The 57346-nt window shown below is 67.6% G+C and carries 49 protein-coding genes (2 of these 49 cut by a window edge); 26 read left to right on the top strand and 23 right to left on the bottom strand.

The window, feature by feature from the left end; translation table 11 throughout:
* Nucleotides 1–618, bottom strand: the 5' portion of a protein-coding gene (locus tag AC5LXX_RS12045; protein WP_493411125.1) for a glycosyltransferase family 9 protein. It extends 468 nt beyond the left edge of the window; the window shows 618 of its 1086 coding nt (coding positions 1–618); its start codon is at nt 616–618; its stop codon lies beyond the left edge, outside the window.
* Nucleotides 619–918: 300 nt separating this feature from the next.
* Nucleotides 919–4449, bottom strand: coding sequence for a DNA polymerase III subunit alpha (gene dnaE, locus AC5LXX_RS12050; protein WP_493409597.1), 3531 nt, complete (start codon nt 4447–4449; stop codon nt 919–921).
* Nucleotides 4450–4665: 216 nt separating this feature from the next.
* On the opposite strand from dnaE, the gene AC5LXX_RS12055 reads away from it, so the two are divergent.
* On the top strand, nt 4666–5520 hold the full coding sequence (locus AC5LXX_RS12055) for a sulfurtransferase (protein ID WP_124452966.1): 855 nt from the start codon (nt 4666–4668) through the stop codon (nt 5518–5520).
* A 19-nt stretch (nt 5521–5539) separates the two neighbouring features.
* On the top strand, nt 5540–6433 hold the full coding sequence (gene gluQRS, locus AC5LXX_RS12060) for a tRNA glutamyl-Q(34) synthetase GluQRS (protein WP_493409598.1): 894 nt from the start codon (nt 5540–5542) through the stop codon (nt 6431–6433).
* A gap of 269 nt (nt 6434–6702) precedes the next feature.
* Here gluQRS and AC5LXX_RS12065 read toward each other — a convergent pair whose 3' ends face one another.
* From AC5LXX_RS12065 to purT, 4 genes are all read right to left on the bottom strand, one after another.
* On the bottom strand, nt 6703–8208 hold the full coding sequence (locus AC5LXX_RS12065; protein WP_493409599.1) for a DEAD/DEAH box helicase: 1506 nt from the start codon (nt 8206–8208) through the stop codon (nt 6703–6705).
* A gap of 458 nt (nt 8209–8666) precedes the next feature.
* A complete protein-coding gene (locus tag AC5LXX_RS12070) occupies nt 8667–9047 on the bottom strand; it encodes an MliC family protein (RefSeq protein ID WP_493409600.1) in 381 nt (126 codons plus the stop codon).
* Between the two features lie 91 nt (nt 9048–9138).
* Nucleotides 9139–9324, bottom strand: a complete 186-nt coding sequence (locus AC5LXX_RS12075) for a DUF6726 family protein (RefSeq protein ID WP_493409601.1) — start codon at nt 9322–9324, stop codon at nt 9139–9141.
* Between the two features lie 18 nt (nt 9325–9342).
* Nucleotides 9343–10557, bottom strand: coding sequence for a formate-dependent phosphoribosylglycinamide formyltransferase (gene purT, locus AC5LXX_RS12080; protein ID WP_493409602.1), 1215 nt, complete (start codon nt 10555–10557; stop codon nt 9343–9345).
* Between the two features lie 213 nt (nt 10558–10770).
* On the opposite strand from purT, the gene AC5LXX_RS12085 reads away from it, so the two are divergent.
* Entirely contained in the window at nt 10771–11316 is a 546-nt protein-coding gene (locus AC5LXX_RS12085) for an META domain-containing protein (protein WP_493401257.1), read from the top strand.
* A 177-nt stretch (nt 11317–11493) separates the two neighbouring features.
* Complete coding sequence (locus tag AC5LXX_RS12090) at nt 11494–15936, top strand: FtsK/SpoIIIE family DNA translocase (RefSeq protein WP_493409603.1); 4443 nt, start codon at nt 11494–11496, stop codon at nt 15934–15936.
* A 114-nt stretch (nt 15937–16050) separates the two neighbouring features.
* On the opposite strand, the gene AC5LXX_RS12095 is transcribed toward AC5LXX_RS12090, so the two are convergent.
* Nucleotides 16051–17295 carry a lactonase family protein gene (locus AC5LXX_RS12095; RefSeq protein WP_493409604.1) on the bottom strand — a complete coding sequence of 415 codons (1245 nt, stop codon included), beginning with the start codon at nt 17293–17295 and terminating at the stop codon, nt 16051–16053.
* A gap of 165 nt (nt 17296–17460) precedes the next feature.
* Between AC5LXX_RS12095 and AC5LXX_RS12100 the strand changes: the two genes are divergently transcribed.
* On the top strand, nt 17461–19290 hold the full coding sequence (locus AC5LXX_RS12100) for a glycoside hydrolase family 15 protein (RefSeq protein WP_493409605.1): 1830 nt from the start codon (nt 17461–17463) through the stop codon (nt 19288–19290).
* 223 nt (nt 19291–19513) lie between these two features.
* Nucleotides 19514–21004, top strand: coding sequence for a polyhydroxyalkanoate depolymerase (locus AC5LXX_RS12105; protein WP_493409606.1), 1491 nt, complete (start codon nt 19514–19516; stop codon nt 21002–21004).
* Between the two features lie 110 nt (nt 21005–21114).
* On the opposite strand, the gene AC5LXX_RS12110 is transcribed toward AC5LXX_RS12105, so the two are convergent.
* Entirely contained in the window at nt 21115–21747 is a 633-nt protein-coding gene (locus tag AC5LXX_RS12110; RefSeq protein WP_069747402.1) for a TetR/AcrR family transcriptional regulator, read from the bottom strand.
* Between the two features lie 156 nt (nt 21748–21903).
* On the opposite strand from AC5LXX_RS12110, the gene rsxB reads away from it, so the two are divergent.
* Both rsxB and nth read left to right on the top strand, forming a co-directional pair.
* Complete coding sequence (gene rsxB, locus AC5LXX_RS12115; RefSeq protein WP_493409607.1) at nt 21904–22914, top strand: electron transport complex subunit RsxB; 1011 nt, start codon at nt 21904–21906, stop codon at nt 22912–22914.
* A complete protein-coding gene (nth, locus tag AC5LXX_RS12120) occupies nt 22911–23555 on the top strand; it encodes an endonuclease III (RefSeq protein WP_124452943.1) in 645 nt (214 codons plus the stop codon). The genes rsxB and nth overlap by 4 nt, the downstream gene beginning before the upstream one ends.
* A 96-nt stretch (nt 23556–23651) precedes the next feature.
* Here the strand turns inward: nth and AC5LXX_RS12125 are convergent, their stop codons facing one another.
* A complete protein-coding gene (locus AC5LXX_RS12125) occupies nt 23652–24581 on the bottom strand; it encodes a DMT family transporter (RefSeq protein WP_493409608.1) in 930 nt (309 codons plus the stop codon).
* A 190-nt stretch (nt 24582–24771) separates the two neighbouring features.
* Between AC5LXX_RS12125 and AC5LXX_RS12130 the strand changes: the two genes are divergently transcribed.
* Nucleotides 24772–25239 carry a DUF1841 family protein gene (locus tag AC5LXX_RS12130; protein WP_371090871.1) on the top strand — a complete coding sequence of 156 codons (468 nt, stop codon included), beginning with the start codon at nt 24772–24774 and terminating at the stop codon, nt 25237–25239.
* A gap of 108 nt (nt 25240–25347) precedes the next feature.
* On the opposite strand, the gene AC5LXX_RS12135 is transcribed toward AC5LXX_RS12130, so the two are convergent.
* Entirely contained in the window at nt 25348–25707 is a 360-nt protein-coding gene (locus tag AC5LXX_RS12135) for a c-type cytochrome (RefSeq protein ID WP_124452939.1), read from the bottom strand.
* A 40-nt stretch (nt 25708–25747) separates the two neighbouring features.
* Entirely contained in the window at nt 25748–26107 is a 360-nt protein-coding gene (locus AC5LXX_RS12140; protein ID WP_006478192.1) for a c-type cytochrome, read from the bottom strand.
* A 245-nt stretch (nt 26108–26352) separates the two neighbouring features.
* Here AC5LXX_RS12140 and AC5LXX_RS12145 point away from each other — a divergent pair, with 245 nt between their 5' ends.
* The 5 genes from AC5LXX_RS12145 (at nt 26353) to AC5LXX_RS12165 (ending at nt 31487) form a co-directional block, all read left to right on the top strand.
* Entirely contained in the window at nt 26353–27195 is an 843-nt protein-coding gene (locus AC5LXX_RS12145; RefSeq protein WP_059236665.1) for an AAA family ATPase, read from the top strand.
* Between the two features lie 27 nt (nt 27196–27222).
* Complete coding sequence (locus AC5LXX_RS12150; RefSeq protein WP_059233533.1) at nt 27223–28398, top strand: vWA domain-containing protein; 1176 nt, start codon at nt 27223–27225, stop codon at nt 28396–28398.
* A 58-nt stretch (nt 28399–28456) separates the two neighbouring features.
* Complete coding sequence (locus AC5LXX_RS12155; RefSeq protein WP_493409609.1) at nt 28457–29668, top strand: benzoate/H(+) symporter BenE family transporter; 1212 nt, start codon at nt 28457–28459, stop codon at nt 29666–29668.
* Nucleotides 29669–29836: 168 nt separating this feature from the next.
* A complete protein-coding gene (gene tal, locus AC5LXX_RS12160) occupies nt 29837–30790 on the top strand; it encodes a transaldolase (protein WP_493409610.1) in 954 nt (317 codons plus the stop codon).
* Nucleotides 30791–31031: 241 nt separating this feature from the next.
* The gene (locus tag AC5LXX_RS12165; RefSeq protein ID WP_089484375.1) at nt 31032–31487 is read left to right on the top strand and encodes a VOC family protein; all 456 of its coding nucleotides are present in this window, start codon (nt 31032–31034) and stop codon (nt 31485–31487) included.
* 90 nt (nt 31488–31577) lie between these two features.
* Here the strand turns inward: AC5LXX_RS12165 and mctP are convergent, their stop codons facing one another.
* The 3 genes from mctP to AC5LXX_RS12180 all read right to left on the bottom strand — a co-directional run bounded on the left by mctP (nt 31578) and on the right by AC5LXX_RS12180 (nt 34484).
* On the bottom strand, nt 31578–33128 hold the full coding sequence (gene mctP / locus AC5LXX_RS12170; protein WP_493409611.1) for a monocarboxylate uptake permease MctP: 1551 nt from the start codon (nt 33126–33128) through the stop codon (nt 31578–31580).
* Complete coding sequence (locus tag AC5LXX_RS12175) at nt 33125–33367, bottom strand: DUF3311 domain-containing protein (RefSeq protein ID WP_059233528.1); 243 nt, start codon at nt 33365–33367, stop codon at nt 33125–33127. Before AC5LXX_RS12175 ends, mctP begins: the two co-directional genes overlap by 4 nt.
* A 199-nt stretch (nt 33368–33566) precedes the next feature.
* Nucleotides 33567–34484: a class I SAM-dependent methyltransferase gene (locus AC5LXX_RS12180; RefSeq protein WP_493409612.1), complete on the bottom strand. Its 918-nt coding sequence runs from the start codon at nt 34482–34484 to the stop codon at nt 33567–33569.
* A 365-nt stretch (nt 34485–34849) separates the two neighbouring features.
* On the opposite strand from AC5LXX_RS12180, the gene AC5LXX_RS12185 reads away from it, so the two are divergent.
* Both AC5LXX_RS12185 and AC5LXX_RS12190 read left to right on the top strand, forming a co-directional pair.
* Nucleotides 34850–35890 (top strand): hypothetical protein, encoded by a 1041-nt coding sequence (locus tag AC5LXX_RS12185; RefSeq protein ID WP_493409613.1) that lies wholly within the window; start codon nt 34850–34852, stop codon nt 35888–35890.
* A gap of 191 nt (nt 35891–36081) precedes the next feature.
* On the top strand, nt 36082–36336 hold the full coding sequence (locus tag AC5LXX_RS12190) for a hypothetical protein (RefSeq protein ID WP_493409614.1): 255 nt from the start codon (nt 36082–36084) through the stop codon (nt 36334–36336).
* A 44-nt stretch (nt 36337–36380) separates the two neighbouring features.
* Here the strand turns inward: AC5LXX_RS12190 and AC5LXX_RS12195 are convergent, their stop codons facing one another.
* A complete protein-coding gene (locus AC5LXX_RS12195; RefSeq protein ID WP_493409615.1) occupies nt 36381–36632 on the bottom strand; it encodes a hypothetical protein in 252 nt (83 codons plus the stop codon).
* Between AC5LXX_RS12195 and AC5LXX_RS12200 the strand changes: the two genes are divergently transcribed.
* Together AC5LXX_RS12200 and AC5LXX_RS12205 are read left to right on the top strand one after the other, a co-directional pair.
* Nucleotides 36631–37326 (top strand): P-loop NTPase family protein, encoded by a 696-nt coding sequence (locus AC5LXX_RS12200; RefSeq protein ID WP_011545877.1) that lies wholly within the window; start codon nt 36631–36633, stop codon nt 37324–37326. The two genes, AC5LXX_RS12195 and AC5LXX_RS12200, sit on opposite strands and share 2 nt — an antisense overlap.
* A gap of 75 nt (nt 37327–37401) precedes the next feature.
* On the top strand, nt 37402–38205 hold the full coding sequence (locus AC5LXX_RS12205; protein WP_493409616.1) for a hypothetical protein: 804 nt from the start codon (nt 37402–37404) through the stop codon (nt 38203–38205).
* A gap of 161 nt (nt 38206–38366) precedes the next feature.
* Here the strand turns inward: AC5LXX_RS12205 and AC5LXX_RS12210 are convergent, their stop codons facing one another.
* From AC5LXX_RS12210 to AC5LXX_RS12225, 4 genes are all read right to left on the bottom strand, one after another.
* Complete coding sequence (locus AC5LXX_RS12210) at nt 38367–38843, bottom strand: DNA-deoxyinosine glycosylase (RefSeq protein ID WP_493409617.1); 477 nt, start codon at nt 38841–38843, stop codon at nt 38367–38369.
* Nucleotides 38843–39439 carry a chorismate--pyruvate lyase family protein gene (locus AC5LXX_RS12215; protein WP_493411126.1) on the bottom strand — a complete coding sequence of 199 codons (597 nt, stop codon included), beginning with the start codon at nt 39437–39439 and terminating at the stop codon, nt 38843–38845. The genes AC5LXX_RS12210 and AC5LXX_RS12215 overlap by 1 nt, the downstream gene beginning before the upstream one ends.
* 8 nt (nt 39440–39447) lie before the next feature.
* Nucleotides 39448–41346, bottom strand: coding sequence for a molecular chaperone HtpG (htpG, locus tag AC5LXX_RS12220; protein WP_493409618.1), 1899 nt, complete (start codon nt 41344–41346; stop codon nt 39448–39450).
* Nucleotides 41347–41504: 158 nt separating this feature from the next.
* Nucleotides 41505–42965, bottom strand: coding sequence for an aminotransferase-like domain-containing protein (locus AC5LXX_RS12225; RefSeq protein ID WP_493409619.1), 1461 nt, complete (start codon nt 42963–42965; stop codon nt 41505–41507).
* 230 nt (nt 42966–43195) lie between these two features.
* Between AC5LXX_RS12225 and AC5LXX_RS12230 the strand changes: the two genes are divergently transcribed.
* The 7 genes from AC5LXX_RS12230 to AC5LXX_RS12260 all read left to right on the top strand — a co-directional run bounded on the left by AC5LXX_RS12230 (nt 43196) and on the right by AC5LXX_RS12260 (nt 51554).
* Nucleotides 43196–43888: a VOC family protein gene (locus AC5LXX_RS12230; RefSeq protein WP_493409620.1), complete on the top strand. Its 693-nt coding sequence runs from the start codon at nt 43196–43198 to the stop codon at nt 43886–43888.
* A 55-nt stretch (nt 43889–43943) separates the two neighbouring features.
* Entirely contained in the window at nt 43944–44852 is a 909-nt protein-coding gene (locus tag AC5LXX_RS12235; protein WP_493409621.1) for a DMT family transporter, read from the top strand.
* Between the two features lie 152 nt (nt 44853–45004).
* Entirely contained in the window at nt 45005–46186 is a 1182-nt protein-coding gene (locus AC5LXX_RS12240) for an aminotransferase-like domain-containing protein (protein WP_493409622.1), read from the top strand.
* 42 nt (nt 46187–46228) lie between these two features.
* Nucleotides 46229–46687, top strand: coding sequence for a RidA family protein (locus AC5LXX_RS12245; RefSeq protein ID WP_006478174.1), 459 nt, complete (start codon nt 46229–46231; stop codon nt 46685–46687).
* A gap of 13 nt (nt 46688–46700) precedes the next feature.
* Complete coding sequence (locus AC5LXX_RS12250) at nt 46701–47585, top strand: PhzF family phenazine biosynthesis protein (protein WP_493409623.1); 885 nt, start codon at nt 46701–46703, stop codon at nt 47583–47585.
* A gap of 217 nt (nt 47586–47802) precedes the next feature.
* Nucleotides 47803–50142 (top strand): bifunctional diguanylate cyclase/phosphodiesterase, encoded by a 2340-nt coding sequence (locus tag AC5LXX_RS12255; protein ID WP_493401284.1) that lies wholly within the window; start codon nt 47803–47805, stop codon nt 50140–50142.
* 203 nt (nt 50143–50345) lie between these two features.
* Nucleotides 50346–51554: a chromate transporter gene (locus tag AC5LXX_RS12260; protein ID WP_493409624.1), complete on the top strand. Its 1209-nt coding sequence runs from the start codon at nt 50346–50348 to the stop codon at nt 51552–51554.
* A 52-nt stretch (nt 51555–51606) separates the two neighbouring features.
* Here AC5LXX_RS12260 and AC5LXX_RS12265 read toward each other — a convergent pair whose 3' ends face one another.
* A complete protein-coding gene (locus AC5LXX_RS12265; protein ID WP_124452897.1) occupies nt 51607–52053 on the bottom strand; it encodes a multidrug/biocide efflux PACE transporter in 447 nt (148 codons plus the stop codon).
* 112 nt (nt 52054–52165) lie between these two features.
* Between AC5LXX_RS12265 and AC5LXX_RS12270 the strand changes: the two genes are divergently transcribed.
* On the top strand, nt 52166–53050 hold the full coding sequence (locus tag AC5LXX_RS12270; protein WP_493409625.1) for a LysR family transcriptional regulator: 885 nt from the start codon (nt 52166–52168) through the stop codon (nt 53048–53050).
* Between the two features lie 45 nt (nt 53051–53095).
* On the opposite strand, the gene AC5LXX_RS12275 is transcribed toward AC5LXX_RS12270, so the two are convergent.
* From AC5LXX_RS12275 to AC5LXX_RS12285, 3 genes are all read right to left on the bottom strand, one after another.
* Nucleotides 53096–53554 carry a CopD family protein gene (locus AC5LXX_RS12275; RefSeq protein WP_493409626.1) on the bottom strand — a complete coding sequence of 153 codons (459 nt, stop codon included), beginning with the start codon at nt 53552–53554 and terminating at the stop codon, nt 53096–53098.
* 238 nt (nt 53555–53792) lie between these two features.
* Entirely contained in the window at nt 53793–56114 is a 2322-nt protein-coding gene (parC, locus tag AC5LXX_RS12280) for a DNA topoisomerase IV subunit A (RefSeq protein ID WP_124452892.1), read from the bottom strand.
* 70 nt (nt 56115–56184) lie between these two features.
* Nucleotides 56185–57346, bottom strand: the 3' portion of a protein-coding gene (locus AC5LXX_RS12285) for a DNA topoisomerase IV subunit B (RefSeq protein WP_124452890.1). The gene runs 821 nt beyond the window's last position; 1162 of the gene's 1983 nt are visible here — the last part of the coding sequence; its start codon lies off the right edge, out of view — the gene reads right to left on this strand; it ends in the stop codon at nt 56185–56187.

Raw genomic sequence — 57346 nt, forward strand, 5'->3', positions numbered from 1 at the left:
CCAGCGGCGCTCGACCGCCTTGTTCGACACGAACAGCCCGACACGCGGCTTCGTGCGCGCGCCGAGCAGCCGATGCCACGTATCCTGCAGCGCAGGGTCGGGGTGAACCGACAGTTCGAGGCGGTCGAGATCCGCACGGCCGAGTTCGGGCACGAGCCGGAAACCCGACAGCGCCTCGTGGCACATCTGCCGCTGCGCGACATGCTCGGGCTTGCGATCGTCGAACTCGGTGTCGGCATCGTGCCAGCGGCAGTCCTTCGCGCGAAGCTGGCGCGCGAACTGCATGCTGCTGCGATGCATGCCGCCGTTCGGCACGACCACGAGGTCGAACCGCAAGCGGCGCAGGCGGCGCACGAGCCGCAGCCGGTCGAAGAATGCGCGCATCCGCCCGGGACGGTCGTTGCGCTCGCACTGTCGGCTGTAGACGTACGTATGGATCGTGTGCACGTCCGGGTTGCCGGCCAGCGCGGCCGCGTTGTAGCGGTTCGCGACCACATGGAGCTCCGCGCCGGGCCAACGCTCCTTCAGCGCGCCGAGAAACGCCGTCGTGCACAGCATGTCGCCGAGAAAATCAATCCGGATCACGAGGATCCGCTGCGTCGGGTTCCCATTGGCCATGGTCATATGGAGACAGTCGGTTTTTTTATCGTCGCGACGGGCCGTTTCACGGCGTCCTGATCCGGGGCGGTCGTATCGCACATCGCATGGATCCGCCCCCGTTTATGCACACCATGGCAGCGCCGTGCGTCGCGCGAACCCGCGGCGGGCGCCGCGTACGTGCGGCTAGCGCCGGATTGTATAGCGTCCGGATGACCAGCCCAAGGCCCGATTACCCTCAGACGTAAAAACGGCCCGCCGCACCGCTCGATGGCGATGCGACGGGCCGCCTGTCGCGACAGCCGTCGAAACGGGGCGCGATCAGTAGGTGATTTCGACGACGCTGCCGTCGAACGCCGCGCGCAACTCCGCGAGCAGCACGTCGCTCGGCTTCACGCGCCACGCGTCGCCCAGGCGCATTTCGCCTTGCGCCCGCGCATTGCTGTAGTGGATCTGCACCGCGAGCCCGTTCGGCAGCGGCGCCTGCGGACGACGGCCGCCATCGCGCCCGCCGCCGCGTGGCGCCGGCGCTTCGACCGCGGCGGCCGCCGGATCGTCCTTCGACACGTGCGGCTCGAGCACGCGGCGCAACGCGACCGCGTCGGCATTGCCGTTCATCGTCAGCCGCACGGCCTGCGCATAGCGGCTGCGTGCACGTTCGAGATCCATCACGGTATCGGCCGTGAAGCGAAGGCCGCCGGTGAACGCGTCGTTACGCGCCTGCCCCTGCACGATCAGCAGCTCGTCTTCCTTGAACAGCGCCTTGTTGGCCTCGAACTGTTCGTTGAAGATCGTGATCTCGCACTGGCCCGACCCGTCGTCGAGCAACACAATCAGCATCTTGCCGCGCTGGGTCATCTGCGTGCGCAGCGACGCGATGATGCCCGCGACGAGCTTGTCGCGCCCTTCCTTCAGGTCGCCGACCTTCTGTCGCACGAAGCGGCGGACTTCGTCGCGATAGGCGTCGAACAGGTGGCCGGACAGGTAGAAGCCGAGCGCGCCCTTTTCCTCCTGCAGGCGGCGCTTGTCGTCCCACGCGGGTTCGTCGACGAGCGCATGCGCGTGCGGCGACTCGGCGCCCATGTCGAACAGGCCGGCCTGCATCGCGTTCGCCTCGGCCTGGTCGGCCGCTTCCATCGCGAGCGGCACCGACGCGATCAGCTGCGCACGGTTCGCGTTCAGTGAGTCGAACGCGCCGGCGCGGATCAGCGCCTCGACCGTACGGCGGTTGACGACGCGGCGGTCGATGCGTTCGCAGAAGTCGAACAGGTCGGTGAACGCCTTTTCCTCACGCGCGCGCAGGATTTCCTCGATCGCGTTCTGGCCGCTGCCCTTCACGGCGCCGAGGCCGTAACGGATCGTGCGCGAGCGCCTGCCGTCGGCTTCGGCGACCGGCTCGAACCGGTAATGCGACTGGTTGATATCGGGCGGCAGCACGGCGAGGTTGTTCACGACGCAGTCGTCGAACAGGATCTTCACCTTGTCGGTGTCGTCCATCGCGAGCGTCATGTTGGCCGCCATGAATTCGGCCGGATGGTGTGCCTTCAGCCACGCGGTGTAATACGCGAGCAGTGCATACGCGGCCGCGTGCGACTTGTTGAAGCCGTAGCCCGCGAATTTCTCCATCAAGTCGAAGATCTCGTCGGACTTCTCGCGCGTGAGGCCGTTCTTCGCCGCACCTTCGGCGAAGATCTCGCGGTGCTTGGCCATCTCCTCGGGCTTCTTCTTGCCCATCGCACGACGCAGCAAGTCGGCGCCGCCGAGCGAGTAGCCGCCGATGATCTGCGCCATCTGCATCACCTGCTCCTGATAGACCATGATGCCGTAGGTCTCTTTCAGGACGGGTTCGACGCGCGGATCCGGATAGTCGACCTTCTCGCGGCCGTGCTTCCGTGCGCAGAAGCTCGGGATCAGGTCCATCGGGCCCGGACGGTACAACGACACGAGCGCGATGATGTCCTCGAAGCGGTCGGGCTGCGCATCCTTCAGCATGCCCTGCATCCCGCGGCTTTCCAGCTGGAACACCGCGACCGTGTTGGCCTTCTTCAGGATCTGGAACGAGGCCGGATCGTCGAGCGGCACCTGCGCGAGCGACCAGTCGGCCTTCGACGGATCGAGCCGGCGGATGTAGCGCTCGGCCCAGTCGAGGATCGTCAGCGTCGTCAGGCCCAGAAAGTCGAACTTCACGAGGCCGACGGCTTCGACGTCGTCCTTGTCGTACTGGCTGACCACGCCGCCTTCGTCGCCCTGCGTGTACAGCGGACAGAAATCGGTCAGCTTGCCGGGTGCGATCAGCACGCCGCCCGCGTGCATCCCGACGTTACGCGTGAGGCCTTCGACGCGCTGCGCGAGATCGAGCAGCTGATGGACTTCGTCCTCGTGGTCGTAGCGCTCCTGAAGCTGCGGCTCCTCCTTCATCGCGTCGGCGATCGTCACGTGCTTGCCCGGCTTGAACGGGATCAGCTTCGCGATGCCGTCGGTGAACATGTAGCCGAGGTCGAGCACACGGCCGATGTCGCGCACGGCCGCCTTCGCGGCCATCGTGCCGAAGGTGGCGATCTGCGACACGGCGTCCGCGCCGTATTTTTCCTTCACGTACTGGATCACGCGATCGCGGCCGTGCTGGCAGAAGTCGATGTCGAAGTCGGGCATCGACACGCGTTCCGGGTTCAGGAAGCGCTCGAACAGCAGGTTGTAGCGCAGCGGATCGAGGTCGGTGATGCCGAGCGCGTACGCGACCAGCGAACCGGCGCCCGAGCCGCGGCCCGGGCCGACCGGCACGCCGTTGTTCTTCGCCCAGTTGATGAAGTCCGCGACGATCAGGAAGTAGCCGGGGAAGCCCATCTTCGTGATGGTCCCGCACTCGAATTCGAGGCGCTTGTAGTACGTGTCGCGCTGCGCGTCGCGCTCGGCCTCGACCGGATACAGCTGCACGAGACGCGTCTCGAGCCCTTCCTTCGACAGCTGGACCAGGTAGTCGTCGAGCGACATGCCGTCCGGCGTCGGGAACAGCGGCAGCTTCGGCTTGCCGAGCTCGAGCTTCAGGTTGCAGCGCTTCGCGATCTCGACCGTGTTCGCGACCGCCGACGGCAGGTCGGCGAACAGCGCGACCATGTCGTCCTGCGTGCGGAAATACTGGTCGGTCGTGAAACGCTTCTGGCGCCGCGGATTCGCGAGGATGTCGCCTTCCGAGATACACACGCGCGCCTCGTGCGCGGTGAAATCGTCGTCGGTCATGAACTGCGTCGGGTGCGTCGCGACGACCGGCAGCTTCAGCGACGCGGCGAGCGTCGCGGCCTGCTGGATGTACGCCTCGGCGCCCGGCTGGCCGTAACGCTGCAGCTCGATGTAGAAGCCGCCCGGGAACACCTTCGCCCAGCGCTCGGCGTGGCGGCGCGCGGCTTCCTCGTTGCCCGCGGCCAGCGCGAGCCCGATATCGCCCTGCTGCGCGCCCGACAGCGCGAGCAGCCCTTGCGAAAGGTCGCCGTCGAGCCAGCTCGCGTCGAGCTCCGCGCGACCGCGGTACTGGTTCGTGAGCCACGCCTTCGACAGCAGCTCGCAGAGATTCAGGTAGCCGACCTTGTCCTTGACGAGCAGCAGCAGCCGCGACGGCTTGTCGCGATCGTCGGGATTGGCGATCCAGACGTCGCAGCCGGCGATCGGCTTGATGCCCTTGCCGCGGGCTTCCTGGTAGAAACGGACGAGGCCGAATGCGTTGCCGAGATCGGTGAGCGCGAGCGCGCCCTGACCATCCGCGGCCGCCGCCTTGACGATGTCGTCAATGCGCACGATGCCGTCGGCAATCGAGAATTCGGAGTGAACGCGAAGATGGACGAAGCGGGGATCTGACATGGGCGCTATTGTAGCCGCCCCGCCGCGCAGCCTGCCCAAAAAATGCCCGTTCCGGCCGTTCGGCCGATGCACGCGGCGACGCGTCGCGCGGCTGGCCGATCGGCCGGATACCGATGCCCGTGCCGTTTGCGGGATAATACGGTTTTTCGAATCAACGCCCCGGCTTCGCACCCTTTTTTGCGGGCCGCCGTGCGGCCGTTTTCCCGTCGGACCATCATGACCATCGTCAACCTCGCCGCCTACCACTTCGTGTCGCTCGACGCGAACGAGCAATGGCGCCCGCTCGTCACCGCCCGCTGCAACGAACTCGGCCTGCGCGGCACGATCCTGCTCGCGCCGGAAGGCATCAACCTGTTCATCGCCGGCCCGCGCGAAGCCACCGACGCGTTCATCGCCTACCTCCGCCACGATCCGCTGTTCGAAGGCAAGTTCGCGACGCTGCAGTTCAAGGAAAGCCTGTCCGACTCGCAGCCGTTCCGCCGCATGCTCGTGCGCCTGAAGCGCGAGATCATCACGATGAAGAAGCCCGCGATCAAGCCGGAACTCGGCCGCGCGCCGTTCGTCGACGCCCGCACGCTGAAGACGTGGCTCGACCGCGGCCACGATGACACGGGCCGCCCGGTCGTGATGCTCGACACGCGCAACGCGTTCGAGGTCGACGTCGGCACGTTCGACGACGCGCTCGACTACCGGATCGACAAGTTCAGCGAATTCCCGGAAGTGATCGACGCGAACCGCGCCGACCTCGAAGGCAAGACGGTCGTGTCGTTCTGCACGGGCGGCATCCGCTGCGAGAAAGCCGCGATCCACATGAAGGAAATCGGCATCGAGAACGTGTACCAGCTCGAAGGCGGGATCCTGAAGTACTTCGAGGAAGTCGGCGGCGCGCACTACCACGGCGACTGCTTCGTGTTCGACTACCGCACCGCGCTGAACCCGCAACTCCAGCCCACCGAGAACGTCACGTGCTTCGCGTGCCGCGCGGTCGTCACGCCCGAAGCGCAACAATCGCCGAGCTACGTGCCCGGCAAGTCGTGCCCGGCCTGCGCGCAGGCAGCCAGCGCCGCGTAAGCGCGCGACCCGCGTCCCGATGAACGGCTATCGCGGCCGCTTCGCGCCGTCGCCTACCGGCCCGCTGCACTTCGGCTCGCTGGTCGGCGCGCTCGCGAGCTGGCTCGACGCGCGCGCGCATGGCGGCACGTGGCTCGTGCGCATCGAGGATCTCGACGGCCCGCGCACGGTACCCGGCGCGGCCGACGACATCCTCGCGACGCTCGCGCATTTCGGCATGACACCCGACGAACCGCCCGTGTGGCAGAGCACGCGCGATGCGGCCTACACGGCCGCGCTCGAGCAGCTCGTCGCGGCGGGGCGCGTCTATCCGTGCGGCTGCACGCGCAAGGAAATCGCCGATTCGCTGCGCGCCGCGCACGAACGCCACACCACGCTCGCGTATCCGGGCACGTGCCGCACCGGCCTGCACGGCAAGCCCGCGCGCGCGTGGCGGCTGCGCGTGCCCGACGGCGACGACGCGATCGTCACGTTCGACGACCGCTGGCAGCACACGCAATCGCAGAACCTCGCGACCGAAGTCGGCGATTTCGTGCTGAAGCGCGCGGACGGCCAATGGGCCTATCAGCTCGCGGTCGTCGTCGACGATGCCGATGCACGCATCACGCATGTCGTGCGCGGCGCAGACCTGCTCGATTCGACCGCCCGCCAGATCCATCTGCAACGCTGCCTCGGCGTGCCGACGCCCGAGTACCTGCACGTGCCTGTCGTCGTTGATGCCAACGGCGAAAAGCTCAGCAAGCAGACCGGTGCGACCGCGCTCGAACGCGGCGCTCCGCTGCCGGCGCTGCGGGCTGCGGCCGCGCATCTCGGCCTGACCTACGACGGCGACCTGCCGAGCCAGACGACGGACGCGTTCTACGCGGCCGCGACCGCTGCGTGGGCGCGTCGCGTCGGGCTTCGTGCCGGTTGAATCACTGGCAGGAACGCGGCCCGAACCGCCCGCGTTCCTGCGTCCGTCGGCGTCGAACCGGATCGCATGAGTACGTGACGCAAGCTCGGGCGCCACGCCCGCCGACGACACGGCATCGACATCCGCCTGCCCCGCGCGACCGGCCATCGCCCGCCCGCGCACGCCCCTGCCCGATCGCGTCTCCCAATGAAAAACGGGCACATGCTCATCGCATGCACCCGCTTCTGCGGCAGTGCTTTCGCACCGCCTCGACCGCTTGAACCGTCCGGTTACGCCGACGGCTTGCGCGGCATCCCGAACCCGCCGAGCAGCGCCGCAACCTGACGCTTCGGCCCCTTCTTCTCGGGCTGCTGCGCGGGCTGTGCGTCGTCCGCCTGCTTCGCCGGCGCCGACGGCTCGTACGGCTTCAGGAAGAAATCGTCGACCGGCGCTTCGTGGCGACGGGGACGGCCACCACGCTCGGCACCGGCCGAGCGGTGTCCCGACGCGCCGCGATGCTCGTCGCGCTCGCGACGGCCGCCCCGTTCGCCACCGCGTTCGCCGTGGCGATCGCCGCCACGGTCACCACCGCGCTCGCCGCCACGGTCGTCGTGACGTGGGCGTGCCGGCTTGTTGAGCGTGAGCGTCTGCACTTCGAGCGGACGCTTGATCAGCTTCTCGATATCGGCGAGCTGCTTGCGCTCGTTCGGGCTGCACAGCGACAGCGCGTCGCCCGTCGCTCCGGCACGGCCGGTACGGCCGATCCGGTGCACGTAGTCTTCCGCGCTGAACGGCAGGTCGAAGTTGATCACGGCCGGCAGCTCGGCGATGTCGAGGCCGCGCGCGGCCACGTCGGTCGCGACCAGCGCTTCGATCTCGCCGCGCTTGAACGCGTCGAGTGCCTGCATCCGTTCGATCTGCGTCTTGTCGCCGTGAATCGCCGACGCGACCACGCCGTCGCGCTCGAGGTTGCGCGCCAGGCGGCTCGCGCCGATCTTGCTGTTGCAGAACACGATCACCTGCTTCAGGCCGCGATCGCGCAGCAGCTGGACGACGGCCGCCTGCTTGTCGCCTTCGGCGACGTCGTAGACGATCTGCGTGACGTTCGCGTTCGTCGAATTGCTGCGCGCGACCTCGATCGTCTGCGGATTGCGCAGGTAGGTCGATGCGAGCTTCTTGATTTCGCCCGAGAACGTGGCCGAGAACAGCAGCGTCTGACGCTCCTTCGGCAACAGGTTCAGGATGCGCTGCAGATCGGGCAGGAAGCCCATGTCGAGCATCCGGTCGGCCTCGTCGAGCACGAGGATCTGCACCTGACCGAGGTTCGCCGTCTTCTGCTGCACGTGGTCGAGCAGGCGGCCCGGCGTCGCGATCAGGATCTCGACGCCGCGGCGCAGCTCTGCCGACTGCGGGTTCATGTCGACGCCGCCGAACACGACCGCGCTGCGCAGCGGCGTGTGCTTCGCGTACGCGTGCACGTTCGCGGCGACCTGGTCGGCGAGTTCGCGGGTCGGCGTGAGGATCAGCGCACGCACGGGGTGGCGCGCCGGGGACGCGCTCGTGTTGGCCTGCGGCAGCAGGCGCTGGATGATCGGCAGCGAGAAGCTCGCGGTCTTGCCGGTACCCGTTTGCGCGGCGCCCATGACGTCGCGGCCGGCGAGCACGACCGGAATGGCCTGCGCCTGGATCGGCGTCGGCGTCGTATAACCCTGCTCCGCAATGGCTTTCAGGATATCGGCGGCAAGGCCGAATTGATCGAAGGTTGCGTCGACGGGCTTGGCGACAGAATCGGACATGGTGGCGTTTCGCTCAAAAGGCGCGGCGGGGACATCGTGCGTCAGGCCAGCCGGGCCTGCGCTCATCACAATTCGGAAATAGACGGAGCCGCGGCGCGCCGCGCGGCGCCGCTCTGGCGCTTGGGACCGGTTCAATGTGAACGCTGGACGCCAGGCCGTGCGGACTCCGTTCGGCGCGAATGCCGACGGAAAGGGCCGTATTGTAGCACTGCGCGGCCATCTGTCCGTGACAACGCCGCGAACGGCCGCAACGGCGGTTCGCGCGGCGGGCACCGTACAGGCCCGTGCGGGCATTGGACGGCCCGATCGGGCTATCCCGATCGGCCGGCGAGCTATATCGGGGGTCTGATCCTGGATCGTCGTATCCAGACGGCCGCCGCCTGCCCGCGTACCCGGCGGTCGGGCCCGGCAGCCGGTCGATACGACGCGTGCGGACGATCCGCGATCGCACCCGGCGCTCAGCCCTTCTTCTTTTTCTTCTCGACCTGCACGCAGTCGCCCAGCAGCGGCGGCGCCTTTTCGTCGGCGATCTCGTCGCGCAGCGTCGCTTCCTTGCCCTTCGTCCACCACGTATAGCGGCCGGCCTGGTAGCGCGCGCCCGACGCCGATACGGTGTCGACGAACAGCATCTGCTTGCCGTTGACCGGCACGAGCGCGAAGCTCTGGCCGTTGCCCGCGAGCCAGTACGACACGCGCACGGGCTGCTTCTGGTTCGCGCACTGGTAGACGGCCTGCTGGCGCGAATCGGCGTCGATCTCTTCGACGGTCAGTTGCGCGGCGTGCGCGACGGAAACGGCAGTGCCGGCCAGCGCGAGCGCGGCGAGGGTTCGGCGAATCATGCAGGTCCTCTCACGAGACGGGTGGAAACGCGCCCTCGCTGGGCGCGCGCGGTGATTGATGGTTGGCGGGGAATCGAGTCGGTCGTCGCGATCAGGGATCGATGACGTCGGCGCATGCGTCGGTCGGCGCCGCTGCGACGTGGCCGACGAGCGGCACGATCTTGAGCCCGGCCGAAGCCACCCGGCACGGTGCGGCCGCGAGACCGCAACCCGCAAGACTCGCGACTAGCGCCAGCACGACGCCCAGCTTTCCGATATGCAACCACCTCGACGCCATCACCCTCTCCTCGTTCCGTCAGCGGGCCGACACGGGCCGGACGGCCGCGGCGGCGCGCTTCGCGCGTTCGCGGGCTTCGTCGACAGTCGCGCCGGTCGCCAGCGCGACGCCCATGCGCCGCTTCGCAAAACTTTCCGGCTTGCCGAACAGGCGCAGGTCGACGCCCGGCACGGCGAGCGCGTCGCGCACGCCTTCGAACGCGATGCCGCGCTCGTCGAGCCCGCCGTAGATCACGGCCGACGCGGCCGGCGTCCCGAGCGCCGGATCGACCGGCAGCCCGAGAATCGCGCGCGCGTGCAACTCGAATTCCGACTGGCGCTGCGATGCGAGCGTGACGAGGCCCGTATCGTGCGGCCGCGGGCTCACTTCCGAGAACCACACGTCGTCGCCGCGCACGAACAGCTCGACGCCGAACAGCCCGCGCCCGCCGAGCGCCTCGGTCACCTTGTGCGCGATCTCGCGCGACTTCTCGAGCGCCGCGGCGCTCATCGGCTGCGGCTGCCACGATTCGACGTAATCGCCCGCAACCTGCACGTGGCCGACCGACTCGCAGAAATAGGTGCGCGTGTCGAGCGTCGCCGGATCGATCGCGCGTACGGTCAGCTGCGTGATCTCGTAGTCGAAATTGACGAAGCCCTCGACGATCACGCGGCCATGGTTCACCCGCCCGCCCGCCATCGCGTAGTCCCACGCGGCCTTCACGTCGGCGTCGGTCTTCACGACCGACTGGCCCTTGCCCGACGACGACATCACGGGCTTCACGACGCACGGCATGCCGATCTTCGCGACCGCCGCACTGAATGCGTCGAACGAATCCGCGAACGCATACGGCGACGTCGGCAGGCCGAGTTCCTCGGCCGCGAGCCGGCGGATCCCTTCGCGGTTCATCGTGAGCTGCGTCGCACGTGCGGTCGGGATCACCTCGGCAAGACCGGCTGCCTCGATCGCCGCGAGCGCGTCGGTGGCGATCGCCTCGATTTCCGGGACGATCAGGTGCGGACGTTCGGCCTCGACGATCGCGCGCAGTGCAGCGGCGTCCGTCATGTCGATCACGTGCGCGCGATGCGCGACCTGATGGCCCGGTGCGTCCGGATAGCGGTCGACCGCGATGACTTCGACACCGAGACGCTGCAACGCGATGATGACTTCCTTGCCGAGCTCGCCGGCGCCGAGCAGCATGACGCGCGTGGCCGAGGGTGAAAGCGGCGTACCGAGCCGCTGACCGATCTGCATGTGATTTCCCGCTTCTGGTGGAGGACGAAAACGGCTCCGATGTTAACACGCGCGATGACGCCGGTTTTGGCCGTTTCGACGGGCCGGTGCCCGACCGCGCATGGCACGCGGACGGGCTGCGAACGTTTTCATCCGTGAAGTGTCGGCTCGCCTGCCGCGGGGCGGGTGCGTTACTCTTACGCCTTGATCAGAATCCGATGAGGAACGAGGCTCATGTCCCACCTGTCCGCAGCCGCACGCGCACGCACCGGCCTGCTTCGCCCGTTGCGCGCGCCGCTCTGCGCGTTGACGCTTGCCACGCTTCTCGCCGCCTGCGCGATGCCGACCCATCCCGATTCCGCCGCCCCCGCGCCCGACCCGTACAACCCGGCCGCCGTCCAGCTGCTCGACGACACGAGCTGGGAGCTCACCAGCTGGACGAATGCCGACGGCACGCAGCGCGCGATCCCGCACGGCGACAACGGCGAGCCGATCAAGCTCGCGCTGTCGACCGAATCGGGCATCCGGCGCGCGAGCGGGTTCTCGGGCTGCAACCGCTACATGGGCACCTACGCGATCAAGAACGGCCTGCTGAGCTTCGGGCCGCTTGCCGGCACGCGGATGGCCTGCCCGAATTCGCTCGGCGGCCAGCTCGAGCACGCGTACCTCGACGCGCTCGCGCACGTCGACAAGACCGGCGTGCAGATGCGCGAGCCGCAGCAATTGCAGATCGTGACCAGCGCCGGCGCAACGCTCATTTTCACGCACCGGAGCCCCTGATGCATCACGCACGCGAAGGCCGGCCGACCGCCTTCGCGTCGCGTGTCGCGCGCGTGTGCCGAACGCACATGCCGCACGGCGTGAAACGCATTCACGCCGCCCGAGAATCTTGTTCGCCGGCCGGTTAAACTCGGCGGGTCGCGCCTCGCGCGCCCCGCCCCACTCCTGTTTCAAAGCATGCACACGGTTGTCTTCGGCTGGTTCGGCATCTCCGCCGTCTGGTTCCTTCTCCTCTTCTGGCGTCTCGTGCAGGCGATGCTGCCCGGCGGCGGCGGCCTTGCCGGCCGCGGCTCGATCCGCCTGTGGCTCGGCTTCGCCGCGGTATTCGTCGCAAGCTGCACGCTGACGAGCCCGCTGTCGGGCCCCGACACGAACGCGCTCGGCCATGCGTTCTCCGCAGGCTTCGCCCATCTGCTCGGCCCGATCGGCACGCCGGTCGCGATGGTCGTCCTGTTCTTCGCCGGGTTGCCCTGGCTGACCGGCATCGGCTGGCGGCAGTTCGCCGCGTGGGTCGACACGTCGTTCGGCGTCAAGCTGTCGCGCGACGGCGGCGACGACGACGCGCGCGGGATCGCCGACCTGCCGCGCAGCGCGCTGCATCGCGACGACGACATCGTGCAGCCGACCACCGCGCATACCGTCAACTCGATGGCGCCGCGCCAGAACGGCCGGTATTCGCGCCCGACGCTGTGGAAACCCGACCCGCAGGCGCGGCCGAAGCCGCGCAGCAAGACGCCGCCGCGCCCGCATACCGAACCCGTCGCGCCGTCTGGCTGGCTGAAGCCGACCGCGCCGCAGCGCACGCCGGTGGCGCCCCCCGCGCCGATCGCGGCCAGCGCGATGCCGCCGCCCACGACCGGCAGCACCGCGAGCCTCGCGCGCGCTGCCGCAAACTCGCAAGTGCCGCGCCCCGATCCGGCCCCGCTTCCAGTCGGTTTCGAACCGGTCCGGCCGCGGCCGACTGCCGCACGGCCGGCCACCGCTGCGCTGAAGCAGACGCCGCCGCGTACAGCAGTCGCGCCGCGCCCGGCCGGCACGCCGCCGCAGCGCCCGCCGATACGTCAGGTCACGGGAACGGCCGCGGCCGGCGTGTCGCAAGACGCGGCACGCCGCCGCCCGGTGCCGCCCGCGCCGGCGCGGGCGCCGCTCTATGCGTGGACGGAAAAGCCCGCCGCGCCGATCACGCCGGCGCCGAGCGTTCACGACACGCTGCGTTCGATCGAGGCCAGCACCGCGCAATGGGCGACGCTGGGTGGCGCGCAGTCGGCCGATGCAACGCCGGCAATGACGGCCGCCGCGGCCGTGGCCGGGGTGGCCGCGACAGCAGGCAGCGTTGCCGCGCCGGCAGCGGCAGCGGCAGCGGCAGCCGTGTCGAACGCATTCGTCTCCGCAACGCACGGCCTCGCAGCCCATGACGCCGGCGTTCCGGTCGAACACGATGCCGCGCCCGCATTCGACGACGGCGCGCCGATCGTGCTCGATGCGTTCATGCCGGCGGAGCCCGGCATCCCCGCGACGATTGCCGATTGGGGTGTCCCCACGTTCGACGACACCGCACCGCACGCGCTGTCGCATGCCGGCACCGGCAGCGACGATGCCGCGTTGTCGCATCAAGCCGGCGACGCCATCCGTCACGTCGACGATGCGCCCGCCGCACCCGCACACGGGATCGCGCCGGCGCCGTCGTTCGATGCCGCCGTCGATCTCGCGCCGTGGGAAGACCTCGGCAGCCCGTCGGTTTCCGCGTTCGACGCATCGGCCGGGCACCCGCTTGCGGAATCGCCGGCAGACGCGACGAAATCCGAGCCCGCCCCCGCCGCCTTCGCGCAACAGGCGGACGAAGCGGCGGTCGACGAGATCCCCGCACGCAATCCGGCAGCGTTCGCCGATACCGACGCCCCGGCAATCGATCGGCCTGCATCGGCCTACGCGCCGCCGAGTGCCGATGGCGCGCACGCCGACGTAAAACCCGCCGGTGGCATCGCTCCGTTTGCGGCCCTCCCCTCTTCGTCGATCGCCGTCACACCGGCGCGCGCCGTATCCGGGACGACGCCGGTTGCGGCGACGTCGGCATTGCCCACGTCGAGCCCCGCACCTGAAGCCGCCAAGCTGGCCGCGACGGAGCGCACGGCACCGCTGTCGGCCAGCGCCGAAGGCAGCACGCCCGCCACGCACTGGACGCCGTCGGTTTCGCCGACGGCGCAACCGGCAACGGCCCCTGCGCCCGCTTTCGCAGAACTGCCGACATCACCGGCGGTTCAACCGTTTACCGCGGCACCGGCCGCGTCGGCCGCTGCTGCGTCGCCGTTCGTCGGCACGGCCTACGGCTCGACTGCACCGGCACCTGCCTCCGCTTCGAGTGTCGCGCCTGCCACCGCCGCAACGTTACCGGCCAGCGTGACCGGCACGGCATCGACTTCGCCGTCGCAACCGGCCGTATCGCCGTCGACCATTGCATCCGTCGCGTCGGCGGCACCGGTCGGCGTCACGGGCATGACTTACGGTTCGCTCTCCCGCGCCTCGACGCCCGAGATAACCACGGCACCCGCCGCGACACCGTCGACGACCGGCGCGCCGGGTTCGACCGCACAAGCACCCGCAGCACCGGCGCCCGTGAATGTCATGTCCGTCCCGCCTTCGGCGCAACCTTCCGCGCCGACACCGACGCTCCCGGCCAGCACGGCAATCTCGTCGACCGGCGCGGCATTTGGCGTATCGAGCGCATCCGGCGCGATCGCACCGCAGCCGGCAACCAGCCTGCCCGTGCCGCCCGCCGCCGCGATCGGATCGCCGGCCTCCGTCGGCGCAACGGCCGCGGCGCAGGCGCCGTCGAGCGTTTTCACACCAGCCGTAGCCGCCACCACGACGTTCACGGCGCCGCCCGCCCCTGCCGCACCGTCGGCAAGCTGGTCCGTGTCGAACGATGTGTCCGCGGCGCCGCAACCGGCAGCCGCCATTCCCGGCACGAGCCTGTCGATGCCGGCAGCGGTCGCTACCCCGCCGGCATTCCCGGCAGCCCCGCTGGTCGGCACGACTGCCGCAACGGCACCCGAGCCGGCCGCAGCCGACACCGCGGCCCCCGACACCCCCGTGCGCCAGCCGCGCCCGAACGCGTTCGAATTCCACGCGCCCGCGTCGTTCAGCGTCGAACTGCCGACGCTCGACCTGCTCGAGCCCGCGTCCGACGACGTCGAAACCATCACCGAGGAACACCTCGCGCAAACCGCCCAGGTGATCGAACAGCGGCTGCAGGAATTCAAGGTGCCGGTGACGGTCGTCGGCGCATCGGCCGGCCCCGTGATCACGCGCTTCGAGATCGAACCCGCGCTCGGCGTGCGCGGCAGCCAGATCGTCGGGCTGATGAAGGACCTGTCGCGCGGCCTCGGCCTCACGTCGGTCCGCGTCGTCGAGACGATTCCCGGCAAGACCTGCATGGGCCTCGAACTGCCGAACGCGAAGCGCCAGATGATCCGCCTGTCGGAAATCCTCGCATCGCGCGAATACCAGCATTCGCAGTCGCAACTGACGATCGCGATGGGCAAGGACATCACGGGCCACCCGATCGTCACCGATCTCGCGAAGGCGCCGCACATGCTCGTCGCCGGCACGACGGGCTCGGGCAAGTCGGTCGCGATCAACGCGATGATCCTGTCGCTGCTGTACAAGGCGACGCCGGAAGACGTGCGGCTCATCATGATCGACCCGAAGATGCTGGAGCTGTCGGTCTACGAAGGCATCCCGCACCTGCTCGCGCCCGTCGTCACCGACATGAAGCTCGCGGCGAACGCGCTGAACTGGTGCGTCGGCGAAATGGAGAAGCGCTACCGGCTGATGTCGGCCGTCGGCGTGCGCAACCTCGCGGGCTTCAACCAGAAGATCCGCGACGCGGAAGCGAAGGAAAAGAAGATCGGCAACCCGTTCTCGCTGACGCCCGAGGATCCCGAGCCGCTGTCGAAGCTGCCGCTGATCGTCGTCGTGATCGACGAGCTGGCCGACCTGATGATGGTCGCCGGCAAGAAGATCGAGGAGCTGATCGCCCGCCTCGCGCAAAAGGCGCGCGCAGCCGGCATCCACCTGATCCTCGCGACGCAGCGTCCGTCCGTCGACGTGATCACGGGCCTGATCAAGGCGAACATCCCGACGCGCGTCGCGTTCCAGGTGTCGTCGAAGATCGACTCGCGCACGATCCTCGACCAGATGGGCGCCGAATCGCTGCTCGGGATGGGCGACATGCTGTTCCTGCCGCCGGGCACCGGCTATCCGCAGCGCGTGCACGGCGCGTTCGTCGCCGACGAGGAAGTGCACCGGATCGTCGAGTATCTGAAGCAGTTCGGCGAGCCGCAGTACGAGGAAGGCATCCTCGACGGCCCGGCCGCCGACGGCGCGACGCAGGACCTGTTCGGCGAAGCGCCGGACGCGGAAGCCGATCCGCTGTACGACGAAGCCGTCGCGTTCGTCGTGCGCACGCGGCGCGCGTCGATCTCGTCGGTGCAGCGGCAGTTGCGCATCGGCTACAACCGCGCGGCACGCCTGGTCGAGCAGATGGAAGCGGCGGGGCTCGTGTCGGCGATGGGCATCAACGGCAGCCGCGAGGTGCTCGTGCCTGCCGCAGCCGACTGAGCAAGGCGGCCTGACGGCCGCTGTCGATCGATACGGGTGCACCGGGAAACCGGCGCCCCGAAAAAAGAGGGCGCTGCATCGGCAGCGCCCTCTTTCCATTTACGGCTTGAGCACTTACTGCACCGGCACCAGCTTGAAGTCGACCGGCTTGCCGACCGCGACCTTCTGCGGATTCGCGCCGAGCTGCCCCGTTTCGACATCGCGGCTGAACACGTAGAACGTGTCGCTGTCCTGGTTGCCGACGATCAGCCACTTGCCGGTCGGATCGATCAGGAACTCGCGCGGCGTCTTGCCGAGGCTCGACTGGCGGCCGACGTGCTTCAGCCGGCCGTCGGCCTTGTTCACCGCGTAGATCACGAGGTCGTTCGCGTCGCCGCGGTTGGTCGCGTACAGGAAGCGGCCGTCCGGCGACAGGTGGATCGCGCCGCCGCCGACCTTGTCCTTGAAGCCCGGCGCCGTCATCGCCACCGTCTCGACCGGCGTCAGCTTGCCGTCGTGATAGCCGAACACCTCGACCGACGCGTTGAGTTCGCTCGTCACGTACGCGAACCGGCCGTCGGCGCCGAACACCATGTGACGCGGGCCCGAACCGGCCTTCACCGGCGTGTAGCGCGTGTCGGTCGGGCTGATCAGCCCGCGGCTGCCGTCCACCGTGTAGTGGTAGCCGTAGATCTTGTCCGCGCCGAGATCCTGCACGAACAGGTAGCGGCCGTCCGGCGAAAACACCGTCGAGTGCACGTGCGCGCCGTCCTGGCGGCCCTTAACGGGCCCGGTGCCTTCGTGGTGGACGGTCAGCGCGGCCTGCCCGACCGCGCCGTCGTCGCGCAGCGGAAACACGGCGAAGCTGCCGCCCGGATCCTTCGCGACCGAGTAGTTGGCCGTCACGAGGTACTTGCCGTCCGGCGACAGCGCGAGATAGCAAGGATCGTTCCCTTCCGACGACACGCGGTCGATGAAGCTCAGCGCGCCCGTCTTCGCGTCGAAGCGGAACGCGCTGACGCCGCCGCGCTGCGACGCCGGCCCGTCGTCGCCGGGCAGTTCGTTGACCGCGTAGACGGTGCGACCGTCGCGGCTCGGCAACAGATACGACGGGTTCACGGTCTTCGCCGACGAGACGGGCGCGACGCTGCCGTTTTTAGTATCGAAGCGGTAAACATAAATGCCGTCGCTGCCGCCGCCCGTGTAGGTGCCGACCAGCAGGTTGTAGACGCCGTCGGCCGGTGCGGGCGATTGCTGTGCGAATGCATGGGTCGCGGACAAAGAGAGCACGATCGCGAAACCTTTCATCCAGTGAGCGAACCTAAGCGGGAACCCTCGTGCCGAAGCGCGTGCGTCACGCTCGCGTAAACGGTTGGGCATTGAATCCTCCTTGCATCGAGTCGCTTCAAGTGTTGAGATAGGACGAAACGCCGGCCGTTCATGCGCTCCGCCGCCCGGCCGAGTATACGGGGCGCGACGCTTGGGCGTGAAGCCCGGCCGCCGCCGTCCGCATTGTGAATACGAATATCCAAGGATCGCCTGCCCATGCCCGCCCTGATCGAAGACTACGCCCTCGTCGGCGACGGCCATACGGCCGCGCTGATCTCGAAAGACGGCTCCGTCGACTGGCTGTGCTGGCCCCGCTTCGATTCGGGCGCCTGCTTCGCGGCGCTTCTCGGCACGCCCGAGCACGGCCGCTGGCTGCTCGCGCCGGCTGCCGACGCCGCGATCACGCACACCACGCGCCGCTATCGCGGCGACACGCTGATTCTCGAAACCGATTACGAAAGCGCCGACGGCGCGGTCACCGTGATCGACTTCATGCCGCCCGGCAACGGCTGGTCCGAACTCGTGCGGATCGTCGTCGGCCGCCACGGCACGATGAAGATGCGCATGGAACTCGTGTTGCGCTTCGACTACGGCTTCTCGGTCCCGTGGGTCACGCAACTGACCCGCGAGGACGGCATGAAGGCGATCGCGGGCCCCGACACCGTCGTGCTGCGCACGCCGGTGCCGCTCACCGGCAAGAATCTCCATACGCTCGCGGAATTCACGGTCAGCGCCGACGAGCGTGTGCCGTTCTCGCTCAGCTACGCGGCGTCGCACATGCGGCTGCCGCCCGCGCGCGATCCGCTGTCGATGCTCGCGCGCACCGAGAACTACTGGCTCGAATGGTCGGGCCGCTGCCAGGTGCAGGGCCGCTACGCGGCGGCCGTGCGTCGTTCGCTGATCACGCTGAAGGCGCTCGCGTACGAGCCGACCGGCGGCATCGTCGCGGCGCCGACCACGTCGCTGCCCGAGAAGATCGGCGGCAGCCGCAACTGGGACTACCGCTTCTGCTGGCTGCGCGACGCGACGATCACGCTGCTCGCGCTGATGCGCGGCGGCTACTACGACGAAGCGCGCGCATGGCGCACGTGGCTCGGCCGCGTGATGGCCGGTTCGCCCGAGCAGATCCAGATCATGTACGGGATCGCCGGCGAGCGCCGGCTGCCGGAAATGGAGCTCGACTGGCTGCCCGGCTATCAGGATTCGAAGCCGGTTCGCGTCGGCAACGGCGCCGCGAACCAGCTCCAGCTCGACGTGTTCGGCGAGGTGATGGCCGCGCTGCACCTCGCGCGCGTGGGCGGCCTGCAGGCCGACGACACGGTCTGGTCCGTGCAGTGCGCGCTGCTCGATCATCTCGAGAAGATCTGGCGGGAACCCGACGAAGGGATCTGGGAAACGCGCGGCGGCCGTCTCCATTTCACGTTCTCGAAGGTGATGGCGTGGGTCGCGTTCGACCGTGCGATCAAGTCGGCGGAAATGTTCCGGCTGCCCGGTTCGCTCGACCGCTGGCGCGCGCTGCGCGAGCAGATCCATGCCGACGTCTGCGCCAACGCATGGCACGAAGGCAAGCAGGCGTTCGCGCAGAGCTACGGCAGCGACGAGCTCGACGCGAGCGTGCTGCTGATGCCGCTGCTCGGCTTCCTGCCGCCGGAGGACCCGCGGATCGTCGGCACGGTCGAGGCGATCGAGCGCGAATTGCTGCACGACGGGCTCGTGATGCGCTACCGCACGACCGAGTACGACGATGGCCTGCCGCCCGGCGAAGGCACGTTTCTCGCGTGCAGCTTCTGGCTGGTCGACAACTACGCGCTGCTCGGCCGGATCGACGACGCGCACCGGCTGTTCAGCCGGCTGCTCTCGCTGTCGAACGACCTCGGGCTGCTCGCGGAGGAGTACGACCCGGTCGCCGGACGGCTCGTCGGCAACTTCCCGCAGGCGTTCTCGCACGTGGCGCTCGTGCATACCGCGATGAACCTGATGCACCACGAAGACGCGATGGCGCGCGCGGCCGGCCAGCCCGCGCCGGCCGTGGCGACGGGGCGTTGACGGCCGGCTGGACGGGGGCGCGGGCGGCTTGGTCAGAGATCGTCAAATCGCAAAAGTTTGATGAAAAATTGGGGAAATGTTGCATTGCACCACCCATCGTTGTCCGATATGATCGACGCGATTGTCCGGCCGCAGTGCACCATGGCCGGCCGCTGACCCCCACGGCACGCCGCGACGCCCCACGCCGCCCTTGCGCACCGTCCCCCACGCGGGAGTAGTCTGCATGCTTTACCAATTGCACGAATTCCAGCGGGCCATGCTGAGCCCGCTCACGGCCTGGGCCCAGGCCGCGTCCAAATCGTTCGCCAACCCGTCCAGCCCGTTCTCGCTGATGCCCGGCGCAACACGGATGGCCGCCGCCTACGAACTGATGTACCGGCTCGGCAAGGATTACGAGAAACCTGAATTCAACCTTCACCAGATCGTCAAGGACGGCCACAACATCCCGATCGTCGAGCAGACGATCATCGAGAAGCCGTTCTGCCGGCTGCTGCGTTTCAAGCGCTACTCGGACGATGCCGATGCGGTCACGCAACTGAAGGACGAGCCGGTCGTGCTGGTCTGCGCGCCGCTGTCGGGCCACCACTCGACGCTGCTGCGCGACACGGTGCGCACGCTGCTGCAGGATCACAAGGTCTACATCACCGACTGGATCGACGCGCGGATGGTGCCGGTCGAGACGGGCCCGTTCCACCTGCACGACTACATCGCGTACATCCAGGAATTCATCCGTCACATCGGCGCGCGCAACCTGCACGTGATCTCGGTATGCCAGCCGACGGTGCCGGTGCTCGCGGCAATCTCGCTGATGGCGAGCCGCGGCGAGGATACGCCGCTCACGATGACGATGATGGGCGGCCCGATCGACGCGCGCCGCAGCCCGACGTCGGTGAACTCGCTCGCGACGCAGCACTCGACCGCGTGGTTCGAGAACAACGTGATCCACACGGTGCCCGCGAACTATCCGGGCGAAGGCCGCCAGGTCTATCCGGGCTTCCTGCAGCACACGGGCTTCGTCGCGATGAACCCGGAACGGCATGCGCAGTCGCACTGGGATTTCTACCAGAGCCTGCTGCGCGGCGACGAGGAAGACGCCGAAGCGCACCGCCAGTTCTACGACGAGTACAACGCGGTGCTCGACATGGCCGCCGAGTATTACCTCGAGACGATCCGCGTCGTATTCCAGGAGTTCCGGCTCGCGGAAGGCACGTGGGACGTCGAAGGCGAGCGCGTGCGGCCGCAGGACATCAAGCACACCGCACTGATGACGATCGAGGGCGAACTCGACGACATCTCGGGCAGCGGCCAGACGCACGTCGCGCACGAGCTGTGCACGGGCATCCCGCAAGACGATCGCCGCAGCCTGACCGCCGAGAAATGCGGCCACTACGGGATCTTCTCGGGCCGACGCTGGCGCACGATCATCTATCCGCAGCTGCGCGACTTCATCCGCGAGCATGCGCCGGAGCCGAAGCACGGCGCGACGAAGTTGCCCGTCGATGCCCAGGATGCGACCGCGATCGGCGTCGTGCCGGCCGCCAAGCCGGAGCCGGAAACGGCGGTACGCGCCACCGCCACGAAACGCACGCGCGCAAAGGCGCCGGCCGTGACGGTCGCGCCCGCCAGGACGCCCGCCGCAAAGGCCGCGCCCGCCGCGAAACGCGCGGCAGGCAGCCCGCGCGCCAAGACCGTGCGGGCCCGCAAGGCTGCCTGACGCGTCGCGTTCCGACGCAAAAACGCCGCCGTTGCCTGGCGCAACGGCGGCGTTTTTTTATCCGGCTGCGGCCGTGAGCGGGCGGTTCATCGGCTCGTTCGTTCGCCGCGTCAGCGCCGCAGCAGATACGCGAGCAGCACCTCGGTGTTCATCCGGACCATCTCCGCGCGCTCGTCGGTGTCGGTGAAGTCGCGGCCGAGCGTCGCGGCGAGCGTGAAGCGGTTCGACACGATGTAGTAGCCGAGCCCCGACAGCGTCACGTAGAAGCGCAGCGGATCGATGTCGCTGCGGAACAGCCCGGCCTTCTGGCCGCGCATCAGCACGTTGCCGAGCTTCGCGACGATCGGCGACATCATCTCGCGGATCCGCGTCGACTTGTGCAGGTAGCGCGCCTCGTGCAGGTTCTCGTTGTTGATGAGCCTGAGCAGCTCCGGATGGTCGCGGTAGTAGTCCCAAACGAAATGCGCGAGCCGCGTGACCGCTTCGACCGGCGCGACGCCGTCGAGATCGAGCACGCGCTCGGCCTCGGTCAGCGCGGAGAACGCGTGTTCGAGCACCGCCGTAAACAGCTGCTCCTTGCTGCCGAAGTAGTAATAGAGCATGCGCTCGTTGGTTTCGGCCCGGCGCGCAATCTGGTCGACGCGTGCGCCGAACAGCCCTCCACTCGCGAACTCTTCGGCTGCCGCCATCAGGATTCGGCGGCGCGTACCTTCAGGATCTCTTTTGATTTTTGGCTGATTCATGGTGGCGCTTTGCTATGTGAGCCGCTTGATCCGGACCGACACCCCCACCGCGTTGGCGCCGGCCGCCCTGGAACGGGCGCGCCGCGTGCGGCCGCCCTCCTGCTGAGCCCCTGCAAAAAAGCGGTTCGATTATGCGCACAGACGGCGTCCAGCGCAATGCGGGAAATCGGCGATAATCGAGCTTTGGCAAACCTTTCCGGCTGCGCCCGACGCGGCCGAGAGCCATTCGGCGCCGCTGCGCCCGTTGTCACCGTGACCGACTCCAAAACACTCGCGGATCGCATCGAAGATCTGCTTCCCCAGACGCAATGCACGAAGTGCGGCTATAACGGCTGCCGTCCGTACGCCGAAGCGATCGCCGCCGGCGACGCGAACTACAACCAGTGCCCGCCCGGCGGCGCCGAAGGCATCGCGCGCCTCGCGGGCCTGCTCGGCAAGCCGGTGATTCCGCTGAATCCCGTCAACGGCAGCGAGCATCCGCGCGCGGTCGCCTTCATCGACGAAAGCCTGTGCATCGGCTGCACGCTGTGCATGCAGGCGTGCCCGGTCGACGCGATCGTCGGCGCGCCGAAGCAAATGCACACGATCATCGAAGCGCAGTGCACCGGCTGCGATCTGTGCGTGCCGCCCTGCCCGGTCGACTGCATCGCGATGCTGCCGGTGACCGGCGAGCGCACCGGCTGGGATGCCTGGTCGCAGGTGCAGGCCGATTCCGCGCGCGAACGCCACGACCTGCGGCTCGCGCGCCAGCGCCGCGAGCGTGAAGCCGCCGAAGCGCGCGCCGCCGCACGCCGCGCGGCCAGTGCCGCGAAGCCGGCCGCGGAACAGCCTGCGGCGCAGCCGGACGCCCCCGCAGCCGCACTGGCCGCCGACGACGCCGACGCCGACGCGAAGAAACGCGCGATCATCGCCGCCGCGCTCGAGCGTGCGCGCAAGAAGAAGGAAGAACTGTCCGGGCAAGGCGCCGGGCCGAAGAACACCGAAGGCGTGAGCGCGGCCGTCCAGGCGCAGATCGACGCGGCCGAGGCACGCCGCAAGCGGCTCGCCGAACAGCAGGCGCAGCGCGACGCCGACGCCGCGGCTGCAGGCGGCAACGATCAAGAGAACGACGCACGCAACGACGACCCAGGCAGCCCCTCCGCGCCGCCCGACAAGAACGCTCCATGAACGCCAGCAAACGACGCGCGATCTACGAAACGCTGCAGAGCCTCAATCCGCATCCGACCACCGAACTCGAATACTCGACGCCGTTCGAGTTGCTGATCGCCGTGATGCTGTCCGCGCAGGCGACCGACGTGTCGGTCAACAAGGCGATGCGGAAGATGTTCCCGGTCGCGAACACCCCGCGACAAATCGTCGCGCTTGGCGAGGAAGGCGTCACCGAGTACATCAAGACGATCGGCCTCTATCGCACCAAGGCGAAGAACGTGGTCGCGGCGTGCCGGATCCTGCTCGAGCGCTACGACGGCGAGGTGCCGGCCGATCGCGAAGCGCTGGAAGGCTTGCCGGGCGTCGGCCGCAAGACCGCGAACGTCGTGCTGAACACCGCGTTCGGCCAGCCGACGATCGCGGTCGACACGCATATCTTCCGCGTCGCGAACCGCACGGGGCTCGCGCCGGGCAAGGACGTGCGGGCCGTCGAGGCCGCACTCGAGAAGTTCACGCCGAAGGAATTCCTGCAGGACGCGCATCACTGGCTGATCCTGCACGGGCGCTATGTGTGCAAGGCGCGCAAGCCCGAGTGCTGGCACTGCGCGATCGAGCCGCTGTGCGAATTCCGGCCGAAGACGCCGCCGCCCAACGAGTAAGCATCCGGCGCGACGGACCCGCGCCGCACCGAACCGCGCCGGCACCGTCCGAATCCGCAGGCGCCTCCCTGGCGCCCCCGGCTTCCGCCTCTGCGGCTACGCGTTGGATGTCGCCGTCGCGTCGTCGGCCGCCGCGCCGCCTGCACGCACGAGCGCCAGCACGGCCGCGAGAATCGCGACACCGCCCGCCCATTGCAGCGGCGACAGCGCCTCCCCGAACAGCAGCGCCGCGAGCGCGACCGTCACGACCGGTTCGAGCGTCGACAGCATCGACGTGCGCGCGGCCCCGAGCCGCTCGAGCCCGGCGAAGAATGCGAGCATCGCCGCGACCGTCGATACCAGCGCGATCGCGAGCATCGCTGCCCAGCCGCCGCCCGTCGCGGGCCAGCGCGGCGGCACGCCGAACGCCGCGGTCCGCACGACGGCGATCGCCACGAGCGTCGCGGTGGCCGACAGGCAGATGATCGCGGTCGTCGCAAGCGGATCGACGCCGCGCGTCGCCTTCGTGCCGCCGACGATGTACAGCGAGTAGATCACCGCGGCCGCCAGCGCGAGCGCGATCCCGAGCGGCTCGCCGTGCCCGCCACCGACCATCAGCGCGGAGCCCGCGATGCACAGCACGAGCGCGACGGCCTTCGCGCGGGTCAGGCGTTCGCCGAGCCACCACGCGGCCAGCAGCGTGACGAACGCCGGATACAGGTACAGCAGCAGCGCGACGAGGCTCGCCTGCGCGTGCTGCAGCGCGCTGAAATAGCAGAACGACTGCCCGACGTAGCCGGCTGCGCCCATTGCCACGAGCGGCGCGAGCGCCCGCCCGCGCGGCCATGCGACGCGGCGGTGCCGCGCGATCGCGGCAAGCACCGCACCGCCGATCGCGAAGCGCACGATCAGCAGCCCGAGCACGTCGACGCCGGCCGCATATGCGTAGCGGCCGAAAATCGCCATCGCGCCGAACGCAGCGGCGGACAACGCGACGTAGAGCGTGCCCTGCAGGGCGGCGGACGATGGACGGACGGTAGCGGTCATGATGAAACGGGCGAGCAAGGCGCCGTGACGGGAGTCGTCGGAGTGTAGCGGTGCAGCGGCGGCCGGCCTAGCCCGCGCTTACCCGTTCCGCGGCTCTGCGCGGGCAGCCGCGACCGGCCAACCCCGCACGGGCCGTTCTCGCCCGCTGCCAGCGCCGTCCGCCGACCCGGCGTACAATGCCCGACGCGGCATGACGCCGCCCGAATCACGACGTTTCCCCACCATGTTCAATCCAAGCCGCGACGATGTGCGTCGCTTTTTCACCGAGACCTGGCGCAAGCAGCGCGCGGGCGAGATCCTTACGCCGCTGGAAGCGATCGCAGCCGACTGGATCGTCGAGCATCCCGAATACCACGACGAACTCGCCGATGCCGACGGTGCGGCCGCACGCAACTACACGCCCGAGGAAGGCCGGACGAACCCGTTCCTGCACCTGTCGATGCACCTCGCGATCAGCGAGCAGTTGTCGATCGACCAGCCGCCCGGCATCCGCGCCGCGCACGACAAGCTGGCCGCGAAGCTCGACTCGACCCACGATGCGCAGCACGCGATCATGGAATGCCTCGGCGAGACGATCTGGGAAGCGCAACGCACGAACACGCCGCCCGATACCGACGCGTACCTGCAACGCATCCTGCGCCGCGCGTCGCGCGACTGAGCGCACGGCGCCGGTACGTCCGCCCCGGGTTCGGCCCGGTCGCGGGCAAAAAAATACCCCGCCGAGGCGGGGTATTGTTGCTGCGAGCGCCCGTGAGGCCCGTCGCGCTTACTTCTTGAACACGAGGTCGGTTTCCTTCAGCGACTCGATGTAGGACGCGATGTCCTTCATGTCGCTGACCGACAGGTTCTGCACCTGTGCCTGCATGATCGCGTTGTTGCGACCGAGCAGCGGGTTCGTCAGCCCCATCTGGTATTGGCGCATCGCCCACACGAGGTAGTCGGCGTGCTGGCCGGCCAGGCGCGGGTATTCGGCGTTGATCGGCTTGTTCAGCTGCGCGCCGTGGCAGGCCGCGCAGTTGTGCGATTCGACCAGTTCCTTGCCCTTCGTGATGTCCGCTGCGTGCGCGGTACCGATCGCGAGGCCGGCCGCCAGTGCCACCGCCGCCGTCTTGAATGCGTTGTTCATGAATGCTCCTGTCCCGCCGGAGAGATCGGCGGCGCGCGCTTTACTTGTAGGGGTTGTCCTTCGTGTCGGCCTTCTGCGCGGCGTAGTACGCCGACAGATCCGCGATGTCCTGGTCCGTCAGCGAACCGGCGATCGCATTCATCGACGGGAAGTGACGATCCTTCTTGCGGTAGGCCTTCAGCGCGTTCTCGAGATATTGCTGGTTCTGGCCGCCGAGGACGGGCACCCGGTAGACCTCCGGATACGCCGCGCGGTAGTCCTGGATGCCGTGGCAACCGATGCACATGGCGGCCTTGCTCGCCCCGTCCTTCGGGTTGCCGACCACACCGGCCGCCTGCGCGCTGCCCGCGAGCGCCACGAGCGCTGCGACAACCACGTGTTTGCCGACGAATTTGTTCATAGCTCTTGTAACCTAGCTTGAGGGGAAACTGGCGCCAAAGCGGCAACGGCCCGCGCCGTTTTGCTTATCGGATCGCCACGCAGGCCAAAAAAAACGGCCAGATTGTACCGCGTCGGCGGGGAACGCGTCCATACGGCGGCCCCGTTCGCCCCGCCACAGCCCCGCAACGATACGCGGGCGCGGCCCAACCGGACAGCCCTTCTGACTTATACTGGGTTTTTTTCCCGATGAAGAAGAGCGCCGCCATGCGTTTCGAAGGGTCCTCGCAGTACGTCGCCACCGACGATCTGAAGCTCGCGGTCAACGCCGCGCTGACGCTGCAACGCCCGCTGCTGATCAAGGGCGAGCCCGGCACCGGCAAGACCATGCTCGCCGAGGAAGTCGCCGCCGCGCTCGACATGCCGCTGCTGCAGTGGCACATCAAGTCGACCACCAAGGCGCAGCAGGGCCTGTACGAATACGACGCGGTATCGCGGCTGCGCGACTCGCAGCTCGGCGACGAGCGCGTGAAGGACATCTCGAACTACATCGTCAAGGGCGTGCTGTGGCAGGCGTTCGACGCCGAGCAGCCGAGCGTGCTGCTGATCGACGAGATCGACAAGGCCGACATCGAATTCCCGAACGACCTGCTGCGCGAGCTCGACCGGATGGAGTTCCACGTGTACGAGACGCGCGAGACGGTGCGCGCGAAGCACCGCCCGCTCGTCATCATCACGTCGAACAACGAGAAGGAGCTGCCCGACGCGTTCCTGCGCCGCTGCTTCTTCCACTACATCCAGTTTCCCGATCCGTCGACGATGCAGAAGATCGTCGCGGTGCACTTCCCCGACATCCGCGAGGAGCTGCTGCGCGCGGCGCTCGAGAGCTTCTTCGAATTGCGCGGCGTGTCGGGCCTGAAGAAGAAGCCGTCGACGTCCGAGCTGCTCGACTGGCTGAAGCTGCTGCTCGCCGAGAACATCCCGGCCGACGCCCTGCGCGGCGCGGACGCGAAGCAGATCGTGCCGCCGCTCGCGGGCGCGCTGCTGAAGAACGAGCAGGACCTGAGCCTGCTCGAACGGCTCGTCTACATGAACCGGCACAACCGGTAGTCCCCCCTCACCCGCGAAGGCCCGGCCATGCTGCTCAATTTCTTCTACGCGCTGCGCGCAGCCAAGCTGCCCGTCTCGGTGAAGGAATACCTGACGCTGCTCGAATCGCTGAAGGCCGGGCTGATCTCGCCGTCGATCGACGCGTTCTACTTCCTCGCGCGGATGACGCTCGTCAAGGACGAGCAGTACTTCGACAAGTTCGACCAGGCGTTCGGCGCGTATTTCCACGGCGTGTCCACGCTGCCGTCCGAAGCATTCGACATTCCGCTCGACTGGCTCGAGAAGCGGCTCGAGCGCGAGCTGTCGCCGGAGGAAAAGGCGCAGATCGAGGCGATGGGCGGGCTCGACAAGCTGATGGAGCGCCTGAAGGCGCTGCTCGACGAGCAGAAGGAACGCCACGAAGGCGGCAACAAGTGGATCGGCACGGGCGGCACGTCGCCGTTCGGGCACGGCGGCTACAACCCGGAAGGCGTGCGCATCGGTGGCCCGTCGAACGGCAACCGCACCGCGGTGAAGGTGTGGGAAGCGCGCGCCTATCGCGACTACGACGATTCGGTCGAGATCGGCACGCGCAACATCAAGGTCGCGCTGCGGCGGCTGCGCCGCTTCGCGCGCGAAGGCGCGGCCGAGGAGCTCGACCTGCCCGGCACGATCCGCAGCACGGCCGCGAACGCGGGCTGGCTCGACCTGCGGATGGTGCCCGAGCGCCACAACAACGTGAAGGTGCTGATGCTGCTCGACGTCGGCGGCTCGATGGACGACCACATCAAGCGCACCGAAGAGCTGTTCTCGGCCGCGAAGGCCGAATTCAAGCATCTCGAATTCTTCTACTTCCACAACTGCGTGTACGACCATCTGTGGAAGAACAACCGCCGCCGCCACTCGGAGCGCACCGCGACGTGGGACGTGCTGCACAAGTTCACGCCCGACTACAAGCTGATCTTCGTCGGCGACGCGACGATGAGCCCGTACGAAGTGCTGCAGCCCGGCGGCTCGGTCGAATACAACAACCCGGAAGCCGGCGCCGTGTGGCTGCGCCGCCTCGCCGACCAGTTCCCCCATCATGCATGGCTGAACCCCGAGCCCGAGCGGCTATGGGAATACCGGCAGTCGGTCGCAGTGATCCGCGACCTGCTCGGCCATCGCATGTATCCGCTCACGCTGGCGGGCCTCGAAACCGCGATGCGCGCACTCAGCAAGTAACGCAACCCACTCGCACGATACAAAGGCCGCATCCGAGCGGCCTCACTCCGGAGATAGCATGAACCCCTCGCCCACCGCGAGCGCCAGCCGCGCCGGCGGCCGCCGCTTTTTCGCCGATACGTCCGTGTCGGCACTCGTCGCCGGCTTCGTCGCGATGATGACCGGCTACACGAGCTCGCTCGTGCTGATGTTCCAGGCCGGCCGCGCCGCCCACCTCACCGATGCGCAGATCTCGTCGTGGATCTGGGCACTGTCGATCGGCATGGCGGTGACGACGATCGGCCTGTCGCTGCGGTTTCGCGCGCCCGTCGTCGTCGCGTGGTCGACGCCCGGCGCCGCGTTGCTGATCGCATCGCTGCCCGGTGTGCCCTACGCCGAGGCGATCGGCGCGTTCGTCGTGTGCGCGCTGCTGCTGACGGCCGTCGGCGTGAGCGGCCTGTTCGACACGCTGATGCGCCGGATTCCAGCCGGCATCGCAGCCGCCTTGCTCGCGGGCATCCTGTTCGAGATCGGCATCGAGATCTTCCGTGCCGCGCAGTTCCAGACCGCGCTCGTGCTCGCGATGTTCTTCACCTACCTGATCGTCAAGCGGCTCGCGCCGCGCTACGCGATCGTGACGACGCTGATCGTCGGCACCGCAGTGGCCGGCGGGCTCGGCCTGCTCGACTTCAGCCGCTTCCACATCGCGCTCGCGCAGCCCGTGTTCACGATGCCCGCGTTCTCGATCGCGTCGATCGTCAGCATCGGCATTCCGCTGTTCGTCGTCGCGATGGCGTCGCAGAACGTGCCGGGCATCGCGGTGCTGCGCGCGGACGGCTACCGGACACCGTCGTCGCCGCTGATCGCGACGACCGGCCTCGCATCGCTGCTGCTCGCGCCGTTCGGCTCGCACGGCGTGAACCTCGCGGCGATCACGGCCGCGATCTGCACGGGCCCCGAAGCGCACGAGGATCATGCGAAGCGCTACACGGCCGCCGTGTGGTGCGGCACCTTCTACCTGGTCGCCGGCATCTTCGGCGCAACGATCGCCGCGCTGTTCGCCGCGCTGCCGAAGGCGCTCGTGGTATCGGTCGCCGCGCTCGCGCTGTTCGGCTCGATCATGAGCGGGCTCGCGAACGCGATGCAGGACGTCAAGCAGCGCGAAGCCGCGCTCGTCACGTTCATGGTCACCGCGTCGGGCCTCACGCTGCTGTCGATCGGCTCGGCGTTCTGGGGGCTCGTCGCGGGGATCGTCACGCAGGTGATCCTGAACGCCAGACGCCCCGCGTGACGCGGCTCGCCGCGCGTGGCGACACGCCTCGGGCACGCCAAAACGTGCTCGACACGAATCGGGCCTAAAATGATGGATCGGAAGCGGTGCCCTGCGCCGCTTCGCTTCGCCGCCGCGCTCGCGCGGCCCGTGAGAACCCGGCGCCCCGCGCCCTTCTTCCGAATCGCCATGACTACCGCACTCGACCAGCTGAAGCAGTACACGACCGTCGTCGCCGACACGGGCGACTTCCAGCAGCTTGCGCAATACAAGCCGCAGGACGCGACCACCAACCCGTCGCTGATCCTGAAGGCCGTCCAGAAGGATGCGTACAAGCCGATCCTCGAGAAAACCGTCCGCGATCATCGCAACGAAAGCACCGATTTCATCATCGACCGCCTGCTGATCGCATTCGGCACCGAGATCCTGAAGCTGATCCCGGGCCGCGTGTCGACCGAAGTCGACGCACGCCTGTCGTTCGACACGCAACGCTCGATCGACAAGGGCCGCGAGCTCATCAAGCTGTACGAAGCAGCCGGCATCGGCCGCGACCGCATCCTGATCAAGCTCGCGTCGACGTGGGAAGGCATCCGCGCGGCCGAGGTGCTGCAGAAGGAAGGGATCAAGTGCAACATGACCCTGCTTTTCTCGCTCGTCCAGGCCGCCGCGTGCGCGGAAGCCGGCGCGCAACTGATCTCGCCGTTCGTCGGCCGCATCTACGACTGGTACAAGAAGCAGGCCGGCGCGGAATGGAACGAGGAGAAGGACGGCGGCGCGAACGATCCGGGCGTGCAGTCGGTGCGCCGCATCTACACGTACTACAAGACGTTCGGCTACACGACCGAAGTGATGGGCGCAAGCTTCCGCACGACCAGCCAGATCACCGAACTCGCCGGCTGCGACCTGCTGACGATCAGTCCCGATTTGCTGCAGAAGCTGCAGGACAGCAACGAGACGGTCGCGCGCAAGCTGTCGCCGGAATCGCTGCAGGACAAGCCGTCCGAGCGCGTCGCGATCGACGAGGCATCGTTCCGCTTCCAGCTGAACGACGAAGCGATGGCGACCGAAAAGCTCGCCGAAGGCATTCGCGTATTCGCCGCCGATGCGGTAAAGCTCGAAAAGCTGATCGACGCGCTGCGCTGAGTCGCGACGGGCGTCAGCGGCTGTCAGCAACACTGACAACAGCCGTCAGCAAGCACGCCGCACACGGCCGCGAACACGATGTTCGCGGCCGTTTTTATTTTTCATTCCATCGTCAAGCGCGCGCACTACAATCCACGTCACGGGTGCGCCGGCCGCCTCCCGACGCGCCCTTTCCCAGTCAATCTTGCACGACGCCGAAGCCGCACCGACACGCGGGCCCGGCCCATCACAGGAGACAACGATGCAAGTCCAACCGTACCTGACGTTCTACGGTCGCGCCGACGAAGCCCTTCAGTTCTACGAAAAGGCACTCGGCGCGAAGACGATGTTCAAGATGCACTTCAAGGATGCGCCGCCGAACCCCGACTACCCGATGGCGCCGGAGATGGCCGACAAGGTGATGCACGCGAGCTTCACGATCGGCGACTCGATGATCATGTGCTCGGACGGCGACTGCAGCCAGCCGGCGGGCGCCGCGCACGCCGGCTATTCGCTGTCGCTGAATCCGGCGACGGTCGAGGAAGGCCAGAAGCTGTTCAATGCGCTCGCCGACGGCGGCGAAGTGACGATGCCGTTCGGCAAGACGTTCTGGGCGCTCGGCTTCGGCATGGCGAAAGACCGGTTCGGCGTGCACTGGATGGTCAACGTCGAAGACCTGTCGCAACGCGAGGATCTCGCGAAACGCGCGCAGGGCTGACGCAAAAAGAAACGCCCGCCACCTTTGCAGGGGCGGGCGTTTTCGTTGCCGCGCGACGCGTGCGCGGCACACGGCCGCGCACGATCCGTATCAGCCTTCGACGACGTCGAGATAATCTTCCGGCCGCGTGCGATCCTCCGCATGCGCCATGCCGATCGCGCGCACCAGCACGCTCACGACCACCGACACCACCAGGTTCACGATCAGCGACCACACCGCCGCGTAGCCGGGAATCGCGAGGCCGAACAGGTGGATCGTGAAGATCGAACTCGCCAGCTTCAGCGAGACCGCCATCCACGTGCCGCACACGATGCCTGCCGCCCAGCCGGCCAGCAGGCCGCGATGGTCGAGCACGCGCGTGTACAGGCCGAGCACGATCGCGGGCAGCGTCTGGATGATCCAGATCCCGCCGAGCAGCTGCAGCTGGATCGCGTAGGTCAGCGGCAGCCCGAGGATGAACGCGACCGCGCCGACCTTCACGATCAGCGACACGAGCTTCGCGACGTGCGTCTCCTGGTCGTGCGACATGTTGCGGTTCACGAACTCGCGGTGAATGTTGCGTGTGTACAGGTTCGCGGCCGCGATCGACATGATCGCCGCCGGCACCAGCGCGCCGATGCCGATCGCCGCGAACGCGACGCCGACGAACCACGACGGGAAATACTCGAGGAACAGCGCGGGCACCGCGAAGTTCGGGCCGAACGCCTTGAAGTACGGCGCGTACTGCGGCATGTCCTTCACGCCCGACGCGAGCGCCATGTAGCCGAGCAGCGCGAGCAGGCCGAGCACGAACGAGTATGCAGGCAGCATCGCCATGTTGCGGCGGATCGAGTTGCCCGACGACGACGACAGGATCGCCGTGACCGAGTGCGGGTACAGGAACAGCGCGAGCGCCGAGCCGATCGCGAGCGTCGCGTACGCGCTGTAGCCGTTCAGGCTCATCGCATCGGGCGCTTTCAGCAGCAGCTTCGCGGGCGGCACGCTCGCGAAGATGTGCCCGAAGCCGCCGAGCTTCGCCGGGATCACGATGACGGCAGCCGCGATCGTGATGTAGATCAGGACGTCCTTCACGATCGCGATCATGGCCGGCGCGCGCAGCCCCGACGTGTACGTGTACGCGGCGAGGATCGCGAACGCGATGATCAGCGGCAGGTCGCCGACGAAGCCGGTCGTATCGAAGCCGAGCGCGCCGATCACCACTTCGATGCCGACGAGCTGCAGCGCGATGTACGGCATCGTCGCGACGATGCCCGTCACCGCGATCGCGAGCGCGAGCATCCGGCTGCCGTAGCGCGCGTTGACGAAGTCGGCGGCCGTCACGTAGCCGTGCCGCTTCGCGATGCTCCACAGCTTCGGGAACACGACGAACGCGAACGGATAGATCAGGATCGTATAAGGCAGTGCGAAGAAACCCATCGCGCCGGCGCCGAACACGAGCGCGGGCACCGCGACGAACGTGTAGGCCGTGTAGAGGTCGCCGCCGAGCAGGAACCACGTGACGATCGTGCCGAAGCGGCGTCCGCCGAGGCCCCATTCGTCGAGATGGGCGAGATCGCCGCGCCGCCAGTTCGCGGCCAGGAAACCGATGATCGTGACGCCGATGAACAGCAGGACGAAGACGAAGGTTGCGCCGAGATTCATTGCCCACCTCCCTGCGGGCCGCTCGCCTTCCACGCGTTCTTGGTCTTGAAATAGACGAACGCGGTGATCACCGCGCTGATGAAGACCCACAGCAACTGGTACCAGTAGAAAAACGGAAAATCGAACAACTGCGGTTCGATCTTGCTGTACGACGGTACCCAGACCATCGCAATCAGCGGCAGTACCAGCAGCCAGAGCCAGCGCTTGGCGGCTCGGTTGGCGTCGGCATCGTGAGCCATGACGTCTCCTCTTCTTTCCCGGTTATCGATCTTGTTGAGCGGGTACGGCACCGAGAGGAGCGGCGAAACGGGTAGGCTGCGGCTCCCCTGGCTTCGCGCCAGTATAGGAGCCGCGAGCATGCGGTCAAGCGGGGGCGAACCCGAGGTGATCCGCCCCTTGTCGCATGGTTGCACCGGCCTGCCGCCGGTGCATGAAGCGTCAGATCGCGAACCAGGCGTCGCGGGCGCCGGTCGTTTCTTTCAAAGCTTTCACCCACTTGCGTGCGGGCAGCTTCAGCGTGTCCTCGATCAGCGTCGCGCGTGCGTCCAGCTGCGCGAACGGCACGTCGAGCGCGGGGCCCGAGAACGCGATCGCGATCCGGTTGCCGTCGTGCACTTCGGGCAGCGCGATCACGCGGTGATCAAATGCCGCGTTCAGGTGCTTCATGTTGCGCACGAAGCTCGGATGATCGCCGAACAGGTTGATCGTCGCGATGCCTGCGTCGGCGAGGCAGCCGCGCACCGCGCGGTAGAACGCGACGCTGTCGAGCACGGGGCCGCGCGCGGTCGCGTCGTACAGGTCGATCTGGATCGCGCCCGTCGTGCCGCGGTTGGCCGGGTCGTTGACGAAGTCCCACGCATCGGCTTCATGCACGACGAGGCGCGCGTCGTCGGGCGGCAGCGCGAACATCGTGCGCGCGGCGACGATCACGGCCGGGTTCAGCTCGACGGCCTCGACCTTCGCGTTCGGCAGGAAACGGTGCGAGAACTTGGTCAGCGCGCCGGTGCCGAGCCCGAGCTGGACGATCCGCCCGGGCGTTTCGAGGAACAGCAGCCACGCCATCATCTGCTGCGCGTATTCGAGTTCGATGTGCAGCGGCTTCGAGATCCGCATCGCGCCCTGCACCCATTCGGTGCCGAAGTGCAGGAAGCGCACGCCGCCCTCTTCGGAGAACGTCACGGGCGCGAAACGCGGCTTGCGCGGCGCTTCGAGCACCGGCACGTCATCGTGTTCGTCGATGTCCGGGCGGCGCTTCAGGCGCGGCGGCTGGAGTTTTTCGGAGCCGTTGTACGAGGACGGCTTGCCTTGCTTGAACGCACGCGCCTCGGCGGACGCGCGCTTGATCAGTCGGGTCATGATTGAATCTCGCTGGGTGATGCTGGTTTTAGCGGACGAGAGGATAGCATTGGTGGGGGATGCGGGCCGTGCGACGCCGCACCTATCCGCCGCGTCGGTGCAATGCACATTACGACGCCATGCCGGAGGCCCGCTGCGCGATCGAGCCAACGCGTGGCATCGCCGTGCCGCTGCTTGCTTCGCGCACAGCGATGGTCCCCTGCTCACGGGCGATGAAATACGCGGTAATCGAGACGCGCCAATGGCCGTGACGAATGGACCGAATACCGCTCGCCTCTTCATTCGGGACAGGCTATGCTCCGGCGTCAACCGCTGGTCGCGACGCGACATTTATTACGTATAACTAACAAAACGAGAGCCCCCACATGACACTGAAAGAATACGCGGCCCGTGCCCGCAATGCTGTCGCGTTAACTGGAACCCTGTTGCTTGCCGCTTGCGGCGGCGGCGATGGCGGCAGCGCATCGAGCACGCCCGCGTCCAACCTCAGCACCGCGCAGCAAAACTATGAAAGCTTCGCGTTGGCCGCCAACGGTGGACTGCACTACCTGCACGCACGACTTTCCATTTCCACGTCGTCTGGCGGCGCAGTGAGCGTCAATCCGGGCAGCGACTTCTATACGGAAGACCAAAGCGTTGCGCAAAGCCCGTCCAGTGGCCCGCAACTGCTGACGAAAGGTCTGTCTTCAGTCGCCTCGTCCCTGTCCGTGCCCGCATCCACCGACCAGCGCTATCTGGTCAACGGCGCAGTCGCGACGAGCACACAGGAGCAGGTCAGCTACAGCGGTGCGAACGTGCAACTCACGGACCTCGCCGCCGATGGCCATACCGCCACGATGACGCTGCTGGGCACGAGCTACACGGTCGTGCCACTGTCCGGCGCGATTGCCGGCTCCCCCTCCGAGTTGTTCAGCGACAGCGCGCTCGGTGCCATCACGAACACGATCAACGGTGCGTCGCTGTACAACCGGCAGGCGACCTGGCAATCGGGCGCGGCCTACATGAAGGTGACGCGACAGGTGGTCGGCGACACGGTACTCACCGGCGACTGCGCCGCCCCGCAGACGACCGGCACGAACGTGACGCCGTGCAGTACAACGGTGTCGACGCTGGAAGCGTTCTTCCCGTATACGAGCGCCGAGGACAACAAGACGTACAACGTCGGCGACGGGCAGATCGTGACACTTGCGGGCGTTCGTGCATGGGTGGCCAACACGGCACTCGGTACGCCGACGACCGAATATCGCGTCTTCTATCAAAACAACGGCCAGATCGACGCCGGTGCCGTGATCCGAGACGGTACGACGCTCGCGATCGCTCCGGCTGGCAGCACGACACCGCAGGACTTCTACATCCTGATGAACAGCGCGGCGGTCCAGTCCGTGAAAACCGCGATTACGTTCTGACAGATCGCCGCCCCTCTCACGGCTTGGTCTGGAAACGACCGGCCAAGCGCCGTTTTCTGGTCGGAAATCGGCGCACAATGGGGTTCAGCGCCGTCGATCTCGTTCGGATATTCGTCGCCCCCGACAAGCAGCGGCGCCACAGTACTCACCCGACATCGACACGCAAGCCGGCATGCCGTTTCGGAGAATCCATGGAATCAACCGACAAGAAAATCTGGTTCCCGGCGAAACGCTACGGCTGGGGATGGGGATGGCCGGTCGCATGGCAGGGGTGGGTCGTGCTGCTGCTGTTCGCGATCGGGATCGTTGCAAGTGCGCGGCTGGTGCCGCCGCAACGTTCGCCGGTCGGATACGGCGCGTGCATCGTGGCGCTGGTCGCGCTGCTGACGGTGGTGTGCTGGATCAAGGGCGAGAAGCCCAAATGGAAATGGGGCAAGGACGATTGAGCGTCGGGCGCGATGGCTGCCCGTCCCGGCTCCTCATGCCGAAATCAGTCGCGAATCTGCAGCCACTGCACGAGATTCCGCTCGAACGACAGCATCGCATCCACCAAGCACCGCCCCCGGAAATCGCCACAACCGATTGCCATTTTGTTCAGTTTGACACCGCCGTTGATCAGACAGCATGCTGCTGCGGCGCACGCATTTTCTTTCGACGCGACCGGTTGTACCGTAACGTCATCGAAGCCTGCCAACATCCGCTCTGGCCATACCTGCTCAATCACACGGGATTTCGTAAGCATGAGTCACATCCACTTCATCGGCGGGGAAAAAGGCGGCGTCGGCAAATCGCTCGCGGCCCGCGTGCTGGCGCAGTACTTCATCGATCGGAGCATGCCCTTCGTAGGCTTCGATACCGACCGATCGCACGGCGCGCTACTGCGGTTCTATGCCGATTTTGCCGCACCTGCCGTGCTCGACCAGCATGACAGCCTCGATCCGGTCATGGAATCGGCACTCGAAGATCCGCAACGGCGCATACTGGTCGACCTCGCGGCCCAGACGCGGCAGTCGCTCGCCAAGTGGCTCGACGATTCGGACGTAGTCGATTTTGCCGAAGAGCACGGCCTCACGTTGACGTGGTGGCACGTGATGGACACCGGACGCGATTCGGTCGATCTGCTGCGGCAATGGCTCGACGAATTCGGCGGACGAATCAAGCTGGTGCTGGTGCTGAATGAAGTCCGCGGCGATCGCTTCGAGATCCTGGAGGCATCCGGCGAACGCGAGAGGGCCGAGGCCCTTGGCGCCAGCGTGATTACGCTGCGCCGCCTGCCCGATACGACCATGCAGAAGATCGATCGACAAAGCGCGAGCTTCTGGGCGGCGGTCAATCATCCCGACCGCGCGGCCACGGGGCTCGGCTTGCTGGAGCGGCAGCGCGTCAAGGTCTGGCTGCATCGTACCTATGAGGAGCTGGGCACGCTCGCGTTGTAGCGCGGGCCCCCGCGACGGTGCGGAGTGTGCGGCGGGTTGCTGGAATGGCTCATACCGGGAAAACTTGGAGGTTCAATGGCCGATCACGACAGACTGCATCCACTCCGTCCGTTCCTGAAAAACTGGGTTTGGGAGCACGGCCGAATCGGGACGCGCTATCTGGACTGCGTGGACGGCGAAATCAAGTTCGACGAAGGCAAGAAATCGCATTTCGCCGCCGAGAAATACACTTACGTGCCCTTGGGCAAGAACGCTGACGACGACGCATCCTCGGAGGGTCCCGCGATCCACGAGGCGGGACTTGCCCGCTTTTTGCGAGCGGCTCAGTTGGGCACGCCCGCGGAAGCCGGTTCCGTGGCGGAGGTTCAGCGCGCGGTGCAGGATTGCGTGGAGATCGGCCTGTTCAGCGCGTATCAATGGGAGGCCCGCAAGGCATTGGCCCGCTACGCGCAGGAACCCATGTTCGAGGACGAGATCCGCGCGGCGGTTGTCGACGACATCAGGCGAACTTACGTCGGCATGCGGGAGCAACTGGCGCTGTACGATTTCAGTGTGCTCTACGGCTTGCCCACGCCGCTGCTGATCAGCGACACACCCTTCATCGACTGGCGCGTGATCGCCAGTCCGGCGCTTCCGTTCGTATCGCTTCCGCTGGGACCTTACTGCCTGCTGGTAGGCGCGCCGTCGGGCAGGAGCAGCCGGGTCGGCCCGGTGGTCTGGAAGGCCGCTGCCGCGATGGGGCCGTTGAAGGACCACAACCGTCGGATCGAGGAGCATGCGCGTCTGTGGCTGGTGGCGACCACCGATGATCAACTCGTCGCCGCACAAAGTCGCATTGCCCCGGTCACGGGCGCCCGGCAAGGCGAGGTGAAGCCCTGACCGGTAGAGCGAGAGCGACCTGGATTTTCCAGCGAGCCCGACCGTCGAGTCGAATCAACTCGCAAGTATTCGCCGAAACGCGTTGAAACCGCATCTCGACTTGAACACCTGCTGACACCCACCCGATACCGCTTCATCGAGTACTCGGAATCCGACGCGTCTCAGGCGCGAAGTGCGCGCCACTGCGCCAGCTTCTGCTCGAACGACAGCATCGCATTCGCCGGGCTCGACGAAGGCAGCACGAGCGTCTCGTACCCGGCCTGGCCGATCACGTCGGCAAACCGCCCGGCCGTCTTGCCGTTGAAACACACGCGCTTCAGCAACGGCGCATGCTGGCGCAACGAATCGAAGTCGTTCGGCTTCGCGTTCCGGATCGCAGAATCGAGACTGCCCTGCCGATGGCACGCATCGAGGACGTCCCAGATGCCGATGCCGTGCGACAGCACGCACACGAGCCGCGCGTCGTACGGCAGTTCATGAAGCGTCGGCTCGCCCAGCACCGCCCCCAGCAACCGCCAGAACTGGTTGCGCGGATGCGCGTAGTACTGCGCGGCATCAAGCGACGCCTCACCCGGAAAGCTGCCGAGGATCATCGTGTGCGTATCCGGCGAGACGACGGGCGGAAAGCCCTGCAGCATTACGCGCCTCCGCCCGGACCAGCCGAGCGCGGCCCGTCGCCGTGCGCGGCGAGATGGCGCCACAGCGCCGGCAGCATGCACTCGGTGACCATCAACGGCTTGCCGTGACGCTGGAACACCGAGCGCCGCGCGGCGAACGCATGCGGCGCACGCTCGCCCTGCAGCGCATGGGTCGCGAGCGCATACAGCGGATGGCCCGCAATCACGCGCCGGCTGACGAGCGACGAGCGCTCGACCTGCGGATCGCTGTACAACAGCTCTGCGAGCGGCCGCGTGCGCAGCCGCCGCATTGCCTGCCACACGCCCTTGCTGGCGGCGAGCGGCGCGATGCTGTGCGCGGCGACGTACGGCGTGCCGTCGACCGACAGGATCACCTCGCGCACCCACATCGGCGCGCGCGGCGAACTGGCGAGCGCGTCCGGCTCGTCGAACCACGGGCAGTCGACGGCCTCGCGCGTCACGCGCACGTTCACGCGGCCGAGCCGCGCGAGATGCGCGGTGAGCGATCCGCCGCGCGTCAGCCAGTCGCGCTGGTCGAGCGAGCAGCCGGGCCGCGGCGTCTCCCGCCAGCCGGCCTGGCCGCCGTCGAAACGCATGCGTGCGTTCACGCGGCGCGCGACAGCAGCAGCGCGTTGGTCCGCTTCACGAAGCTCGCCGGATCGTCGAGCGTGCCGCCTTCTGCCAGCAGCGCCTGATCGAACAGCAGATGACACCAGTCGCCGAAATCGGCGCTGTCGGCATTCAGCTGCTTCACGAGCGCATGCTCGGGATTGATCTCGAGGATCGGCTGCATCGCCGGCGCGTTCTGGCCGGCCGCCTTCAGCATCCGCTGCAGGTAGCCGCTCATGTCGTTGTCGTCCGCGACCAGGCACGACGGCGAATCGGTCAGGCGGAACGTGACGCGCACTTCCTTCACCCTGTCGCCGAGCGCCTCCTTCATCTTCTCGACGACCGGCTTGATCGCTTCGCCCGCCTCTTCCTGCGCCTTCTTCTCCTCGTCGTTCAACTCGCCGAGGTCGAGGTCGCCGCGCGCGACGCTCGCGAGCGGCTTGCCGTCGAATTCGTGCAGGAACGACAGCATCCATTCGTCGACGCGGTCGGTCAGCAGCAGCACCTCGACGCCCTTCTTGCGGAACACTTCGAGATGCGGGCTGTTCTTCGCCGCCTGCCACGTATCAGCGGTCACGTAGTAGATCTTGCTCTGCTCGCGCTTCATGCGCGACACGTAGTCGGCAAGCGACACGTCCTGCGCGTCGGTATCGCCGTGCGTCGACGCGAAGCGCAGCAGCTTCGCGATGCGCTCGCGGTTCGCGTGGTCTTCGCCAAGGCCTTCCTTCAGCACCTGGCCGAACGCGCCCCAGAACGTCTTGTACTTCTCCTTGCCGGCATCCTCTTCCGCGTTCGCGAGCTCCTCGAGCATCGACAGCGCGCGCTTCGTCACGCCTTCGCGGATCGCCTTCACGTCGCGGCTTTCCTGCAGGATCTCGCGCGACACGTTCAGCGGCAGGTCGGCCGAATCGACGACGCCCTTCACGAAGCGCAGGTATTGCGGCAGCAGCTGCTCGGCGTCGTCCATGATGAACACGCGCTTCACGTACAGCTTCAGGCCGCCGCGATAGTCACGGTTCCACAGATCGAACGGCGCATGCGCCGGCACGAACAGCAACTGCGTGTATTCGCTGCGGCCCTCGACGCGGTTGTGCGTCCACGTGAGCGGATCCTGGTGATCGTGCGCGATGTGCTGGTAGAACTGCGTGTACTGCTCGTCGGTGACGTCGCTCTTCGAACGCGTCCACAGCGCGCTCGCCTGGTTGACGGTCTCGTCCTCGTCCTTCAGGACCATCTCGCCCTTTTCCTGATCCCATTCTTCCTTCTGCATCAGGATCGGCAGCGCGATGTGGTCGGAGTACTTCTGGATGATCGACTTCAGGCGGTGCGACGACAGCAGTTCGTCCTCGCCTTCGCGCAGGTGCAGCGTGATCGTCGTGCCGCGCTGTGCGCGCTCGATCGCGTCGATCGTGAAATCGCCCTCGCCCGCGCTTTCCCAGCGCACGGCTTCGTTCGCCGGCAGGCCCGCGCGGCGCGTCTCGACGGTGATCTTGTCCGCGACGATGAAGCCCGAGTAGAAGCCGACGCCGAACTGGCCGATCAGCGCCGCATCCTTCTGCTGGTCGCCGGACAGCTTCGTGAAGAATTCCTTGGTGCCCGAGCGCGCGATCGTGCCGAGGTTCGCGATCGCCTCGTCGCGGCTCATGCCGATGCCGTTGTCGTCGATCGTGATCGTGCGCGCGGCCTTGTCGTAGCCGATGCGGATGCGCAGGTTCGGATCGTTCTCGTACAGCGCGCTGTCCGCGAGCCCTTCGAAACGCAGCTTGTCGGCCGCGTCGGACGCGTTCGACACCAGTTCGCGCAGAAAGATTTCCTTGTTGCTGTAGAGCGAATGGATCATCAGGTGGAGGAGTTGCTTGACCTCTGCCTGAAAGCTCATCGTTTCATGTGCCATGGATGTTGTTTCCTCTTACTTGAACTTGAATGGTGTGGCGCAGGCGTCCGGCGCGCGAGGCCGGCGGGCCCGTCAAGGACAACCGCCTGGCGCAAGCGGTTTGCGCGCGTATCTGGGGATGCCACGCGCAGTTTCAAGAGCCGGCCTGCCGCGCCGTGTCACGACGCGCGCCGCACGGCCGAGTCGATATAGCTCGCCAGCAGCCCCGGCAGCGCCGGATCGCCGCAGTTCGCGACATTGAAGCGCATCCACGTCGACGGCGATTGCTGCGGCGAGAACAGGCTGCCCGGCGTCAGCAGGAAGCCGGCCTCGTGCGCGACGGCCGCGAGCGCGTCCGAATCGACGCCCGTGTCGGCCCACAGGAACATCCCGGCCGCCGGCATCGTGAACAGCCCGAGCCCCGTGCGCTCGAGCATCCGCGCGGTCTTGTCGCGCACGCCGTCGAGCCGTGCGCGCAGCCGCTCGACGTGGCGCCGGTAATGCCCTTCGGTCAGGATCTTGTACAGCACGCGCTCGTTGAGCTCGGGCGTCGTCATCCCGACCAGCATCTTCTGGTCGGTGACGGCCTTCGCGATCTCCGGCGCGCAGGCCACGTAGCCGACCCGCAGGTTCGCCGCCAGCGTCTTCGAATAGCTGCCGAGGTAGATCACGCGCTTCAGCTGGTCGAGGCTCGCGAGGCGCGTGGCCGGATAGCTCGGCGGACACAGGTCGCCGTACACGTCGTCCTCGACGACGAGGAAGTCGTACGCTTCCGCGAGCTTCAGGATCCGGAACGCCTGCGCGGCCGACAGCGACGTGCCGGTCGGGTTCTGCAGCACCGAGTTGATCACGAGCATCTTCGGCCGCCACATCTGCACCAGCGTTTCTAGCGCGTCGAGATCGGGGCCGTCCGGCGTGTACGGCATCCCGACGAGCTGCGCGCCCTGCGCCGCGAAGCGGCCGAACATCTGGAACCAGGCGGGATCGCCGACGATCACCGCGTCGCCGGGCCGCATGTAGATCCGCGAAATCAGGTCGATCGCCTGCGTGATCCCCGATACGAGCACGATCTGTTCGGGCTTCGCGCCGATCTCGACTTCGGCGAGGCGCGTCTGCAGTTGCTGGCGCAGCGGCAGGAAGCCCTGCGCGGTGCCGAAGCCGAGCATCTGCGCGCCCGACTGGCGCCCGAGCGCGCGCAGCGCGCCGGTGATCAGCTCGCCGTCGAGCCAGCGGCCCGGCAGGTAGCCGAGGCCGGGGCCTTTTTCCGGGCTGACGGTGTGCAGCATGTTGCGCAGCAGCCAGACGACGTCGATCGTGTTGTGCACCGGCGCGGCCTCGGCCACGCGCGCGACGCTGTCGGCCAGCTGCGGGCCGGCGGCCGTGCGCTCGCGCACGTAGAAACCCGAGCCGCGCCGCGAATCGAGGTAACCCTGCGCGACGAGGCGCTCGTACGCCTCGACGACGGTGAAGCGCGACACGCTCTTGTCGAGCGCGAGCTTGCGGATCGACGGCATCCGCATGCCGGGACGGAACACGCGTTCGTCGATACGCCGCCGCGCCCACTGGACCAGCTGGTCGACGAGCGTGAGCGTGGCCGTATCGTGCGGCACGGGAATCTGGGAGAGTGGGACGGTGGACATGGGCGGCAGCTCCAACTGTACCGAAGGCTATCGCGCCGATTGTACCGTTACTGTGCCGGTAGCGACGATTACAGTTGACCGGAATGGCGATTGTGCGGCCACCGTTCCGGCCCCGCCGCACCGGGCGCCGCGCCCTCCGGACCGCCTCGCGGCCGGTGCGCCGGCCGGGCCGGCAGCCGCCCGGCACGTCGCTCGCCTACCATGACACTTTCGCTTCCTGACCGACGTTCATGCCAGCCCACTCCCTGACACTCGACCATCTCGTGATCGCCGCGCGCACGCTCGACGAAGGCGTTCGCCATGTCGCCGACGCACTCGGCATCGAACCGGCCGGCGGCGGCCGCCACCCGCTGATGCGGACCCACAATGCGCTGTTCGGCGCGTGGGGCGGACTCTACCTCGAAGTGATCGCGATCGACCCCGATGCACCGGCGCCCGACGCAGGCGCCACGCCGCCGCGCGCGCGGCTGTTCGGCCTCGACGATCCGGCGATGCACGCGCGGCTCGCGCAGGGGCCGTTTCTCGCGCACTGGGTGGCGCGCGTCGACCGCCCGCGTCAGCTTGCCCTGTGGCAGAGCCAGTACCCGGCCCGCATCGCGCCCGTGGTCGCGATGAGCCGCGGCGACCTGCGCTGGGGCCTCACGGTGCCCGACGACGGCAGCTTCCCCGCGTGGCAGGGCTCGGGCGACGGGCTCGCGCCGTCGCTGATCCAGTGGGACAGCGCGCGCCACCCGGCCGAATCGCTGCCGGGCGACGGTGTCGCGCTGAAGGTGCTCAAGGGCGTCCACCCGCACGCGGACACGATCCGCGAACAGCTCGACTGGCTCGGCGCCGCCCACCTGCTCGACCTCGAATCCACCGACGGCCCGCCCGCGCTCGTCGCCGAATTCGATACGCCGCAAGGCGCACGCACGCTGCGCTGACCCGCCTCGCCGCTTTCCCGACGACACCAACCTGCAATACGGAGACACCTGCAACATGAATTCGCGCGAAACCCGGGGCATGCTGCTCGGCCTGATCGGCGTGATGATCTTCAGCCTGACGCTGCCGATGACGCGAATCGTCGTGTCCGAACTCAACCCGCTGCTCAACGGGCTCGGCCGCGCGCTCGCCGCCGCCGTGCCGGCCGGCCTGCTGCTGTGGTGGCGCCGCGAAGCGCTGCCGACCCGCGCGCAGCTGAAAAGCCTCGCGATCACGTCGGCTGGCGTGATCATCGCGTATCCGGTGTTTTCCGCGTGGGCGATGAAATCGGTACCGGCGTCGCACGGCGCGGTCGTCAACGGGCTGCAGCCGCTGTTCGTCGCGCTGTACGCGGCGTGGCTGTCGCACGAGCGGCCGTCGAAGGCGTTCTGGGCCAGCGCGATAGCGGGCAGCGCGCTCGTGATCGCGTTCGCGCTGCGCGACGGCGGCGGCACCGTGCAGGCCGGCGACGCGCTGATGCTCGTCGCGGTCGGCATCGGCGCACTCGGCTATGCGGAAGGCGCACGCCTCGCGCGCCAGATCGGCGGCTGGCAGGTGATCTGCTGGGCGCTCGTCGTGTCGGCGCCGTTCCTCGTGCTGCCGGTCGGCTGGCTCGCGTGGATGCAGCATGCCGCGCATCCGGGCCCGCTCGCGCTGCGCACGTGGCTCGCGTTCGGCTACGTGACCCTCTTTTCGCAATTCATCGGCTTTTTCGCGTGGTATGCGGGGCTCGCGATGGGCGGCATCGCGCGCGTCGGCCAGGTGCAATTGCTGCAGATTTTCTTCACGATCGCGTTTTCCGCGCTGCTGTTCGGCGAAACGGTCACGCCGTCGACGTGGCTGTTCGCGGCCGCGGTGATCGCCACCGTGGTGCTCGGGCGCCGCTCGGCGGTCGCCACGGCACCGCGCCCCGCTCGCGCCGGTTGATGAGGTGCGCCATAATGGACGTTTTGCCTGATCGGTTTTGCCCACCCGGCCGCGAAGGCTCGATCGCGCTCACGCCTGCCCACCCGGCGGCGTCGAAGCGATTCGCCCGAACGACCTTTCTTGACTGACCACGATATCCGAACGAGGAGACTATGAATCCGAGCGACCTGCATCCGCCGCACTGGCAGCTTTCCGAACGCGCCCGCAAGCTGACGAGCTCTGCGATCCGCGAGATCCTGAAGGTCACGGAACGCCCCGAGGTCATCTCGTTCGCCGGCGGCCTGCCCGCCCCCGCGACGTTCCCGGCCGAGCGCATGCGCGCCGCCGCCGATCGCGTGCTGCGCGACGCACCGGCCGCCGCACTCCAGTACAGCGCGACCGAAGGCTACCTGCCGCTGCGCGAATGGATCGCCGAGCGCTACAGCGTGCGCGTGTCGCAGGTGCTGATCACGACCGGCTCGCAGCAGGCGCTCGACCTGCTCGGCAAGGCGCTCGTCGATCCGGGCAGCCCGATCCTCGTCGAAACGCCGACCTACCTCGGCGCGCTGCAGTCGTTCTCGCTGTACGAGCCGCGCTACGTGCAGGTGCCGACCGACGAACAGGGCCTGCTGCCGGAAGGCCTGACGCCCGAACTCACGCGAGGCGCGCGCCTGCTGTACGCGCAGCCGAACTTCCAGAACCCGACCGGCCGCCGCCTGCCCGTCGAGCGCCGCCGCGCGCTCGCCGCGTTCGCGCAGTCGAGCCCGTTCCCGGTGCTGGAAGACGATCCGTACGGCGCGCTGAACTATCGCGGCGAACCGCTGCCGACGATGCTGTCGATGGCGCCCGACCACGTCGTGCACCTCGGCACGTTCTCGAAGGTGCTCGCGCCGGGCCTGCGGATCGGCTACATCATTGCGCCCGAAGAACTCCACTTCAAGCTCGTGCAGGCCAAGCAGGCCACCGACCTGCACACGCCGACGCTCACGCAGCGCATCGCGCACGAAGTGATCAAGGACGGCTTCCTCGACGAGCACATCCCGACGATCCGCGAGCTGTACAGCGCGCAGTGCGACGCGATGCTCGGCGCGCTCGAGCGCCATATGCCGGAAGGCGTCACGTGGAACCGCCCGGAAGGCGGGATGTTCATCTGGGTGAACCTGCCCGCGCAGATCGACAGCATGAAGCTGCTCGCCGCGGCCGTCGACAATCACGTCGCCTTCGTGCCGGGCGCGCCGTTCTTCGCGGACGACGCGCAGCAGAACACGCTGCGCCTGTCGTTCGTGACGGTGCCGCCCGAGAAGATCGAGGAAGGCGTGGCGCGCCTCGCCACGCTGCTGCGCGAACGCCTCTGATCCCCTTTTTCCTGTCACGACTTTCTACGAGGAATCGAACGCATGGCTAACGTCTACGACAAACTGAAGTCGCTCGGCATCGAGCTCCCGACCGCCGGCGCGCCGGCCGCCGCCTACGTGATGAGCGCGCAAAGCGGCAACACGGTGTACCTGTCGGGCCACATCGCGAAGAAGGACGGCAAGGTCTGGGCCGGCAAGCTCGGCGCGGATCTGCAGACGGAAGACGGCAAGGCAGCCGCGCGCTCGATCGCGATCGACCTGCTCGCGACGCTGCACGCGCACACCGGCGACCTGAACAAGGTCACGCGCATCGTGAAGCTGATGAGCCTCGTCAACTCGACGCTCGACTTCACCGAACAGCACGTCGTGACGAACGGCGCGTCGGAACTGATCGCCGAAGTGTTCGGCGACGCAGGCAAGCACGCGCGCTCGGCCTTCGGCGTCGCGCAGATCCCGCTCGGCGCATGCGTCGAGATCGAGCTGATCGCCGAAGTTGCGTAACGGTCACGGCGCGATGCCCGGCCGTCTCGTCCGCTTCAAGCAGGTCGACGTGTTCACGTCGGTGCCGTTCAAGGGCAATCCGCTTGCCGTGGTATTCGACGCCGATTCGCTCGGCGACGACACGATGCGCGAGATCGCCCGCTGGACGAACCTGTCGGAAACGACGTTCCTCTGCACGCCGACGGATCCGGAAGCCGACTATCGCGTCCGGATCTTCACGACGGGCGGCGAACTGCCGTTCGCCGGCCACCCGACGCTCGGCACCGCGCATGCGTTCCTGGAAAGCGGCGCGCGGCCGCGCACGCCGGGCCGGCTGATCCAGCAGTGCGGGGTCGGCCGGGTCGCGCTGCGCGAGCAGGCAGGCGGCTGGGCCTTCGCCGCGCCGCCGGCGCGCGTCACGCCGCTCGACCGTTCGGACTACGCGGCGCTGGCCGCCGCGCTGCGCAGCGATGCGCTCGACCTCGATGCCGAGCCGTGCGCGGTCGACAACGGCGCGCCGTGGCTGGTCGTGCGGCTGAAGTCGGCCGACGCGTGCATCGGCCTGTCGCCCGATCCGGCCGCGCTGGAGGCGCTGACGCGCCGCTACGGCGTGGACGGCCTCGCCGCCTACGCGCCGCACGCCGAAGGCGGCCCCGCGACGTTCGAGATCCGCTGCCTGATGACGGGCGGCCAGTTCGGCACCCCCGGCGAGGATCCCGTCACCGGCAGCGCGAACGCCGCGCTGGCCGGGCTGCTGACGCGGCAGGAACGCCGCCCCGGCCCGTCGTATACGGCCCGCCAGGGCACGGCGATCGGCCGCGAAGGCCGCATCTCCGTCAGCTACGACGAAGACGGGTCGACCTGGATCGGCGGCGACGTCGTGACGGTCGTCGACGGTACCTTCAGGTCACCTGCCTGACATTCCGCAACGTGCGACGGCGCCGGCTCGTCCGGCGCCCCCGCGATTCGCCCAGCTATCGCAAAAACGTTCCAGCCAGTAATATCGGGCCTAATCCGTTGTTTCGGACGTCTGCCCATGGTTGCGCATCCCGCGAACGAACAGACGCCGGGATAACCCCAACCCAAGCCAGCCATCCAGACGGATGGCGCACGCGAGCAGGACGCCACCCGCTTCGATGAGCTCCGCCCGGTCCAACCACACGCCGCCGACCCGGCCGCTGCGCGCGCCGCGCAAATCGCGCCGGCGTGCGCTATTTGCGATCCCGTTGCTCGGGATGCTGGCGCTCGCGCTGCTGTGGGCCGTGATCATCGCGCGGCTGTCCGTGGAAAAGGACAGCGCGTACAAGGAAGCGGCAGCCTCCGCTGCCATCCTCTCTTCGGCGCTCGAGCAGCATACGGTCAAGGCGATCCACCAGGTCGACCAGATCACCCGCTTCGTCAAGTTCGAGTTCGAGAAATCGCCGGCGCGCTTCAATCTCGCGAGCGCCGTCGAGAAAGGCGTCGTGCCGAGCGACACGCTGATCCAGGTGTCGCTGGTCAACGCGAAGGGCATCCTGTTCGCGAACACGGCCGATCTGCATCCGCAGCCGATCAACCTGTCGGACCGCGAGCACTTCAAGGTCCACCTCGCGCACAACGACGACCGCCTGTTCATCAGCAAGCCCGTGCTCGGCCGCGTGTCGAGCCACTGGACGCTGCAGATGACGCGGCGCCTGAATAATCCGGACGGCAGTTTCGCCGGCATCGTCGTCGTGTCGGAAGACCCGAGCTACTTCACGAACGACTTCTACAACAACGCGGCGATCGGCAAGGAAGGCGTGATCGCGGTGGTGTCCGACACGGGCACGGTGCTCGCGCGGCGCACGGGTTCGCTGAACAACGCGCCGGGCGCGTTTTCGGCATCGGGCGTCTACCCGATCGCCGAGCGCGTGACGGGCACGATCATCGACCCGATCGACGGCGTGACGCGCATCGTGTCGTACCGCCACCTCGACGGCTACCCGCTCGCGGTGATGGTCGGGCTGTCGCAGACGGAAGAGTTCGCCGACTACACCCACACGCGCAACGTCTACCTGCTGATGACGAGCTTCATCACGCTCGCGATGCTCGCGTTCTTCGGCGTCGCGACGGGCCTGATCGGCAAGCTGCTCGGCCGCGAGCGCGAGATGACGCAGCTCGCCGAATACGACCTGCTCACCGGCCTCGCGAACCGCTATGCGACGCTGCGCGGGCTGCGCAACGACGTGTCGATGCCGGCGAGCCTGTCGCGGCTCGGCCTGCTGTTCATCGACCTCGACAACTTCAAGACCGTCAACGACACGCTCGGCCACAATGCCGGCGACATCGTGCTGCAGATGACCGCGTCGCGCCTGGCCGATGCGGTCGGCGACGAAGGCTCGCTCGCGCGCATCGGCGGCGACGAATTCGTCGTCGTGATGAAGGGCGACGACGTCGAGCGGCGCGCGGTGCGGCTCGCGGAAGCGATCATCCGGATGTTCGGCGAGCCGTTCGACGTGCGCGGCAGCTCGTTCGTGCTGCATGCGAGCATCGGCATCGCGCTGCACACCATCGCGAACGAAAGCGAGATCGACCTGCTGAAGAAGGCCGACCTCGCGATGTACAGCGCGAAGGACGCCGGCAAGAACTGCTACCAGTTCTATGCGCCGCACCTGTCGCACCGTGCCGATCACCTGATGCGCTGGGAACAGCAATTGCGCGTCGCGCTCGCCGAGGGGCAGCTGTTCCTCGCGTACCAGCCGAAGATCGACCTCACGCACCGCTACATCACCGGCTTCGAGGCGCTCGCGCGCTGGGATCACCCCGAACACGGGATCATCTCCGCGAACGAATTCATTTCGATCGCCGAATCGACGGGCCTGATCGTGCCGATCGGCGACTTCGTGATCCGCACCGCCTGCGAGCAGATCGCACGCTGGCGCGACGAGGGCCACGACACGCTGACGCTCGCGGTCAACATCTCGCCCGTGCAGTTCTGGCGCGGCGACCTGATCGAGACGATCTCGCGCACGCTGCTGGAAACCGGCATCGACGCGAACCGGCTCGAACTCGAGATCACCGAAACCGCGATGATGGAATATCCGGAGCTCGTGTCCGAGAAGATCGTCGCGCTGAAGAAGCTCGGCATCCGCATCGCGCTCGACGATTTCGGTACCGGCTATTCGTCGCTGTCGTACCTGCACCGCTTCTCGGTCGACACGCTGAAAGTCGACCGCTCGTTCGTGCAGGCGATCCCGAACGATCGCAGCGTGTGCGTGATGGTGTCGTCGATCGTGCATCTCGCCCGCTCGCTCGGCCTGACCGTCGTCGTCGAAGGCACGGAAACCGAAGAGCAGATCACGTGGCTGTCCGCGCTCGGCGAGATCGAGGCACAGGGCTTCCTGTTCTCGCGCCCGGTGCCGGCCGATGCCATTCCCGCGCTGATCGCCCGCTTCGGCGTGCGCGGCGACCACCCGAACGTCATCACGCATCGCGCGACGGGCAGCACGGGTGCCTGAGCGCACCGCAGCTGCGGCCGCGGCGCGCGTTGCGCGCTGCCGCAATTGTTACGTTTTTCGATCCGATTGTTTAGTTCATTAACTAGCGTTTTCGCGCATGGCAGTGTCACCGTGCACGGCGGACAATCGGGAGGGCCAACGTATCGGCGGGCCGCCGGTCCGGCCACACGCGCGAGATCCGGCCCTGCGCCAATAGCACAACCATGACAACCGTCGAAATCGAAGCGACCGCTCGTGTCGAAGAGGCACAGGCATCCCTATGGACCTTGTTCAAGGTTGTCGCCGGCATTTCTGCGATCTCGTGGGGCGGGCTTTCGATGATGGCGCAGCTCGAACGCCATTACGTTGAACGGCTGCAGCGCATCGAGCCGCAGGTATTCGGCGATCTCGTCGCGCTCGCCTGGCTCGTGCCGGGCCCGGTCGGCTGCAACGTGGCGGTGCAGGTCGGCCAGACGCTGCACGGCCGCGCCGGCGCATGGGTCGCCGGCGTCGCGAGCGTGCTGCCGTTCTCGATCCTGATGACGCTGTTCGCGATCTTTTACCAGACGCCGCTCGTGCGCTCGCTGGCCGCGCCGATGCTCATCAATCACTTCGGGATGGTGCTCGCCGCGCTGATCGGCGTCACGTGGGTCAAGCAGCTGCGCTCGCTCGCGCGCACGCGGCTCGAGCAGGTGATCGCCGCGCTGTCGACGATTCTGCTCGCTTTCGCACATAGTCCCGCCGCTTTCGTCGGCATTCTCTTCGCTGCGTTCGCAGCGGGCTGGCTGACGGGGCCGACCCAGCGCGATGCGGTCGATTTCACGCTGTCGAAGCGCGACCGCAACCTGCTCGTGCTGCTCGGCGTGCTCGTCGTGCTGTTCGCGATGCCACTGCCGGGCGATTACCAGGAGCAGCTGCTGTGGCCGCGCCTCGCGGGCGCGGGCATGACGCTGTTCGGCGGCGGTTTTTCCGCGCTGCCGGTACTCAAGACGCTGTTCGTATCGCCTGCGACGGGCATCTCCGATCACGACTTCACGCTGGCGTTCGCGCTGTCGCCGGTGGCGCCGGGGCCGCTGCTGAACGTCGTGCCGTTTCTCGGCTACCTGACCGACGGCTGGGTCGGCGCGCTGCTCGCGACGGCCGCGCTGTTCATTCCGTCGGGCTTCCTCGTCGTGTTTGCACAGAATCACCTGTCCCGGCTCAAGCGCCATGCGCGCTTCGAGCACGGGATGCGCCTGCTGCGCGCGGCGACGACGGGCTTTCTCGTCGTCGCCGTCGTGAAGATCCTGCACCGCGAACCGGCCGACCCCGTCTACTGGTTGACGGGCGCCTTCGCGACGCTGTGTTTCGCGCGCTTCAAGGTGCCCGTCTATGCCGTCTACGGCGCGGTCGCCGTGGCGTGCGGCGTGTGGCTGTGGGCCGCCGCGCGCTGACGGGCGGCGGCCGTCGCCCTGCTCCGCCGGCCTGCGCCGGCGTCGACGCTTCTCAACCGGCCTGCACCGCGACCCGGCGTGCCATCCAGCGGGCCCGCAGCGCGTCGTACGCGAGGTTGAAGCAGAACGTATAAGGCAGGAAGAACAGCACGATGCCGAGGTCGAGCAGCAGTGCCTCGACGAGGCTCACGTTCAGCCACCACGCGGCAACCGGCACCACCATCGCGACGAGACCGAGCTCGAACGTGATCGCGTGCGCGATCCGCATGCCGAGCGTGCGCGTCAGTCCCGCGCGCCGCTCGAAGCGGTCGAACAGCGTGTTGAACGTCATGTTCCACGCCATCGCGATCAGCGACACCATCACCGTCAGCACGCCGACGTGCGACACCGGCATGTCCAGCAGCCATGCGCCGATCGGCGCGCACAGCGCGATGGCGACCAGCTCGAACGTCAGCGCGTGCAGCAGCCGTTCCGTCACCGTTTTATTCGTCCGTTTCATGATGCCCTCCCATTCGTTGCGTCATTCATGCGGGCCATTTTGATCGGCGATACCGGCATAATCCAGTTTGATATCATCGGTTTTACCGATATAACAAAGCCCGGAGCGCCGCATGCACCACGCCCCCGAAGCCTTGCTCGCGTTCGCCGAAGCCGCGCTGCTCGGCTCGTTCACGGCCGCCGCGCGCAAGCTTGGCAAGCGCCAGTCGACCATCTCGGAAGCCATCGCGAACCTCGAAATCGATCTCGGCGTGCAGCTGTTCGACCGCTCTACACGCGCGCCGACACTGACCGACGCCGGGCGCGCGCTGCTGCCGCAGGTGCAGCGCGTGCTCGAAGCCAGCGCGGCGATCGACCGCACGGCCGCGCGGCTCGCGCACGGCGAGGAAGCGCGTCTGACACTCGTCGTGTCCGACACGTACCAGTCGAAACGCTATGAGGAAACGCTGATGGCGCTCGAACGGCGCTTTCCGGCGCTCGAGCTCGAATGCCAGATCGCCGAGCACGAGGACGTGCTCGACCTGATCCAGCAGGGCCGCGCGCAGCTCGGGCTGATGGCTGCGCGCGCGGCCTACCCGGCCGATATCGGCGCGGCGACGGTGGCGGAAGAATCGGAGATCGGGCTGTTCGTCGGGCGCACGCACGCGCTCGCCGAATACGGCGACGCCGAGGTGCCGCACGCGGCGCTGCGCGACGTGCGCGAACTGCGCCTCAATACCTATGTGAAAACGGAAGGCCGCGGCACCGACGACCGGATCGTCGTCGGCACCCGGCACTGGCTGGCGCCAAGCTACCTGATGCTGCTGGAGATGGCCGTGCTGGGGTTCGGCTGGGCGGAACTGCCGCGCTGGATGGTCGAGCACTTCGCACGCGACCGCCTGTGCGAGCTACGCTCGCGCGGCTGGCCGCGTCGCGTGCGGGTCGATGCGGTCTGGTCGCGCAACCGGCCGCTCGGCCCGGCCGGCGCATGGCTGCTCGATGCGATGCTGGCCGCGTAGCGGCGCGAACCGCCGGGCGTGGGGCCGACGGCCGACGCCGGCCGGTCAGAAACCGCGCGACAGCACGGCCGCGCCAATCGTGACGACGCCGAGCACGAGATTCACGACGACGAGCAGGCGCATCGCATTCACCGCGCGCGCGCCGTCCGGCCAGTTCTGCGCCTGCACCGCGCGACGGATGCGCGGGAACAGCGCGAAGCGGATATGGCCGAAGATCAGCATCATCACGACGCCGAGCCCGGCCATCGCGTGCAGCGACCACGTCGCGTGCGCACCGCCGAATGCCACGAGCAGGAAGCCGCCGGACAGCAGGATCACGATCACCGAGCCCGCCACCCAGTTGAAGAAACGGCCGAACACGCCTTCGATCAGCGGCAGCCGGAGCTGCGGCGCCAGGTCCGACAGCGCCGGACGCAGGCAGAAGTGCGCGAACACCATCCCGCCCACCCACACGGCAACGGCCAGCAGGTGAAGAAACAGCGCGACGGCAACGGCGTGGGACATGGCGACAATCCTGTGATGTGTGGGTGCGGCGAACGGCCGCGTGGAGCGCGGCATCAAGCGACGTTCGACCGGTCGGTCGCCCTTCGGTTCGGACCCTCGGCGCGATTTCACAATATTTTGCAAATTCAGCGTGACAGCGCCACGCCTGCTTACCCGAATCGCCGCCGTCAAACAAAAAGGCCGCACACCCGCCGAAGCGGACGTGCGGCCTTCGATCGCGACGGAACCGGGCTCGGCGTCAGCCGAGCAGCGGACGCAGTTCGTTGACGACCTTGAGCTTCGTCTCCGGCGCCCGGCCCTTGCGGGCGCGCTTGCCGATGTGCGGCGCGAGCCCCGCGTACGACAGCGTCTCGTCCTGCGCCTTGCCGCCGCGGCCCGTGCCGATCAGCACGACGCCGGCCGGATCGATCGCAAGCGCCTGCACGAGCGTTTCCTTGTCGTCGAGCGCCATCAGGATCACGCCGCGGCCACCGCCGGACAGCGTCTTCATCTCGTCCATCCCGAACACGAGCAGACGGCCGCCGCTCGACAGGCACGCGACCTGCGTCGCGTTCGGCAGCACCGGCATCGGCGCGAGCGGCACCGCGCCCGCATCGATGGTCATGAATGCCTTGCCGGCCTTCACGCGGCTCACCATGTCGCCGACCTTCGCGAGGAAGCCGAAGCCGTTGCTCGACGCGAGCAGCAGTTGCTGGTCGGCCGGCGCCGCGTAGTAGTGCATCAGGTGCGAGCCCGATTCGAGCTCGATCAGCGATGTGACGGGCACGCCGTCACCGCGCCCGCCCGGCAGCACCGACACGTCGACCGAGTACACGCGGCCGCTGCTGCCCCACGCGATCAGCCGGTCCGGCGTGCGGCACTGGAACGCCGCGTACAGGCTGTCGCCGGCCTTGAACGTGAACGCGGCCGGGTCGAGCCCGTGGCCCTTCAGCGCACGCACCCAGCCCTTCTGCGACACGACGACCGTCACCGGCTCGTCGACCACCTTCGCCTCGAACGTCGCGCGCTTTTCCTGCTGGATCAGCGTGCGGCGATCGTCGCCGTACTGCTTCGCGTCGGCCTCGATCTCCTTGATCATCAGCCGCTTCATCGCGCTTTCGTTCGCGAGCAGTTCCTCGAGCTTCGCCTTCTCGTCGCGCAGCGCTTCGAGTTCCTTCTCGATCTTGATCTTCTCGAGCCGCGCGAGCTGGCGCAGCCGGATCTCGAGGATGTCTTCCGCCTGACGCTCGCTGAGGCCGAATGCGCTCATCAGCGCGGACTTAGGCTCGTCCGACTCGCGGATGATCCGGATCACCTCGTCGATGTTCAGGAAGACGATCATCCGCCCTTCGAGGATGTGGATGCGGTCGTCGACCTTCGCGAGACGATGGCGGCAACGGCGCGTCATCGTCAGCTGGCGGAACTTCACCCACTCGTCGAGGATCGTCAGCAGGCCCTTCTGGCCCGGCCGGCCGTCGGCGCCGATCATCACGAGGTTCAGCGTCGCGTTCGACTCGAGGCTCGTGTACGCGAGCAGCGTGTTCACGAATTCCGTCTGGTCGATCGTGCGCGACTTCGGCTCGAACACGAGCCGCACCGCCGCTTCCTTGCCCGACTCGTCGCGCACCGCGTCGAGCAGGTCGAGCATCGCCTTCTTCGTGTTGAGCTGCTCGGGCGTCAGCGTCTTCTTGCCGAGCTTGAGCTTCGGGTTGGTCAGCTCCTCGATTTCCTCGAGCACCTTCTGGCCCGACGTGCTCGGCGGCAGCTCGGTGACGACGAGCTGCCACTGGCCGCGCGCGAGATCCTCGATCTTCCATTTCGCGCGCACCTTCAGGCTGCCGCGGCCCGTTTCATAGGCCGCCGAGATTTCGGTGTCGCTCGAGATGATCTGGCCGCCGCCGGGGAAATCCGGGCCGGGAATCAGGTTCATCAGCTCCGCGTGCGTGAGCTTCGGATTGCGGATCAATGCGACCGCCGCGGCCGCGACTTCGCGCAGGTTGTGCGACGGGATTTCGGTCGCGAGGCCGACCGCGATGCCCGACGCACCGTTCAGCAGCACGAACGGCATGCGGCTCGGCAGCGTCTTCGGCTCCTCGAACGAGCCGTCGTAGTTCGGCATGAAGTCGACCGTGCCCTGGTCGATCTCGTCGAGCAGCAGCTTCGAGATCGGCGTCAGGCGCGCTTCCGTGTAACGCATCGCCGCCGCGCCGTCGCCGTCGCGCGAGCCGAAGTTGCCCTGCCCGTCGATCAGCGGGTAGCGCAGCGAGAAATCCTGCGCGAGACGCACGAGCGCGTCGTACGCCGACTGGTCGCCGTGCGGGTGATATTTACCGAGCACGTCGCCGACCACGCGCGCCGACTTCACCGGCTTCGCGTCCGGGCCGAGGCCCATTTCGTTCATCGCGAACAGGATCCGGCGCTGCACCGGCTTCTGGCCGTCGCACACGTCGGGCAGGGCGCGGCTCTTCACGACGCTGACCGCGTAGCTGAGATACGCCTGCTCCGCGTAGTTGCCGAGCGTCAGCGCGTCGCTCTCGGGCGCGTCGGGGCTGGCAAAGAGATCGGAAGTGTTGTCGTCCATCTGAATTCCGTATTCGTAAGTGGCGTGAGGCCGGGCCGGGCGTCATGCCCGGCCGCGCGGAACGCTCCGCTTAAATATCCGCTTCGACGTCGTTGCCCTTTTCCTCGAGCCAGCCACGCCGCGCGGCTGCCTCGCCCTTGCCCATCAGCATCGTCATGCGCGCGACGGTCGCCTCGTAGTCGAGCTCGCCGAGCTTCACGGGCATCAGGCGGCGCGTATCGGGGTTCATCGTCGTGTCCCACAGCTGCTCGGCGCTCATTTCGCCGAGGCCCTTGAAGCGGCTGATGCTCCACTGGGTCTCGCGCACGCCGTCCTTGCGCAGCTTGTCGAGGATCGCCTCGAGTTCGCCGTCGTCGAGCGCATAGAGCTTCTGCGCGGCCTTCTTGCCGCGCGCGGGTGCGTCGACGCGGAACAGCGGCGGCCGCGCGACGCACACGTGGCCGCGCTCGATCAGTTGCGGGAAATGCTTGAAGAACAGCGTGAGCAGCAGCACCTGGATGTGCGAGCCGTCGACGTCCGCGTCCGACAGGATGCAGATCTTGCCGTAGCGCAGGTTCGACAGGTCGACGGTGTCGTCCGGGCTGTGCGGATCGACGCCGATCGCCACCGAGATGTCGTGCACCTCGTTGTTCGCGAACAGGCGGTCGCGCTCGGTTTCCCAGGTGTTCAATACCTTGCCGCGCAGCGGCAGGATCGCCTGGTATTCCTTGTCGCGGCCCATCTTCGCGGAGCCGCCCGCCGAGTCGCCCTCGACGAGGAACAATTCGTTGCGCGCGATATCCTCGGTCTCGCAGTCGGTCAGCTTGCCGGGCAGCACAGCGACGCCCGAGCTCTTGCGCTTCTCGACCTTCTGGCCGGCGCGCGTGCGCGCCTGCGCCTGCTTGATCACGAGTTCGGCGAGCTTCTTGCCGTGCTCGACGTGCTGGTTCAGCCACAGTTCGAGCGCCGGACGCGAGAACGACGACACGAGCTTCACCGCGTCGCGGCTGTTCAGGCGTTCCTTGATCTGCCCCTGGAACTGCGGATCGAGCACCTTCGCGGACAGCACGAACGACACGCGCGCGAACACGTCTTCCGCGAGCAGCTTCACGCCCTTCGGCTGCAGGTTGTGCAGTTCGACGAAGCTCTTCACGGCCTGGTACAGGCCGTCGCGCAGGCCCGATTCGTGCGTGCCGCCGGCCGGCGTCGGGATCAGGTTCACGTACGACTCGCGCACGAGCGACCCTTCCTCG

The organism is Burkholderia torrens (genome assembly GCF_984668525.1).

Coding starts and splice junctions, on each gene's coding strand:
- AC5LXX_RS12135 (WP_124452939.1), bottom strand. CDS start 25,707: ATGAACAACGCATTCAAGACGGCGGCGGTGGCACTGGCGGCCGGCCTC.
- dnaE (WP_493409597.1), bottom strand. CDS start 4,449: ATGTCAGATCCCCGCTTCGTCCATCTTCGCGTTCACTCCGAATTCTCG.
- AC5LXX_RS12195 (WP_493409615.1), bottom strand. CDS start 36,632: ATGCTTACGAAATCCCGTGTGATTGAGCAGGTATGGCCAGAGCGGATG.
- mctP (WP_493409611.1), bottom strand. CDS start 33,128: ATGAATCTCGGCGCAACCTTCGTCTTCGTCCTGCTGTTCATCGGCGTC.
- AC5LXX_RS12175 (WP_059233528.1), bottom strand. CDS start 33,367: ATGGCTCACGATGCCGACGCCAACCGAGCCGCCAAGCGCTGGCTCTGG.
- rsxB (WP_493409607.1), top strand. CDS start 21,904: ATGCGGGAAATCGGCGATAATCGAGCTTTGGCAAACCTTTCCGGCTGC.
- AC5LXX_RS12255 (WP_493401284.1), top strand. CDS start 47,803: ATGAGCTCCGCCCGGTCCAACCACACGCCGCCGACCCGGCCGCTGCGC.
- AC5LXX_RS12230 (WP_493409620.1), top strand. CDS start 43,196: ATGCCAGCCCACTCCCTGACACTCGACCATCTCGTGATCGCCGCGCGC.
- AC5LXX_RS12110 (WP_069747402.1), bottom strand. CDS start 21,747: ATGAATCAGCCAAAAATCAAAAGAGATCCTGAAGGTACGCGCCGCCGA.
- tal (WP_493409610.1), top strand. CDS start 29,837: ATGACTACCGCACTCGACCAGCTGAAGCAGTACACGACCGTCGTCGCC.
- AC5LXX_RS12075 (WP_493409601.1), bottom strand. CDS start 9,324: ATGGCGTCGAGGTGGTTGCATATCGGAAAGCTGGGCGTCGTGCTGGCG.
- AC5LXX_RS12100 (WP_493409605.1), top strand. CDS start 17,461: ATGCCCGCCCTGATCGAAGACTACGCCCTCGTCGGCGACGGCCATACG.
- AC5LXX_RS12150 (WP_059233533.1), top strand. CDS start 27,223: ATGCTGCTCAATTTCTTCTACGCGCTGCGCGCAGCCAAGCTGCCCGTC.
- AC5LXX_RS12165 (WP_089484375.1), top strand. CDS start 31,032: ATGCAAGTCCAACCGTACCTGACGTTCTACGGTCGCGCCGACGAAGCC.
- AC5LXX_RS12215 (WP_493411126.1), bottom strand. CDS start 39,439: ATGCGTTTCGACGGCGGCCAGGCCGGCTGGCGGGAGACGCCGCGGCCC.
- AC5LXX_RS12200 (WP_011545877.1), top strand. CDS start 36,631: ATGAGTCACATCCACTTCATCGGCGGGGAAAAAGGCGGCGTCGGCAAA.
- AC5LXX_RS12090 (WP_493409603.1), top strand. CDS start 11,494: ATGCACACGGTTGTCTTCGGCTGGTTCGGCATCTCCGCCGTCTGGTTC.
- AC5LXX_RS12235 (WP_493409621.1), top strand. CDS start 43,944: ATGAATTCGCGCGAAACCCGGGGCATGCTGCTCGGCCTGATCGGCGTG.
- AC5LXX_RS12095 (WP_493409604.1), bottom strand. CDS start 17,295: ATGCCCAACCGTTTACGCGAGCGTGACGCACGCGCTTCGGCACGAGGG.
- htpG (WP_493409618.1), bottom strand. CDS start 41,346: ATGGCACATGAAACGATGAGCTTTCAGGCAGAGGTCAAGCAACTCCTC.
- AC5LXX_RS12190 (WP_493409614.1), top strand. CDS start 36,082: ATGGAATCAACCGACAAGAAAATCTGGTTCCCGGCGAAACGCTACGGC.
- AC5LXX_RS12260 (WP_493409624.1), top strand. CDS start 50,346: ATGACAACCGTCGAAATCGAAGCGACCGCTCGTGTCGAAGAGGCACAG.
- AC5LXX_RS12185 (WP_493409613.1), top strand. CDS start 34,850: ATGACACTGAAAGAATACGCGGCCCGTGCCCGCAATGCTGTCGCGTTA.
- gluQRS (WP_493409598.1), top strand. CDS start 5,540: ATGAACGGCTATCGCGGCCGCTTCGCGCCGTCGCCTACCGGCCCGCTG.
- AC5LXX_RS12205 (WP_493409616.1), top strand. CDS start 37,402: ATGGCCGATCACGACAGACTGCATCCACTCCGTCCGTTCCTGAAAAAC.
- AC5LXX_RS12210 (WP_493409617.1), bottom strand. CDS start 38,843: ATGCTGCAGGGCTTTCCGCCCGTCGTCTCGCCGGATACGCACACGATG.
- AC5LXX_RS12105 (WP_493409606.1), top strand. CDS start 19,514: ATGCTTTACCAATTGCACGAATTCCAGCGGGCCATGCTGAGCCCGCTC.
- AC5LXX_RS12265 (WP_124452897.1), bottom strand. CDS start 52,053: ATGAAACGGACGAATAAAACGGTGACGGAACGGCTGCTGCACGCGCTG.
- AC5LXX_RS12225 (WP_493409619.1), bottom strand. CDS start 42,965: ATGTCCACCGTCCCACTCTCCCAGATTCCCGTGCCGCACGATACGGCC.
- AC5LXX_RS12155 (WP_493409609.1), top strand. CDS start 28,457: ATGAACCCCTCGCCCACCGCGAGCGCCAGCCGCGCCGGCGGCCGCCGC.
- AC5LXX_RS12270 (WP_493409625.1), top strand. CDS start 52,166: ATGCACCACGCCCCCGAAGCCTTGCTCGCGTTCGCCGAAGCCGCGCTG.
- AC5LXX_RS12250 (WP_493409623.1), top strand. CDS start 46,701: ATGCCCGGCCGTCTCGTCCGCTTCAAGCAGGTCGACGTGTTCACGTCG.
- AC5LXX_RS12145 (WP_059236665.1), top strand. CDS start 26,353: ATGCGTTTCGAAGGGTCCTCGCAGTACGTCGCCACCGACGATCTGAAG.
- parC (WP_124452892.1), bottom strand. CDS start 56,114: ATGGACGACAACACTTCCGATCTCTTTGCCAGCCCCGACGCGCCCGAG.
- AC5LXX_RS12055 (WP_124452966.1), top strand. CDS start 4,666: ATGACCATCGTCAACCTCGCCGCCTACCACTTCGTGTCGCTCGACGCG.
- AC5LXX_RS12070 (WP_493409600.1), bottom strand. CDS start 9,047: ATGATTCGCCGAACCCTCGCCGCGCTCGCGCTGGCCGGCACTGCCGTT.
- AC5LXX_RS12065 (WP_493409599.1), bottom strand. CDS start 8,208: ATGTCCGATTCTGTCGCCAAGCCCGTCGACGCAACCTTCGATCAATTC.
- AC5LXX_RS12240 (WP_493409622.1), top strand. CDS start 45,005: ATGAATCCGAGCGACCTGCATCCGCCGCACTGGCAGCTTTCCGAACGC.
- AC5LXX_RS12275 (WP_493409626.1), bottom strand. CDS start 53,554: ATGTCCCACGCCGTTGCCGTCGCGCTGTTTCTTCACCTGCTGGCCGTT.
- AC5LXX_RS12130 (WP_371090871.1), top strand. CDS start 24,772: ATGACGCCGCCCGAATCACGACGTTTCCCCACCATGTTCAATCCAAGC.
- AC5LXX_RS12125 (WP_493409608.1), bottom strand. CDS start 24,581: ATGACCGCTACCGTCCGTCCATCGTCCGCCGCCCTGCAGGGCACGCTC.
- AC5LXX_RS12180 (WP_493409612.1), bottom strand. CDS start 34,484: ATGACCCGACTGATCAAGCGCGCGTCCGCCGAGGCGCGTGCGTTCAAG.
- nth (WP_124452943.1), top strand. CDS start 22,911: ATGAACGCCAGCAAACGACGCGCGATCTACGAAACGCTGCAGAGCCTC.
- AC5LXX_RS12085 (WP_493401257.1), top strand. CDS start 10,771: ATGTCCCACCTGTCCGCAGCCGCACGCGCACGCACCGGCCTGCTTCGC.
- purT (WP_493409602.1), bottom strand. CDS start 10,557: ATGCAGATCGGTCAGCGGCTCGGTACGCCGCTTTCACCCTCGGCCACG.
- AC5LXX_RS12245 (WP_006478174.1), top strand. CDS start 46,229: ATGGCTAACGTCTACGACAAACTGAAGTCGCTCGGCATCGAGCTCCCG.
- AC5LXX_RS12140 (WP_006478192.1), bottom strand. CDS start 26,107: ATGAACAAATTCGTCGGCAAACACGTGGTTGTCGCAGCGCTCGTGGCG.